The organism is Pseudomonas sp. 8BK (genome assembly GCF_902506475.1).
Taxonomy (GTDB): Bacteria; Pseudomonadota; Gammaproteobacteria; order Pseudomonadales; family Pseudomonadaceae; genus Aquipseudomonas; species Aquipseudomonas anguilliseptica.
The window spans coordinates 3,247,702-3,305,372 of the sequence record NZ_LR733252.1 but is presented as its reverse complement, the minus strand read 5'-3'; the positions used below and the strand labels follow the sequence as shown (position 1 = coordinate 3,305,372).

General features: G+C 59.6%; 40 protein-coding genes and 2 pseudogenes (2 of these 42 only partly in view). 22 read left to right on the top strand and 20 right to left on the bottom strand.

Annotation, left to right across the window (positions count from 1 at the left end; genetic code table 11):
• From ACIN8IBEIGE_RS15435 to ACIN8IBEIGE_RS15420, 4 genes are all read left to right on the top strand, one after another.
• On the top strand, positions 1 to 403 hold the end of the coding sequence (locus ACIN8IBEIGE_RS15435) for a GTP 3',8-cyclase MoaA (RefSeq protein WP_160015430.1). Its footprint begins 566 nt before the window's first position; 403 of the gene's 969 nt are visible here — the last part of the coding sequence; its start codon lies off the left edge, out of view; it ends in the stop codon at positions 401 to 403.
• 26 nt (positions 404 to 429) lie between these two features.
• Positions 430 to 1,320 (top strand): radical SAM protein, encoded by an 891-nt coding sequence (locus ACIN8IBEIGE_RS15430; protein WP_160015429.1) that lies wholly within the window; start codon positions 430 to 432, stop codon positions 1,318 to 1,320.
• A 76-nt stretch (positions 1,321 to 1,396) separates the two neighbouring features.
• Positions 1,397 to 1,999: a DUF4823 domain-containing protein gene (locus ACIN8IBEIGE_RS15425; protein WP_160015428.1), complete on the top strand. Its 603-nt coding sequence runs from the start codon at positions 1,397 to 1,399 to the stop codon at positions 1,997 to 1,999.
• A gap of 3 nt (positions 2,000 to 2,002) precedes the next feature.
• Positions 2,003 to 2,572 carry a DUF1285 domain-containing protein gene (locus tag ACIN8IBEIGE_RS15420; RefSeq protein WP_160015427.1) on the top strand — a complete coding sequence of 190 codons (570 nt, stop codon included), beginning with the start codon at positions 2,003 to 2,005 and terminating at the stop codon, positions 2,570 to 2,572.
• A gap of 68 nt (positions 2,573 to 2,640) precedes the next feature.
• Here the strand turns inward: ACIN8IBEIGE_RS15420 and ACIN8IBEIGE_RS15415 are convergent, their stop codons facing one another.
• Entirely contained in the window at positions 2,641 to 4,305 is a 1,665-nt protein-coding gene (locus tag ACIN8IBEIGE_RS15415) for an electron transfer flavoprotein-ubiquinone oxidoreductase (RefSeq protein ID WP_160015426.1), read from the bottom strand.
• Positions 4,306 to 4,625: 320 nt separating this feature from the next.
• On the opposite strand from ACIN8IBEIGE_RS15415, the gene ACIN8IBEIGE_RS15410 reads away from it, so the two are divergent.
• Positions 4,626 to 5,375 (top strand): electron transfer flavoprotein subunit beta/FixA family protein, encoded by a 750-nt coding sequence (locus tag ACIN8IBEIGE_RS15410; protein WP_090384606.1) that lies wholly within the window; start codon positions 4,626 to 4,628, stop codon positions 5,373 to 5,375.
• Complete coding sequence (locus ACIN8IBEIGE_RS15405) at positions 5,376 to 6,305, top strand: electron transfer flavoprotein subunit alpha/FixB family protein (RefSeq protein WP_160015425.1); 930 nt, start codon at positions 5,376 to 5,378, stop codon at positions 6,303 to 6,305.
• A 66-nt stretch (positions 6,306 to 6,371) separates the two neighbouring features.
• Here the strand turns inward: ACIN8IBEIGE_RS15405 and ACIN8IBEIGE_RS15400 are convergent, their stop codons facing one another.
• Positions 6,372 to 7,301: an alpha/beta fold hydrolase gene (locus tag ACIN8IBEIGE_RS15400; protein ID WP_160015424.1), complete on the bottom strand. Its 930-nt coding sequence runs from the start codon at positions 7,299 to 7,301 to the stop codon at positions 6,372 to 6,374.
• Positions 7,302 to 7,413: 112 nt separating this feature from the next.
• On the opposite strand from ACIN8IBEIGE_RS15400, the gene ACIN8IBEIGE_RS15395 reads away from it, so the two are divergent.
• The 6 genes and pseudogenes from ACIN8IBEIGE_RS15395 to ACIN8IBEIGE_RS15370 form a co-directional block, all read left to right on the top strand.
• Positions 7,414 to 8,241 carry an ABC transporter substrate-binding protein gene (locus ACIN8IBEIGE_RS15395; RefSeq protein ID WP_160015423.1) on the top strand — a complete coding sequence of 276 codons (828 nt, stop codon included), beginning with the start codon at positions 7,414 to 7,416 and terminating at the stop codon, positions 8,239 to 8,241.
• 9 nt (positions 8,242 to 8,250) lie between these two features.
• Positions 8,251 to 8,607, top strand: coding sequence for a DUF4398 domain-containing protein (locus ACIN8IBEIGE_RS15390; protein ID WP_178124363.1), 357 nt, complete (start codon positions 8,251 to 8,253; stop codon positions 8,605 to 8,607).
• Entirely contained in the window at positions 8,604 to 9,416 is an 813-nt protein-coding gene (locus ACIN8IBEIGE_RS15385; protein WP_160015422.1) for an OmpA family protein, read from the top strand. The genes ACIN8IBEIGE_RS15390 and ACIN8IBEIGE_RS15385 overlap by 4 nt, the downstream gene beginning before the upstream one ends.
• 230 nt (positions 9,417 to 9,646) lie before the next feature.
• A complete protein-coding gene (locus tag ACIN8IBEIGE_RS15380; RefSeq protein ID WP_160015421.1) occupies positions 9,647 to 11,104 on the top strand; it encodes a PLP-dependent aminotransferase family protein in 1,458 nt (485 codons plus the stop codon).
• A gap of 176 nt (positions 11,105 to 11,280) precedes the next feature.
• A pseudogene (locus ACIN8IBEIGE_RS15375) lies at positions 11,281 to 11,518 on the top strand (cysteine peptidase family C39 domain-containing protein); the annotation flags it as partial.
• A 1-nt stretch (position 11,519) separates the two neighbouring features.
• A partial coding sequence (locus ACIN8IBEIGE_RS15370) for an integrase core domain-containing protein (protein WP_218579704.1) occupies positions 11,520 to 11,709 on the top strand: 190 nt, incomplete at its 5' end.
• 64 nt (positions 11,710 to 11,773) lie between these two features.
• Here ACIN8IBEIGE_RS15370 and ACIN8IBEIGE_RS15365 read toward each other — a convergent pair.
• Genes ACIN8IBEIGE_RS15365 through ACIN8IBEIGE_RS15355 form a run of 3 tightly spaced genes read right to left on the bottom strand, consistent with a single transcriptional unit; the run spans position 11,774 to position 16,679 of the window.
• Positions 11,774 to 13,132, bottom strand: a complete 1,359-nt coding sequence (locus ACIN8IBEIGE_RS15365; RefSeq protein WP_160015419.1) for an HlyD family type I secretion periplasmic adaptor subunit — start codon at positions 13,130 to 13,132, stop codon at positions 11,774 to 11,776.
• Positions 13,133 to 13,140: 8 nt separating this feature from the next.
• Entirely contained in the window at positions 13,141 to 15,291 is a 2,151-nt protein-coding gene (locus ACIN8IBEIGE_RS15360; RefSeq protein ID WP_160016402.1) for a type I secretion system permease/ATPase, read from the bottom strand.
• A gap of 32 nt (positions 15,292 to 15,323) precedes the next feature.
• On the bottom strand, positions 15,324 to 16,679 hold the full coding sequence (locus tag ACIN8IBEIGE_RS15355; protein WP_160015418.1) for a TolC family outer membrane protein: 1,356 nt from the start codon (positions 16,677 to 16,679) through the stop codon (positions 15,324 to 15,326).
• Between the two features lie 438 nt (positions 16,680 to 17,117).
• Here ACIN8IBEIGE_RS15355 and ACIN8IBEIGE_RS15350 point away from each other — a divergent pair, with 438 nt between their 5' ends.
• Positions 17,118 to 27,566, top strand: coding sequence for a retention module-containing protein (locus ACIN8IBEIGE_RS15350; protein WP_160015417.1), 10,449 nt, complete (start codon positions 17,118 to 17,120; stop codon positions 27,564 to 27,566).
• A 103-nt stretch (positions 27,567 to 27,669) separates the two neighbouring features.
• Here ACIN8IBEIGE_RS15350 and ACIN8IBEIGE_RS15345 read toward each other — a convergent pair whose 3' ends face one another.
• Positions 27,670 to 28,542 (bottom strand): DUF6685 family protein, encoded by an 873-nt coding sequence (locus ACIN8IBEIGE_RS15345; RefSeq protein WP_160015416.1) that lies wholly within the window; start codon positions 28,540 to 28,542, stop codon positions 27,670 to 27,672.
• A 300-nt stretch (positions 28,543 to 28,842) separates the two neighbouring features.
• Between ACIN8IBEIGE_RS15345 and ACIN8IBEIGE_RS15340 the strand changes: the two genes are divergently transcribed.
• A complete protein-coding gene (locus ACIN8IBEIGE_RS15340; RefSeq protein ID WP_090387832.1) occupies positions 28,843 to 29,064 on the top strand; it encodes a DUF2835 domain-containing protein in 222 nt (73 codons plus the stop codon).
• An 80-nt stretch (positions 29,065 to 29,144) separates the two neighbouring features.
• Positions 29,145 to 30,179 carry a quinone-dependent dihydroorotate dehydrogenase gene (locus ACIN8IBEIGE_RS15335; protein ID WP_160015415.1) on the top strand — a complete coding sequence of 345 codons (1,035 nt, stop codon included), beginning with the start codon at positions 29,145 to 29,147 and terminating at the stop codon, positions 30,177 to 30,179.
• Between the two features lie 244 nt (positions 30,180 to 30,423).
• On the opposite strand, the gene rmf is transcribed toward ACIN8IBEIGE_RS15335, so the two are convergent.
• Positions 30,424 to 30,639, bottom strand: a complete 216-nt coding sequence (gene rmf / locus ACIN8IBEIGE_RS15330) for a ribosome modulation factor (RefSeq protein ID WP_090255928.1) — start codon at positions 30,637 to 30,639, stop codon at positions 30,424 to 30,426.
• 424 nt (positions 30,640 to 31,063) lie between these two features.
• Here rmf and rlmKL point away from each other — a divergent pair, with 424 nt between their 5' ends.
• Positions 31,064 to 33,337 (top strand): bifunctional 23S rRNA (guanine(2069)-N(7))-methyltransferase RlmK/23S rRNA (guanine(2445)-N(2))-methyltransferase RlmL, encoded by a 2,274-nt coding sequence (gene rlmKL / locus ACIN8IBEIGE_RS15325; protein WP_160015414.1) that lies wholly within the window; start codon positions 31,064 to 31,066, stop codon positions 33,335 to 33,337.
• A 102-nt stretch (positions 33,338 to 33,439) separates the two neighbouring features.
• Here the strand turns inward: rlmKL and mnmC are convergent, their stop codons facing one another.
• Genes mnmC through ACIN8IBEIGE_RS15305 form a run of 4 tightly spaced genes read right to left on the bottom strand, consistent with a single transcriptional unit; the run spans position 33,440 to position 39,140 of the window.
• Positions 33,440 to 35,416, bottom strand: coding sequence for a bifunctional tRNA (5-methylaminomethyl-2-thiouridine)(34)-methyltransferase MnmD/FAD-dependent 5-carboxymethylaminomethyl-2-thiouridine(34) oxidoreductase MnmC (mnmC, locus tag ACIN8IBEIGE_RS15320; RefSeq protein ID WP_160015413.1), 1,977 nt, complete (start codon positions 35,414 to 35,416; stop codon positions 33,440 to 33,442).
• 11 nt (positions 35,417 to 35,427) lie between these two features.
• Positions 35,428 to 35,925, bottom strand: a complete 498-nt coding sequence (greB, locus tag ACIN8IBEIGE_RS15315) for a transcription elongation factor GreB (protein WP_160015412.1) — start codon at positions 35,923 to 35,925, stop codon at positions 35,428 to 35,430.
• 33 nt (positions 35,926 to 35,958) lie between these two features.
• A complete protein-coding gene (locus ACIN8IBEIGE_RS15310) occupies positions 35,959 to 38,457 on the bottom strand; it encodes an ABC transporter permease (protein WP_160015411.1) in 2,499 nt (832 codons plus the stop codon).
• Positions 38,457 to 39,140, bottom strand: coding sequence for an ABC transporter ATP-binding protein (locus ACIN8IBEIGE_RS15305; RefSeq protein WP_160015410.1), 684 nt, complete (start codon positions 39,138 to 39,140; stop codon positions 38,457 to 38,459). The genes ACIN8IBEIGE_RS15310 and ACIN8IBEIGE_RS15305 overlap by 1 nt, the downstream gene beginning before the upstream one ends.
• 10 nt (positions 39,141 to 39,150) lie before the next feature.
• Between ACIN8IBEIGE_RS15305 and ACIN8IBEIGE_RS15300 the strand changes: the two are divergent.
• Positions 39,151 to 39,688 (top strand): annotated as a pseudogene (locus ACIN8IBEIGE_RS15300) (arylesterase); the annotation flags it as partial.
• Position 39,689: 1 nt separating this feature from the next.
• Here the strand turns inward: ACIN8IBEIGE_RS15300 and ACIN8IBEIGE_RS21250 are convergent.
• A partial coding sequence (locus ACIN8IBEIGE_RS21250; RefSeq protein WP_372239992.1) for a retention module-containing protein occupies positions 39,690 to 40,423 on the bottom strand: 734 nt, incomplete at its 3' end.
• 323 nt (positions 40,424 to 40,746) lie between these two features.
• Here ACIN8IBEIGE_RS21250 and ACIN8IBEIGE_RS15290 point away from each other — a divergent pair.
• Genes ACIN8IBEIGE_RS15290 through ACIN8IBEIGE_RS15280 form a run of 3 tightly spaced genes read left to right on the top strand, consistent with a single transcriptional unit; the run spans position 40,747 to position 45,639 of the window.
• On the top strand, positions 40,747 to 42,090 hold the full coding sequence (locus ACIN8IBEIGE_RS15290; protein WP_160015408.1) for a TolC family outer membrane protein: 1,344 nt from the start codon (positions 40,747 to 40,749) through the stop codon (positions 42,088 to 42,090).
• 47 nt (positions 42,091 to 42,137) lie between these two features.
• Positions 42,138 to 44,273 carry a type I secretion system permease/ATPase gene (locus ACIN8IBEIGE_RS15285; protein ID WP_160015407.1) on the top strand — a complete coding sequence of 712 codons (2,136 nt, stop codon included), beginning with the start codon at positions 42,138 to 42,140 and terminating at the stop codon, positions 44,271 to 44,273.
• A gap of 19 nt (positions 44,274 to 44,292) precedes the next feature.
• Positions 44,293 to 45,639: an HlyD family type I secretion periplasmic adaptor subunit gene (locus ACIN8IBEIGE_RS15280; protein WP_160016400.1), complete on the top strand. Its 1,347-nt coding sequence runs from the start codon at positions 44,293 to 44,295 to the stop codon at positions 45,637 to 45,639.
• Positions 45,640 to 45,699: 60 nt separating this feature from the next.
• Here the strand turns inward: ACIN8IBEIGE_RS15280 and mmsB are convergent, their stop codons facing one another.
• From mmsB to ACIN8IBEIGE_RS15250, 6 genes are all read right to left on the bottom strand, one after another.
• Positions 45,700 to 46,584, bottom strand: coding sequence for a 3-hydroxyisobutyrate dehydrogenase (gene mmsB / locus ACIN8IBEIGE_RS15275; RefSeq protein WP_160015406.1), 885 nt, complete (start codon positions 46,582 to 46,584; stop codon positions 45,700 to 45,702).
• A 107-nt stretch (positions 46,585 to 46,691) separates the two neighbouring features.
• The gene (locus tag ACIN8IBEIGE_RS15270) at positions 46,692 to 47,795 is read right to left on the bottom strand and encodes an enoyl-CoA hydratase/isomerase family protein (RefSeq protein ID WP_160015405.1); all 1,104 of its coding nucleotides are present in this window, start codon (positions 47,793 to 47,795) and stop codon (positions 46,692 to 46,694) included.
• A gap of 20 nt (positions 47,796 to 47,815) precedes the next feature.
• A complete protein-coding gene (locus ACIN8IBEIGE_RS15265; protein WP_160015404.1) occupies positions 47,816 to 48,634 on the bottom strand; it encodes an enoyl-CoA hydratase in 819 nt (272 codons plus the stop codon).
• Positions 48,635 to 48,741: 107 nt separating this feature from the next.
• On the bottom strand, positions 48,742 to 49,908 hold the full coding sequence (locus tag ACIN8IBEIGE_RS15260; RefSeq protein WP_160015403.1) for an isobutyryl-CoA dehydrogenase: 1,167 nt from the start codon (positions 49,906 to 49,908) through the stop codon (positions 48,742 to 48,744).
• 6 nt (positions 49,909 to 49,914) lie between these two features.
• Complete coding sequence (locus ACIN8IBEIGE_RS15255) at positions 49,915 to 51,162, bottom strand: substrate-binding protein (RefSeq protein ID WP_160015402.1); 1,248 nt, start codon at positions 51,160 to 51,162, stop codon at positions 49,915 to 49,917.
• Between the two features lie 270 nt (positions 51,163 to 51,432).
• Positions 51,433 to 52,926 carry a CoA-acylating methylmalonate-semialdehyde dehydrogenase gene (locus ACIN8IBEIGE_RS15250; protein WP_160015401.1) on the bottom strand — a complete coding sequence of 498 codons (1,494 nt, stop codon included), beginning with the start codon at positions 52,924 to 52,926 and terminating at the stop codon, positions 51,433 to 51,435.
• A 133-nt stretch (positions 52,927 to 53,059) separates the two neighbouring features.
• Between ACIN8IBEIGE_RS15250 and ACIN8IBEIGE_RS15245 the strand changes: the two genes are divergently transcribed.
• On the top strand, positions 53,060 to 53,941 hold the full coding sequence (locus ACIN8IBEIGE_RS15245) for an AraC family transcriptional regulator (RefSeq protein ID WP_160015400.1): 882 nt from the start codon (positions 53,060 to 53,062) through the stop codon (positions 53,939 to 53,941).
• Positions 53,942 to 54,460: 519 nt separating this feature from the next.
• Here ACIN8IBEIGE_RS15245 and ACIN8IBEIGE_RS15240 read toward each other — a convergent pair.
• A complete protein-coding gene (locus ACIN8IBEIGE_RS15240) occupies positions 54,461 to 56,134 on the bottom strand; it encodes a GGDEF domain-containing protein (RefSeq protein WP_160015399.1) in 1,674 nt (557 codons plus the stop codon).
• Positions 56,131 to 57,117, bottom strand: a complete 987-nt coding sequence (locus tag ACIN8IBEIGE_RS15235; protein ID WP_256665186.1) for an extracellular solute-binding protein — start codon at positions 57,115 to 57,117, stop codon at positions 56,131 to 56,133. The genes ACIN8IBEIGE_RS15240 and ACIN8IBEIGE_RS15235 overlap by 4 nt, the downstream gene beginning before the upstream one ends.
• Positions 57,118 to 57,413: 296 nt before the next feature.
• Here ACIN8IBEIGE_RS15235 and ung point away from each other — a divergent pair, with 296 nt between their 5' ends.
• On the top strand, positions 57,414 to 57,671 hold the start of the coding sequence (ung, locus tag ACIN8IBEIGE_RS15230) for a uracil-DNA glycosylase (RefSeq protein WP_160015397.1). Its footprint extends 438 nt past the window's final position; only the first 258 of its 696 coding nucleotides appear in the window; the start codon lies at positions 57,414 to 57,416; its stop codon lies off the right edge, out of view.

Sequence of the window (57,671 nt, the reverse complement as noted above, 5' to 3'; positions counted from 1 at the left end):
CATGGGCCATCTGGCCCGCGACGGCAACGGGTTTCAGCGTCAGTTTATCGGCATGCCCGAACTGCTGGAGCTGATCGGCAGCCGCTACGACTATGTCCAGGCCCACGCTGCGCTGGATGCTACGGCGCTGCGTTACGCCATTCCTGGTGTCGGCCATTTCGGCGTGATTGCCAATGAAAGCGTACCGTTTTGCCGTACCTGTTCGCGCCTGAGGCTGTCTTCGACTGGCTGGCTGCATGGTTGTCTGTCATCGAGCAATCGTCACTATGTCGGCGATCTGCTCGACAAGCCACGGCACCAGGCGTTACCGGCGCTGCAGGGGCTGCTGATGAAGGCGCTGGGCGACAAGCAGGATGTGGCGTTCTCCGGCGGTGCAACCGTGATGAAGATTATTGGCGGCTGAGATCGCCCCTGTACCGAGTGAAGAGCATGCAAGATTTCCCCATCAGCTATATCGAGCCGGTGTTCCGGCCGCCCAGCGAAGCCCATTCGCTGATTCTTCCGGTTACCAATGGTTGCTCCTGGAACAAGTGCACGTTCTGCGAAATGTACACTCAGGAACAGAAGAAATTCCGCGCCCGTGATGAAGCGCAGGTGCTCGAAGAGATTCGCCTGACCGGCGAGCGGATGATCGTGCAGCGGGTGTTTCTCGCCGATGGTGACGCTCTGGTGCTGCCGACGCGGCGTTTGCTGACCATCTTGCAGGCGATCCGCGAGCACATGCCGGAGGTTGAGCGGGTATCGAGTTACTGCCTGCCGCGCAACTTGCGCAAGAAGTCGGTGGATGAGCTCAAGGAGCTGGCTGGCGCCGGCTTGCGTATGGCGTATGTGGGTTGCGAATCCGGTGATGACGAGGTGCTGGCGCGGGCTAACAAGGGTGAGACCTATGAGTCCAGCCTGAGCGCGCTGGAAAAGCTCGGCCAGGCGGGTATCACCCGCTCGGTGATGATCCTCAATGGTCTGGGTGGCACGGTCTTGAGCGAGCAGCATGCGGATAATTCGGCGCGCCTGATGAATGAGTCGCAGCCGGAATTTCTCTCGACTCTGGTGGTGAGTTTTCCTATGGGGGAGGCGCGGTTTCGTCAGGGTTTTGCCGATTTTCAGCCGCTCGGCCAGCATGAGCTGTTTGTCGAGGTCGAGCGCCTGCTGCAAGGGTTGGAGCTGCGCGATACGGTATTCCGCAGCGATCATGCCTCCAATTACTTGGTGCTCAAGGGCACTCTGGGGGCTGACAAGCAGCGTTTACTGGCGCAGGTGCGGCAGGCGATCGAGCAACCGCAGCAGGCGCGTTTGCGTCAGGAGTGGCAGCGCGGATTATGATGCAGATTCACTGGCGTGAAATCTGCATCTAAGCGCTATCCGCCGGTTTTCTGTCACCGGCAGCGGGAGAGGCATGATGCGTAGTCTGTTGCTGATAATGAGTGTGTTGCTGCTGGGCGGCTGCATGAAGGCCAGTGATCTGGCAGATGAGGCGATTTATCAATTGCGCGATGTCGGCGTGCTTGACCATAGCCAGACGCGCCGCGCCAGCCCGTGGCGCTTGCAGGGCGATTCCTTCATCTATATCGCCCAGGGGCATTTCGTGCCGCCAGGTGGTGCTTATCCGCGGCCCAATGTGGTGGCTGAAGAGGCCTACAAGGGCTTTATCGAGTATTTCCCCATGGTGCGCCGCGCCAAGGCGCCGCTAGGCTTGGAAGAGTCGCTGGCGCAGGCGCGCGAGGCGGGTGCGCATTACCTGCTGTACAGCCGTTTCGCCTATGCCGATGACCGTATCGGCACCGTGGAGGAATGGGAAGATCAGGAGGCGCTGGACCGTCTGGGTACTGATCGCGGGGTGATTCAGTTGATGCTGATCGAGACCAATACCCGCTATTTGGTCGACACCACGCGCATTCGTAGCCGCGGAGGCTTCCTGACGCTTTATGATGCCAAGCCGGAGGATCTGATCGGTCCGGCGCTGCAGGATTACGCGCGGCGTTTGATAGGCTTGGGGCATTGAGTGATGACTGACACAGGCAAGGCCGGCGACCTGCTGGCGCAGATACCAAAAGGCGAGGGCAAAGGCTTGCCACCGGTGCACCTGTGGCATCCGGAGTTCTGTGGCGACATCGATATGCGCATCGCCCGCGATGGCACCTGGTATTACATGGGGACGCCGATTGGCCGCAAGCCAATGGTCAGGCTGTTTTCCACCATTATTCGCCGTGATGGCGATAAATACGTGCTGGTGACGCCGGTGGAGATGGTCGGCATCCAGGTTGATGACGCGCCCTTTGTGGTGGTCAGTCTGCAGGTGGAAGGTGAGGGCGAAACGCAGGTGCTGCGCTTTGTCACCAATGTCGAGGACGAGGTGGTGGCCGGGGCCGAGCATCCGCTGCGGGTTGAGCTGGATGCTGTGACCGAAGAACCGGCACCCTATGTGTTGGTGCGCAGCAATCTTGAAGCGCTGATCCACCGCAATGTGTTTTATCAGCTGGTTGAGCTAGCGGTACCGCGCGAGCTCGATGGTAAAACCTGGCTGGGTGTGTGGAGCGGTGGTGAGTTCTTCCCTATCGGCCCTCAGCCGGACTGATTGGCTCTCCCGCTGGCGGGTTGTATTCAGCGCAATAAAAAAGGCTCCCGAGGGAGCCTTTTTGCGTCTTACATGTTGGGGTAGTTAGGCCCGCCTGTACCTTCAGGGGCCACCCAGTTGATGTTCTGGGCTGGGTCCTTGATGTCACAGGTTTTACAGTGCACGCAGTTCTGCGCGTTGATCTGGAACTTCTGCTCGCCGTCTTCCTTGGTCACCACCTCGTACACGCCGGCCGGGCAGTAGCGCTGCGCCGGTTCGTCGTACATGGGCAGGTTCTTGCTCAGCGGAATGCTCGGGTTGGTGAGCTTCAGGTGGCAGGGTTGTTCCTCTTCATGGTTGGTGTTGGAGAGGAATACCGAGCTGAGCTTGTCGAAGCTGAGTTTGCCATCGGGCTTCGGGTAGCTGATCTTCTGGGCGTCTGCTGCCGGCTTCAGGCAGGCGTAATCCGGCTTGGTGTCGTGCAGAGTGAAAGGGATCTTGCCGCCGAAGATGTTCTGATCCAGCCAGTTGAAACCGCCGCCAGCCAGTGGGCCGAACTTGTGCAGTGCCGGGCCGAAGTTGCGGCTGCGGAACAGCTCGTCGTACAGCCAGCTGGCCTTGAATGCATCGACATAGCCGGTCAGCTGATCGCCGCCTTCCTTGCCTGCAAACAGTGCATCAGCTACCGCTTCAGCCGCGAGCATGCCGGACTTCATGGCGGTGTGGCTGCCCTTGATCTTGGCGAAGTTCAGGGTGCCGAGATCGCAACCGATTAGCGCGCCGCCGTTGAAGACCATCTTCGGCAGCGAGTTGAGGCCGCCTTTGCAGATAGCGCGAGCACCGTAGGCAACGCGCTTGCCACCTTCCAGGTACTGGGCAATCACCGGGTGGTGCTTGTAGCGCTGGAACTCATCGAACGGCGACAGGTGCGGGTTGCTGTAGGCCAGGTCGACGATCAGGCCAACCACTACCTGGTTGTTTTCCAGGTGATAAAGGAAGGAGCCGCCGGTGTTTTCGTTCTTCACCACATCTAGCGGCCAGCCGGCGGTGTGCACCACCAGGCCTTGTTCGTGTTTGGCTGGGTCGATGTCCCAGATTTCCTTGATGCCGATGCCGTAATGCTGAGCATCGGCTTCGGAGTCGAGGTTGAATTTCTTGATCAGCTGCTTGCCGATATGACCACGGCAGCCTTCGGCGAACAGGGTGTACTTGGCGCGTAGTTCCATGCCGGGGGTGTAGTAACCCTCTTTCGGGTGACCTTCGCGGTCAACACCCAGATCGCCGGTGAGAATGCCGTAGACCGAGCCTTCTTCATTGATCAGCGCTTCCTGAGCGGCGAAGCCTGGGTAGATTTCCACACCGAGGTTTTCTGCCTGCTGCGCCAGCCAGCGGCACAGATTGCCCAGGGAAATGATGTAGTTGCCATGGTTGTGCATGGTCTTGGGCACGAAGAAGTCCGGAACCTTGGTGGCCTTCTCGGCATTGCTGAGCACGTAGATGTCGTCGCGCTTGACCGGAGTGTTCAGCGGGGCGCCGAGCTCTTTCCAATCAGGGAACAGTTCATTCAATGCGCGCGGCTCAAACACCGCACCGGACAGAATGTGTGCGCCGACTTCGGAGCCTTTTTCGACCACGCAGACGCTGATTTCTTTGCCGGCTTCGGCGGCTTTCTGCTTCAGTCGGCAGGCGGCGGACAAACCAGCAGGGCCGGCGCCGACGATGACGACGTCGAATTCCATAAATTCGCGTTCCACAGGCAATCTCCTACTCAGGGCTCTCTAATTTTATTTGGCGATCGAGCTCGTTCCATGAGCGATGCTGGCGCATTATATCCAGACCCTTCGGATGGGCCAATACAAACGTTTGTTTGAATTTTCTGTAGGGCTGTTAGAATCTTACTACATCGCTGACGATTGGCCGCTTCGTTGTATTGACCAGTCTAGGTCGTGCGGTCAAGATACGGGCGGTTTTGTGTCTGCCGTTATTGGTCGACTCCCGGTTCCGGCCGGTCTGCAGTTCCCGCCATGTTCGCTTCTGGCGACATTCTTATTCACCGGAGAGTAACGAGGAATCCATGAAGGTTCTTGTAGCTGTCAAACGAGTGGTCGACTACAACGTCAAGGTTCGCGTCAAAGCGGACAACAGCGGCGTTGATCTTGCCAACGTCAAGATGTCGATGAACCCTTTCTGCGAAATCGCCGTGGAAGAAGCTGTACGCCTGAAAGAGAAAGGCGTGGCGAGCGAGATCGTTGTCGTAACCATCGGCCCGGCCACTGCTCAAGAGCAGCTGCGTACCGCGCTGGCGCTGGGTGCTGACCGTGCCATCCTAGTTGAGTCGGCCGACGAGCTGAACTCTCTGGCTGTGGCAAAACTGCTCAAGGCAGTGGTCGATAAAGAGCAGCCTCAGCTGGTAATCATGGGCAAACAGGCCATCGATAGCGACAACAACCAGACTGGCCAGATGCTGGGCGCGCTGACTGGTTTCGGCCAGGGCACCTTCGCTTCCAAAGTGGAAGTGGCGGGCGACAAGGTCAACGTAACCCGTGAAATCGACGGCGGCCTGCAGACTGTTGCACTGAACCTGCCAGCTATCGTGACCACCGACCTGCGTCTGAACGAGCCGCGCTACGCGTCGCTGCCGAACATCATGAAAGCCAAGAAGAAGCCGCTGGAAACTGTTAGCCCGGCTGATCTGGGCGTTTCCACCGCTTCCACCGTGAAGACTCTGAAAGTTGAAGCACCTGCGACCCGCAGTGCTGGCATCAAGGTCAAGTCCGTGGCTGAACTGGTCGAGAAACTGAAGAACGAGGCGAAGGTAATCTAAATGACTATCCTGGTTATCGCTGAACACACCAACGCTGCCCTGGCTGCAGCCACCCTGAACACTGTTGCTGCTGCTGCGAAAATCGGTGGTGACATCCACGTTCTGGTTGCAGGCTCTGCTTGCGGCGCTGCTGCCGAAGCCGCTGGCAAAATTGCTGGCGTGGCCAAGGTACTGGTTGCTGACAACACTGCTTTCGCTCACCAGTTGCCAGAAAACGTTGCGCCGCTGGTTGCCGAACTGGGCAAGGGCTACAGCCACATCCTGGCTGCTGCTACCAGCAACGGTAAGAACATCCTGCCGCGCGTTGCTGCTGCGCTGGACGTTGATCAGATCTCGGAAATCATCGCCGTTGAAAGCGCTGATACCTTCAAGCGTCCGATCTACGCCGGTAACGCCATTGCTACCGTGCAGTCTTCCGCTGCCATCAAGGTCATCACTGTACGTGCCACCGGTTTCGACCCGGTTGCAGCCGAAGGCGGCAGCGCTGCCGTTGAAGCTGTGGCTGTTGGCGGCGACGCTGGCAAATCGGCTTTCGTCGGCGAAGAGCTGGCCAAGTCCGATCGTCCGGAACTGACCGCTGCCAAGATCGTCGTTTCTGGCGGCCGTGGCATGCAGAACGGTGACAACTTCAAGCACCTGTACGCCCTGGCCGACAAGCTGGGCGCTGCTGTTGGCGCTTCGCGCGCAGCAGTCGACGCAGGCTTCGTACCCAACGACATGCAGGTCGGTCAGACCGGCAAGATCGTTGCGCCGCAGCTGTACATCGCCGTCGGTATCTCCGGCGCGATCCAGCACCTGGCCGGTATGAAAGACTCCAAAGTGATCGTTGCGATCAACAAGGATGAAGAAGCGCCAATCTTCCAGGTAGCTGATTACGGTCTGGTCGCTGATCTGTTCGAAGCTGTGCCTGAGCTGGAAAAACTGGTTTAAGCCGGTCTTCTCCGCCCAGAAAAAACCCGCTCACAGAGCGGGTTTTTTCTTGCCTGGATTTTTGCGCTAATCCACCAATGCTTGGAGAAAGGCCCGGTAGTGCTGTGCGGTCAGTTCCGCCCGTTCAATCATCGGCGCATGACCGGTGTCGGCCATGATAACCACGCTGGGTTTGCGCAGCAGCGGTTGCATCACCTCGACGCTGGATACATGCAATGCCCGATCCTCTGTGCCCCAGATGATCAGCGTTGGCGCTTGGATCTTCGGTAGCTCAGGTTCCAGCGGGATATAGCGTTCGATCAGATGGGCAAATACCTGGTCATAGTGGGCGCTGTTGGCGGTGGCCTGCTCGGCGAAATAGCCCTTAAGCGATTCCGGTAGGTAGGGCGGTTGCACGAAGATAAAGTCCAGCAGGCGCTGAAAGTCTTCGGGGCTTTTCACCACCAGCGGATTGGGCTCGCCGCGCTGCAGTCGTTGCATCAGTTCGCTGGGTTGCGGCGAAGTAATGCCTGCGTTGTCGAGTAACGCCAGAGAACGGGTTCTATGTGGATAGCGCGCGGCATACAGCGCGCTGATATGCCCGCCCATGGAGTTGCCGATCAGGTGCGACTGCTCAATTCCCAATGCATCAATCACGCTGGCCAGGCGTTCGGTCTGGGTGCCTACATCGTAGCTTCCGGCCGGTTTGTCGCTAGCCCCGAAACCCGGTAGATCGAGGGCTATAACCCGGTAGTCCTTGCTGAGGTGGCGAGCGAAACGCAGCCAGTTGTCCTTGTTGGCAGCAAAGCCGTGCACCATCAGGATGGTTTGTGCGCTGCTTGGGCCGCCCTCGTAGTAATGAATGCTAAGATCGCCCACGCTGATCTGTTTGAGGCTCAGCCCGGCACGCTGTCGCTCCACCAGCTGTATGCTCGTCAACAAGGCGGCGGGTGACAGGTAGAGCAGGGCAGTAGCAGAGGCGAGCAGTAGCATCAAGGCTGCGATCAGTTTTTTCATGGCTAGTCTTTATCGCGAATTCGTATGGATGCGTATTAAGCTAGCATGATTACAGATGTCTCCCGATGTGTGGCCGCAGGCGCCCATCCAAGGTTAAGTCGAGAAGTCGCCAATGCTTGAGCGTGGTTTTTATAGGTTGTTTCTCCTGCTATTCGTTGTACTCCTGATGCCGGCGCTTGCCGTTGCCGCAGGTAAGTGCGAGCGTCTAGTGGCGACCGGTAATCCGGAGTACCCGCCATACCTTTGGCGCGACCCGCAGAATCCTCAGCAGCTGATCGGAGCCAACGCCGATCTGCTGCAGCACTTGGCCAAAGAGCTTGGTGTAGTGGTGGATATCATCTATACCGGGCCTTGGTCACGGGCGCAGGATGAAGTGCGCACCGGTCGTGTCGACCTGATTGCCGGGGCGTTTCTGACTCTGCCGCGTCTGGACGTGATGGATTACGTGCATCCGGCGTTCTACTTCACTCCTAGTGTGGTGTGGGTGCATCGCGGCGCAGAGTTCCCCTATGCCGGCTGGGATGATTTGCGCAATCGTACTGGTGATACCTTGGTTAACAACAGTTTTGGCCAGACCTTTGATGCCTACGCCAAGGACAACCTGACCCTGGAAGGCGTTGCCAGTCTGACCCAGGCATTTCAGAAACTCTTGCTGGGGCGTACCGACTATGTACTGTACGAGCGTTATCCTGGGCAGGCTCTAGCCGATAGCCTGGGTATGCAGGACGATCTGCTGGTGCTCGATCCACCGATTTCCAGTGAAGGCCTGTACCTGACGTTGTCGCACAACTCAGCCTGCAATGATGCGTGGCTGCGCGGCATGTTGGCGAAGAAAATGAACGAGGCAATTGCCAGTGGTTTGCCGGATGTTCTGCTGCAACGCAATCTGCAGCGCTGGAAAGATCAACAGCTCACACCCAGCGGTGACGCTGAACAGTAGGGAAATTCTGTGATTTATCAACGTATCTGTGCGGCGTTGTTGCCGCTCATGCTCAGTGCCTGCGCATCCGACCCTGCGCCTAATGAGCAACTGCGCCTGACCGAGCAGGCGCTCAGTCAGGCCAAGGCTCTGGGTATTTCCGCCGAGCAGTCTGCTGCACTGCGCCTGGCCGAGGAAAAACTTGTCCTGGCGCAAGCAGCCATGCAAGACGAAGACTACAAGCAAGCGCGGGTGTATGCCGAACAGGCCGAGCTGGATGCGCGGCTGGCCGAAGCTGAGCACTTGACCGAGAAAAGCCAGCAGCAACTGGCCGAGCTGAGTAATGCCATCAATCGCTTGCGCAAACAGTTGGGGGGCTTGCAATGAAGCCGACTCGGCTAAGCCTACTGGCGGTTTTCGCGACTGTGTTACTGACGGGCTGCGCTTCATCGCACAGCGCCAGTGAACAGGCACTGCAGGACGCGCACGCGGCCTTCCAGCAGGTCAGAGAAGATGCCGATGTGCTACGCAGCGCACCTAAAGATTTGATTCGTGCGGGCGAGTCGCTGGCCAAGGCGGATCGTCTGTCGAGCTACTGGGGCAGCGCCGATGATGTCAGCCACTATGCCTATCTCAGCCAGCAGTACAGTGCGGTTGCCGGGCAGAAGAGCGCGCTCAATCTGAATCAGGAGCGCGCGGTCAAACTGGAACTGGAGCGCCAACGTCTGCAGTTGGCCTTGCGTGAGGCCAAGCTGCTCAGTGTGCAGGATCAGAGCAGTTGGCTTGAAGAGCAGATGGTCAGCCTGGCCACCAGCCAGAGTGAGCGTGGCCTGGTGATGACTTTGGGTGATGTGCTGTTCGACGCTGGCCACACTGACCTCAAGGCTTCAGCCAACCGTACGGTGCTGAAGCTGGTGCAGTTCCTTCAGCTCAACCCCCGGCGCGTCGTGCGCATCGAGGGTTATACCGACAGTCGCGGCGATGCTCAGGAAAACCTCGAGCTGTCCCGTGCTCGCGCTCAGGCAGTGGCCGATGTACTGGTCGATCTGGGTATTGATGGCAAACGCATTGAAGTACAGGGACATGGCGAAAGCTTCCCGGTCACCGAAAATGCCTCGGCCAAAGGCCGGGCGCAGAATCGTCGGGTAGAGATCGTGTTCTCTGATGAGCAAGGCAATTTAGGCTCGTCACGCTGAGCCTTCTGCCGTTAAAAGCCTCGGTTATCCGGGGCTTTTTATTGCCTGCATTCAGGCTGCGCAGCCTGCGGGTAGTTGCCTGGTATCGCCGCACAATCCGAATAGCCATCGATTGAACCGTTACAGTCCTGGCAGGTTGGCACTGTATCGCCCACAATTCAGTGAGCTGTACCGGTGCAATTATAAGAGGCCGGTTTACTGTTACGGTTCAGTCAAGCAGGAACGCGGTCATGACCAATCTGTTGCTTTATCAGCGCATTGCCCAGCAACTGGCGGAAGACATCCGCCGCGGCGTCTACCAGCCCGGTGAGCGGGTGCCTTCGGTGCGCAAGATGAGTGCGCAGCTCAGTGTCAGCCACGCCACGGTGTTGCAGGCGTATGCCAACCTGGAAGATCAGGGCCTGATTCGCGCCCGCCCGCAATCCGGCTTCTACGTGCACCAGACTCCAGCCCTGACCGCGCCCACTCCCGATATCGCCCGCGTAGAACGCCCTGGCCTGGTGACGCGCAGCAGCATCATCAATCAGGTGCTGGCGGAGTCGCGCCGCGAGGGGGTGTTCCCCCTTGGTGCTGCCGTGCCGCATGTGGATTACCTGCCGGTACGCGCGTTGCACCAGCAACTAGCCAAGGTGACCCGTTTTCACAGTGCACGGGCCTTCAGCTACATGTTCAGCCCGGGCTTTGAGCCACTGCGGCGCCAGGTGGCGATCCGCATGCGTGATGCCGGCGTGGTAGTCGACCCGACCGAGGTGGTGATCACCCACGGCTGCGTGGATGCCCTGCAGATGAGCCTGCGTGTGCTGACCAAGCCGGGCGATCTGATCGCCGCCGAGTCGCCGACTTATTACGGGCTGCTGCAACTGGCTGATCTGCTTGGCCTGAAAGTCATCGAAATTCCCAGTGACCCGACCACCGGCATCAGCCTGGAAGCCCTGCAACTGGCGGCTAACCAATGGCCGATAAAGGCGCTGGTGCTGACCGCGCGGTTGAGCAATCCGCTGGGCGGCACCATTCCCGAAGAGCGTCAGCGCCAGTTGCTGCGTCTGGCCGGTGATTACGATATTCAGATCATCGAGGACGATATCTATGGCGAGCTGATGTTCGAGCAGGGCCCGACCAAGGCGCTCAAGTCCCATGACCGCGAAGGGCGAGTGGTGTATTGCTCGAGCTTCTCCAAGACGCTCTCTCCCGGTGTACGCATCGGCTGGATTGTTGCCGGCAAGTATCAGGATGAAATCCAGCGCCTGCAGACCTTCAGTACCCACTCGGCGTGCAGCGTGACGCAGATGGCGGTAGCGGCGTATCTGGAGAATGGCGGTTACGACCGGCATCTGCGCTTTATCCGCCAGGAGTACCGCAAGAACCTCAGCGCCTTTCAGCTGGCGGTGCAGCAGTATTTCCCCGAAGGCACGCAGATGAGTCGGCCCAAGGGCGGTTTTATTCTCTGGGTCAGCCTGCCTGCGCGGGTCAATACCAAGGACCTGCACGTACGTGCGTTGCAGCAGGGCATCAGCATCGCACCGGGGTTGATCTTCAGTAATACCGAGCAGTTCAACCACTGTATCCGCCTGAACTGCGGCATCCCGTGGAACCGCGAAGCCGAGCGTGCGCTGATGACCCTGGGCATGCTGGCCGGGCAGCTGTGTCAGGAAGGCGGTGATGGAGGGGATGCCCGTCGCCATGTTTAGGTTCGATAGCTGACCTGGATCGCTTTTTCTCCAAGTCCATTTGACTGGTATCTCTCGAATAAGTACAAAGCTCGCTCAAAATTTAATGCCGAGGGCTGTTCTCGGTACAAATCATGGATAGAGCCGGTAGTGGTAGTACTGGCTGCAATGAACTTTTGCACAGTGCAGGGATGTAGATGCCAGACGTTTTATCCGAGCCAGCCCCGCTCGACACGGGCCTTGCCTGCTTGGTCATGCTTGCACGTTTCCACAACGTTGCTGCCTCCCCCGAACAACTCACCCACGAATACGCCGAAGACGGCCGCCTGTTTGGCCGCGCCGAAATGCTGTTGGCGTCTAAGAAGTTGGGTCTCAAAGCCAAGTCTGCACGCAGCTCTCTTTCCCGTCTGAGTCATACACCTCTTCCGGCAATTGNGGACAACGCACCGATGGAGCGCTTTTTCAGAAGCCTGAAAACAGAGTGGATGCCAGAGCAAGGCTATACCAACCAGGGTCAGGCTGAGGCGGATGTACTGCGTTACCTGACGGACTACTACAACCATCAACGGCCACACAGCTACAACGGGTACAAAACGCCAGTGGAAGCCGAATCACTGGCCGGATAAACCTAAACCAGTGTCCAGAATTCGTTGACCACAACAGGGGGCATCAGGTGTCAGCTAGGGAATTTCAGCGCTCACGCATGGCTTCCGAGCGCGCCTTCAGTACCGGTTTGAGCAGGTAATCAAGCACGCTTTTCTCACCGGTGATGATGTCCACGGTGGCGACCATGCCGGGGATGATCAGCAGCGGATGTTCTTCGCTGCCCAAATGGCTTCTATCGGTACGTACCTGGATCAGATAGAAGCTGTTGCCTTCCTCATCTGTGATGGTGTCGGCGCTGATCAGCTCTAGGTTGGCCTTTAGTCCGCCGTAGATGGTGTAGTCGTAAGCGGTGAATTTGACCATGGCCTTCTGCCCAGGATGCAGGAAGGCGACATCCTGCGGGCGTACCTTGGCCTCAATCAGCAGGCTGTCATCCAGCGGCACGATTTCCAGCATGTCGTTGCCGGGCTGTACCACGCCGCCGATGGTATTGACCTTGAGCTGCTTGATCACTCCACGCACGGGGGAGACCACGGTGGTGCGGCTGACGCGGTCATCGATGGCCACGCTGGTGGCGGTGAGTTTCTGCAGCTCAGTGCGGATTTCATTGAGTTCCTTGAAGGCGTCAGAGCGAAAGCTCAACTCGGACTCTTCAATCTTGCTCTTGATTTCATCCATCGCCGATTCGGCCCGTGGAATCGCCAGGTTGGTAGCGTCCAGCGAACCGCGTACTTCCACCAGGCTGCGGCGTAGGCGGAGGATTTCCACCTGGGAGATCGCACCGGTTGCGACCAGGGGCTGCGACATATTCAGCTCCTGCTGCAGCAGGCCCATGCTGGAGCGGTATTGCTGAGCCTTGGCGCGAAATTCGGCCAGTTCCTGCGTTTTCTGCCGCAGCTGTTCGCCAAGGGTGCGTTGTTCGCTTTGCAAGCGATTCTGTCGCGATTGATAGAGCGCCAGCTCATCCTCAGCCAGTTGCGGGGCTTCGCGTAGAATATCTTCCGGCATGCTGATGGGGCGTCCTTCTGCTTCTGCGGTTAACCGCTCGACCCTCGCCACCAGAGCCAGGCGATCGGCTTCGGCTTCGCCTCGGTTGGAGAGAAAGCGCGTGTCATCCAGACGCAGTAGCACAGCGCCTTTTTCGACAATCTGTCCTTCGCGTACAAATATCTCGCTGACGATGCCGCCTTCCAGGTTCTGAATAACCTGGATCTTGCTGGAGGGGATCGCTTTACCTTCACCGGTAGTGACTTCTTCCAGCACGGCAAAGTTGGCCCAGATCAATGCCACGATCAGGCACGTACTGACCACCCAGACGGTGATACGGGTGAACCAGGGCGAGTCTTCGAGAATGGCGCCGTCGACTTCCGGCATAAACTCGGTGTCCTGCTTGCGCTGGCGCATGCTGGCGAAGTAGTCGCGAATCGAGGTGCTTATTTGCATGAGCGTTCCTATACCGCGGCAGGGCCAACTCGACCTTTGCGTAGCGCTTCAATGACCGCTTCTTTCGGGCCGTCGGCAACAATATGGCCGTTATCCAGCACCACCAGACGGTCTACCAGGCTGAGCATTGAGGCGCGGTGGGTGATCAGCAACATGGTTTTACCCTGGGCCCAGGTTTGCAGGCGGTTGCGCAGGATTTCCTCGCTGGTGTTGTCCATCGCGCTGGTGGGCTCATCGAGCAGCAGAATCGGAGGGTCAAGTAACAGCGCGCGGGCGAGCAGCACGGCCTGGCGTTGCCCTCCGGACAGCAGTTGGCCGCGCTCACCCACGGGGCGATCGAAGCCTTGCGGATGTTGCCGGGCCAGATCGACCACACCGGTCAGCTCGGCCACTTCTAGCATGCGTGCATCGCTGACATAGCGTGCGCCTAATGTCAGGTTGTCGCGCAGGCTGCCAGCCAGCAGCGGTAGGTCATGTGCGACGTAACCAATCTGATGGCGCAAATCGGCCACGTCGAGCTGACGCAGGTCGAGATTGTCCAGCAGGATTTGCCCTTTGCCTGGGCTGTAGAACGCCATGACCAGACGCGCCAAGGTGCTTTTGCCGGAGCCACTGCGGCCGATGATGCCAATACGTTCACCTGCTGTCAGACGCAGGCTGACGCCTGCAAGCGCCGGGGTACTTTGTCCCGGGTAGCTGAATGTGACGTCACGTACATCCAGTGCCCCGTGCAGTTGGGTGCGTTCCAGTGGGCGTTGTTTGGCCTGACGCTCCTGCGGCAGGGCCATCAGCGCGTCGGTGCTGGTCATGGTCAGGCGCGCTTGCTGGTAGCGGGTGATTAACCCGGCAATCTGCCCGAGCGGCGCGAGGATGCGACTGCCCAGCATGTAGCAGGCTACCAGCGCACCGACGCTGAGCTTTCCGGCGATGATGATGTAAACCCCAGCAACGATGGTGGCCATGCCGGCGAACTGTTGTAGAAACAGCGTGCCGTTGGTGGCGATGGCTGCCAGCGAACGGGCGTGTATATCCAGGCGGGTGAGGGCGCCGTGGGTTTTCTCCCACTGATGCTGGCGTTCGCTTTCCGCACTGCAGGCTTTCAGGGTTTCCAGACCACCGAGGGTTTCGATTAACAGTGCTTGGCGTTGTGAGGCCAGTTGCAGGCTTTTTTCCACGGTGTCGCGCAGGCGTGCCTGGATGATAAAGGCGAACAGTGCGGTAAGTGGAAAGGCCAGCAGGGGGATAACCACCAGCCAGCCTCCGATCAGCCAGATCACCGCGATCATCAGAAACGAGAAGGGCAGGTCGATCAGGCTGGTGAGGGTTACGGCGGTGAGAAATTCGCGCAGGCCCTGAAAGTCATGAATGCTTTGGGCAAAGCCGCCTATGGTGGCCGGGCGGGCCGTCATCGACATGCCGGTGATGCGCTCGAACAAGGTGGCCGATAGCACCACATCGGTTTTCTTGCCTGCAGTATCGAGCAAGTGTGAGCGCAGGATTTTCAGTAACAGCTCGAAGCCCATGCCAATAAATAAGCCTATGGCAAGCACCCAGAGGGTTGAGGTGGCCTGGTTGGGTACGACGCGGTCATAGGTCTGCATGACGAACAGCGGCACCATCAGCCCGAGCAGGTTGATCAGCAGGCTGGCGAGGATGGCATCGGTGTACAGCCAGCGTGACAACTTCAGGGTGTCGCGAAACCAGGCCTCGATGCGCGGTACGAGCGGTGAGCGTGCCTCTTCCAGCTCGTGTCGCGGGCGGGCAAAGAAAGCTTGGCCGCTGTACTCACTGGCCAGCTGTTCACGGTTTACCCACTGCTCGCCGCCGTCGGCCTCGCAGGGCAGAATCTGCGCCTGGTTTTTCGGGCCCCATTGACGCAGCACAGCACTACGGCCGTTTTTCAACAGCAGCAGTACAGGAAGGTTGAGGGTTGAAATGCTGGCCAGATCGCGTTGCAGCAAACGCCCTTGCAAACCCGCCCGCGCCGCAGCGCGGGGTAGCAACTCGGCGGTCAGGCGCTGCTCTGGCAACGGCAGGCCTGCACTCAAGCTGCCACGGCTGGCTGAGCAACCGTGGAGTTTGCAAAGAATCAACAAGCCATCAAGCAGCGGGTCGTCGTGGTTGAGACGCGGATCGCTGGATGACCCCGGCCGCTCCATGGTGGTCAATGTTTACTACTCCTTATGCCGGTTTACTTCATGTCCGGCAGACGGGCCTCGCTCTTCACTTCGGTGAGGGCTACAGCTTCTGCCGGTACGACCACTTGTTGCTGACGCAACAAGTCACCCATCGCTGCGGTTACCCGGTACATCGAAAACTCTTCACTAAAGCGCACTTCGCTGTAACGGCGGTTGGCGGTAAAGAGTTCGTTTTCACTGTCCAGCAAGTCGAGCAGGGTGCGTTGGCCCAGGCTGAATTGCTGTTGGTAGGCTTCACGAACACGCGCGGTGTAATCCGCATAATCACGCGCTTTTGGCGTTTGCAGTCGGGCGTTTTCCATGGCATTCCAGGCCAGGGAAAGGTTTTCGTTGAGTACGCGCAGGGCGTTGTTGCGGATGTCCATCGACTCATTGATCTGATGGGCAGTCGATTGCAGGCGCGCCTTGTCGCGCATACCGTTGAACAGGTTGTAGTTCATAACAACGGCTGCACGCCAGCCGTTGTTATGACCTGCATCGCCCTGGGTGTTGTTGTCGGCATTGGTGGCCAGCTCAAGGTCCACGCGTGGGTAGAAGGTCGATTTGGCGACCTCGTATTGTTTTTCGGCTGCCTGCACATCGGACTGTGCGGATTTCAGGAAGGGGTTGTTATCCATTACCGCCTGCCGAGCGTCGGTGAGATTTTCCGGTAATGAGCCTTTCAGTGAGGCAGGGGAGGCCAGCTCGTCGGGCATACGGCCAACGGCACTGAAGAAGTTGGCTTCGGCATCGGCCAGGTTTACCTGCTCGGTATAAAGGTTGTTCTCTGCCAGCGCCAAACGCGCTTCGGATTGGTCAAGGTCTGCCGTACTGCCAACGCCTTGCTGGCTGCGCAGGCTGATCTGATCATGAATACGTTGGTGAGCCTGAAAGTTGTTACGTGCAAGCTCGACCATTTCGCGGCGCATTAGTAGGTCCAGATAGACCTCGACGGTGCGTAGGGCCAGGCTTTCCGAGGTGCCGAGCAAGCGGTAAGCGCGGGAGTTCACTACCGCTTTGGTGCGCGCTACTTCATTGGGTGTATTAAAGCCATCAAAGATCATCTGCCGCAGGCGCAGCTCGGAGGTGCCGTAGGTCAGTGTTTCGGTGTTGTGATTGCCCAGTGCTCGGGTGCTGGGGCTGTCGGTATTTTCTCGACCATAACCCATCAGCAGGTCGACGGTTGGCAGATAACCGCCTTTAGCAATCTTGACTTCTTCATCCGATGAAAGGCGGCTGTTCGCCCCAGCATGAACCTCCGGGTGGTTGTCCAGCGTGCTCTGGATCGCCTCCGACAAGGTGATGCCTTGTGCCTGGGTACAGACCGCTGCCAGCACGATACTGCTCCATAAAGGGTTGAGTGCGCGCATCTGGTAACTCTCCTTATAAGATTCTCTAAATCCCGTCGCCAAAAAAATGGCTTATCTATCTTGTGGATTACTCTCAGCCTGTAACATCACAGCTAAGAACAGTTTCAAGCGTAGCTAAGAAAAAATAGTTACAAGGCCTATAAGGAAAAAATCTTATGCAGTCTGCGAAAAGCAGCACATTGTTTCCATTCAGAAGCTGCGCATTTCGTGCCGTTAGGTGGCGTGCGTAGCTAAAACAGATGGTCAGATACAAATAGGGGCGGGATCTTTCTGGTGTGGTGGGCGACGCGGGTCAGGGTGACAGTTTTTTGTCGTTTTTGTTTTTGAGTGTGACGTCGTTGTAATCAGCCAGTGGCTTTGTTCTCTCCTTGAAAGGTATTCAGACCTTTTTTGGCATACGTGTCGGCGGTGGTCGGCAGTTGTAGTGAGGATGGAATCATGGCTACTTTGATTGGTGTCGTCAGCCAAGTTATCGGCGAAGTCTATGCGGTAGCTGGCGACGGAACGCGTCGGCCACTCAGTGAAGGCGATCGAGTTTTTGCGGGGGAACAAATCGTTACTGGCGCTGCAGGGTCTATTGCGGTTGCCATGAGCAATGGCCAGCAACTCACCTTGGGCCGCGATAGCAGCCTGAATCTCACCGAGCAAATGCTCGCAGGCAATTCCAACCAACAAGCGCCTACAGCTGAAACGCCTCCGGCAGCGCCGAGTGATGGCGATTTAACCGATGTTGAGCAATTGCAGGCCGCCATTGAAGCAGGTGTCGACCCGACCCTTGAAGGTGAAGCAACCGCAGCGGGCCCTGGTGCGGGTGGCGCAGGCGGTGCTGGTGGTGTGGGCGGCGGGCACTCGTTTGTGCTGTTGGGTGAAACTGGCGGCGCGCTTGATCCGGTCATTGGCTTCCCGACCGAGGGACTGAGCACCGGGCCGGAGTTTCCCGATCCTGAACCGGTGGTAAGTGATGAGGCGCCGGCTGCTCCGGATTTCACTCCAGTTATAGATATCGAATACGAAGACGGTAGCGGTACGTTGATTGCCGGCCCAGCAATCGTGGATGAAGAGGGCTTAGCTGACGGGACCAATCCTGCCAGTAATTCTGAGCAGGCCAGTGGCGCCATCGTTATCAATTCTCCAGATGGTGTGTCTGCACTGGAAGTTCAGGATGTCAACGGCGACTGGATAAATGTAACCGGCGGTGGTGTGGTTCAAGGGCAGTACGGCATTTTGACTGTGGATGCGGCTGGCAACTGGACTTATACCCTAACCAATAACACCCTTGATCACACGAACCCTAATGCAACAGGGGCTGCTGACCAAGTTGGTGAAAGTTTCCCTGTGCGGATGTTCGACCTAGACGGTGACGTCTCGCCTACGGTGTTTATTGACGTTTTGGTAAATGACGACGGGCCCATTCTCGCCGAAGGCGAGGATGCCTTGGTCGCAGCAATCGTCGATGAAGACGAAACCTCTGATGGCATCAGCGATGGCGATGCAATTACCAACGTGGCCTCTGGCGGCCCAGGCACCCTGAGTGCACTGGTCAATTTCGGTGCCGATGGTGTCGGTAGCTTCGGCCTTTCTGGTAGCCCTAGCGCCATTGCCAGTCTTGAGGCTCAGGGCCTTGCTTCCGGCGGCACTGCTCTTAGCTTTAGCGTAATCGGCGGTGTGCTAACCGCTTCGGCGGGGGCTGAGACCATCTTCACTTTGGAGGTGGGCGGTGATGGCAGTTTCACCTTCACTCTGGTCGGTCAACTCGATCACCCGCTCGCTGATGGCAATGACGACGAGTTGCTGGAGCTGGCGATTGATTTCTCCGGTGTATTGGCGGCCGTCGATGGCGATGGTGACTCGGTTGGCAGTTTTAACGCCGGCAGCTTCGTGATTGATGTTGAAGATGACGTACCGCAACTGGCCAGTGGTGATGAGCAAGAGTTCATTCGGGTACTTGGTAGCGTTCAGGAGGACGCCCTGACCACGGGAGCCGGTGCGCCCCATGATGGCAATCCAGAAGGTGGGCAGAGCACCACCGTCAGCGGCCCCGCCGGAACCTTGTCGGCCCTGGTCAACTTTGGCGCAGATGGCCCAGGCAGCTTTGGTCTGTCCAGCGATGTCAGCTCCATGAGTTTGCAGGCGCTGACTTCTGGCGGTGTTGCATTGACTTACGCTGTGGTTGGCAATGTGCTGACCGCTACTGCGGGTGCTGACACTATCTTCACCCTGACGGTGAACGCTGATGGCAGCTACGAGTTTGTACTCAGCGGTCCAATCGATCATCCGGACATGGACGGCAATGACGGTGAAGACCTACCTGGCGTAGGCGTCGATTTCTCCGGTGTGTTGACTGCCACCGACGGCGATGGCGACCCTCTGGTGGGCGGCTTCCCAGCTGGTAGTTTTGCGATTGATATTGAAGATGATGTGCCGCTTGCGGCGACCGGGGAGGGTATCGCGGTTAGTGGCAGTGTGCAGGAAGATGCCTTGAACACGGGGGCAGGTGCGCCCTACAACGGTAACCCTGAAGGTGGCCAAGTCACTGTCACCAGTGGCCTGGCAGGTTCGTTGTTCAGCCTGGTCAGCTTCGGCGCGGACGGTCCTGGCGCCATGGGTCTGTCCTCGGATATGAGCTCTCTGGAAGCCCAAACGTTGAGCTCCGAAGGCACACCCCTGAGCTACGAGGTAGTGGGGAACGTGCTGACCGCGACAGCCAACGGTAACACCATCTTCACTCTGACGGTGAACGGAGATGGCAGTTGGGAATTTGTGCTTGGCGGCCCGCTGGATCATCCGATCCCCGATGGCATGCTCGACGATGAGCTACTGCCGGCCCTGGGCATCGATTTCTCCGGTGTGCTTACCGCCACCGACGGCGATGGTGACCCGCTGGCCGGCACCTTCCCTGCCGGCAGCTTCACCGTCAACGTCGAAGACGATGTGCCGCTGCCGGGGCAGGACGCTGAGGACAAGGTCAATCAGCAGGTGCAGGAAGATGCCCTTGCCGTGGTGGAGGGTGCTCCCTACGAGGGCAATCCGGAAGGTGGCCAGATTACGACTATCACCGGTGCTTCTGGGGCCTTGTTTGTACTGGTCGACTTCGGCGCCGACGGTCCTGGCAGCATGGGCCTCTCGACCGATGTCAGCTCGCTGGAAACCCAGTCGCTGAAGTCCGAAGGCACTGCGCTGAGCTACTCGGTGGTGGGTAATGTGCTCACCGCATCGGCCAACGGCAACACCATCTTTACGCTGACGGTCGAACCGGACGGTGGCTACGAGTTCATGTTGAGTGGTCCGCTCGACCATCCGATCCCTGACAGCAGCCTCGATGACGAGACCCTGCCAGGTCTTGGTATCGACTTCTCCGGTCTGATCACCGCCACCGACGGCGATGGTGACCCACTGGCGGTCGATCTGGATGCAGGCAGCTTCACTATCGATGTCGAAGACGACGTGCCCGAGGCTCGGGTGGTCGGTCAGCGGCCTTGGGTCAGTAGCCAGGTCGACGAGGACGAAACCGCGGCAGGCATTACCGACGGCGATGGCACCACCAACGTGGCAGTGGGTGCCGCGGGTGCTCTGCATGCCGCCATCGCTTTCGGGGCAGACGGCCCAGGAAGCGTGGGCTTGAGCAGCGACCCCGATGCCCTGGACGCCCTGGAAGCGCAGAACCTGACTTCGGGCGGTGTGGCGCTTGATTACAGTGTGGTGGGCAATCTGTTGACTGCTACCGTCGGCGGCCAGCCGGTCTTTACCCTGCAGATCGACGCTGATGGCGGTTACACCTTCACCTTGCAGGGGCCGTTGGATCACCCGCTGCCGGGCAGCACCGACGATGATCAGTTGCTTGGCATGCCGATCGACTTCTCCGGCTTGATCACTGCTACCGATGGCGACGGTGACCCGCTGAACGGACTCAATCCAGGCAGCTTCGTGATTCAGGTGGAAGACGATGTGCCGGTTGCCATGCCACTGCAATACGACCAGGCACAGCAGCCGATTCCACTGGTTTCCGGGCAAGTCGATGAAGATGAATTGCCCGGTGGCATCGGTGATGGCGACGTCACTGGAACCACTACCAGTGCGCCTGACGGTACCCTCAATGCATTGGTCAACTTCGGTGCAGACGGAGCTGGTAGCTTTGGTCTGAGCGATGACCCGCTGGACATTGCAACGCTCGAAGCCCAAGGGCTGACTTCGGACGATACGCCACTGACTTTCTCGGTAGTGGGCAATGTGCTGACGGCCATGGCCGGTGTCGATCCAGTCTTCACCCTGAGCGTGATGGCAGGTGGCGGTTATTCCTTCGAGCTGCTCGGGTCGCTGGATCACCCGCTGCCCGGCAGTACCGACGATGATCAGTTGCTTGGCCTACCGATCGACTTTTCCGGCGTGCTGACCGCCACCGACGGTGATGGCGACCCGGTGGGCGGTTTCGCACCAGGCAGCTTTGTTATCAATGTCGAGGACGATGTGCCCGAGGCGCAGGACGACTACGCCGTGGTGGAGTCTGGACAACCGCTCGACGTCAACGCAGTCTTCGTGCTGGACTTCAGCGGTAGTATCAGCAATTCCGAGCTGAATCAGATGCTGGAAGCCGTGCGTGCGGCGTCTCAGGCGCTGTTCAACGGGGCATCCGATGTCAACGTGCAGATCGTGGCTTTCTCCGGCACGGCCCTGTCCTATCCGGTGATCAGCGACTTCGCCAGCTTCTCCGCACTGATCGACAGCATGAACCCGGATGACGGTGGAACCCGGCCGTTCGGTGGGCAGACCGACTTCACTGCCGCCATCGAAGAAACCATGAGCGCCTACACGCCGATTCCGGGGTGGAGCAACCAGGTGTTCTTCATCAGCGACGGCAATCCCAACGAGCAGCTGGGCACCGGTGGCAATTCCCTCGAGGATGACACCGCCAGCGACTGGCTGAACTTCATCAACGCTAACGACCTCAATGTCACTACCATCGGCGTGGGTGGCGGTATCGACGAGGATCGGCTGCAGGATGTCGATCTCGATGGCAACGGAGCACCGATTCTGGTGGGTGACTTCGATGATCTGATCGATACCCTGCTGGATGCCGTGCTCGGCGGCCTGGTGGATGGCAATGTGCTCGAAGGCAACGATAACGCACCGAATACCAGCGATGACGATGCCTTCGGTGCCGACGGTCCTGGGCAGATTCTCTCCATCGAAATTGACGGCGTTGTCTACACCTGGGACGGTGCCGGTAACATCGATGCCAGTGCCGGGCCTGATATTCCCGGCAACCAGCTGATCGATATCGATACCCCGGAAGGTGGCAAGCTGAGCTTCAACTTCGCCACTGGAGCTTGGAGCTATCAGGCCGCCGGCGATATCGATGGCGACAAGACAGAAACCTTCGAGTACGTGATCGTCGATAACGACGGCGACCCCTCGACGGCCACCCTGACGATTCACGTCGAAGACACCGGTCCAGTTGAAGGCTATGTGGACGAAGACAATTTGCCTGACGGTATCGATGATCTGGACAGCGTCACCGATGTCGCTACTGGCAGTGTGGCCCAGCTGATTGTGGGGCCGGATGCGGGTGCGCATTTCACTCTGTCGAGTGATACCACTGGCGTCACCCCGGCTACATCGGGCGGGGTAGCCTTGGTTTACGGTGTTCTCGGCAACACCTTGACCGCAACTGCCGGCCCTGCCGGCCCGGTGGTGTTTACCCTGCAGGTAATGGATGACGGCAGCTACACCTTCAATCTGGAACAATCCCTGGATCATCCGCTGGATGGCAGCAATGACGATCAGTTGCTGACCCTCGACTTCACCAGCATCCTGGAGGCCAACGATGGCAGCGATCCGCTGACGCTCTCGGGTGACTTCCTGATCCACGTCGAGGATGACGTGCCGATGATCGATGTCGGCCGCAGTGGCCAGGATGCCGACGATCTGAATACCCAGGATGCCGAGACCATTGGGGCTGGGGTTTCCGATACCGCGACCAGTGATTTCAGCGGCGCCTTCACGGCGATGCCCAACCACGGAGCCGATGGCCCCGGCACGGTAACCTGGAGTTACTCCATGGTGCTGCTGGTGGCTGAGGGTGCGTTGTCGGGGTTGAGCAGCGATGGCGATGCCATCCGCCTCTACCAGGACGGCAGCGGGCAGATAGTCGGTTCCACCGCAGGCAACGAGGGTGCGGTCAATCTTGGCAACACCATCTTCACCCTGTCGGTAGACGCTAACGGCGTGGTCACCCTGACCCAGCGTCAGGAGATCGACCATGATCTGCCGGGCGATACCAGCAACTACGATGCCCAGGAAGCCGTACTCAACGCTGGACTGGTGGGCCTGCAGGGTACCGCCACCATCACCGACTACGATCAGGACACCGACAGCGATAGCCTGACCCTGGATCTGGGTGGCAAGGTGCTGTTCGATGATGACGGCCCGAGCATCAGCCTGGGCTTCGGCCAGAACACCGAAGTTCTCAATACCCAGGATGCCCAGACCATAGGCGGCGCGTCGGATAGCGATACCGACAGCTTCTCCAGCGCCTTCAGCATTGCCAGCTCAAACTTCGGTGCCGATGGCCCCGGCACCATCAGTACCAGCTACGCGCTGGTGCTGTTGGCCAGCGAGGGCAGTTCGTCCGGCCTCAGCAGTGATGGTGCGACCATCTACCTGTACGAGGACGCCGGGGTGGTCTACGGCTCGACTGCGGCTAACGAGGGCGATGTAGATCCGAGCAACACCATCTTCACCCTCTCGGTGAATGGCTCGGGCCAGGTCACCCTGACCCAGCATGAGGAGATCGACCATAGCCTGCCGGGTGTGGGCAGTAACTACGATGCCCAAGAAGCATTGCTGGGCAATAGCCTGGTGGGCCTGCAGGCTACCGTGACCATCACCGATGATGACGGCGACAGTGCCTCCGACAGCAAGACCCTTGATCTCGGTGGCCGGGTGGCCTTCGACGATCATGGGCCGAGCATCAGCGTGGTCTTTGGCACCGCTCCGAATCCGTCGCTGAACACCCAGGATGCCGAGACCATAGGCGGGGCCTCCGATACCGACTCCGGCAGCTTCTCGGGCGCCTTCGTCGTGACCCCCAACCATGGCGCGGATGGCCCGGGCACGGTCACTCAGACCTACAGCCTCAACTTGCTTGCAGGTGGTAATGGCCCGCTGGCCTCAGGGATGAACAGCGCAGCTGGCCCAATCTATCTGTACAAGATCGGTGCTGAGATCATCGGCTCCTCGTCGGCATCCTTGGCAGGGGTAGCGGTGGACAATACTGTCTTCTCGCTGGCGGTGGATTCCGGAACCGGGCAGGTGACTCTGACCCAGTTCCAGGAGATTTCCCACGATCTACCGGGTGCCAACAGCAACTACAGTAACCAGGAAGAGGTACTACTGGCCGGTAAGATCGGCTTGACCCTGACTGCGAGCATCACTGACGGTGACGGCGACTTTGCCAGTGCCGACAAGACCCTGGATCTCGGTGGCAAGATCGCCTTCGACGACGACGGTCCGTCCGTGGGTGACAACCTTGTGGTGCAGCTGGACGATGATGCACTGGCCAATGGCATTCCAGGCGGGCCAGGCGGTACCGACGATGCCGACTCGGTGAATGCCGGTGGAACTTTGCAGCACAACTTCGGCGCTGATGGTGCCGGTACGGTGAAATGGCTGGAATCCGGAGCGCCGGGCGGCTTCACCTACCAGGCAAGCCCGGATGGTTCGCAGCTGCTGGTCAAACAAGGCGCCACCACAGTGCTGACGTTGACGCTGAACACCGGTACGGGTGCTTACACCGTCACCCAGAACGCACCGATCCAACATGCCAACGCCGATTTGGAGAACAACCAGGCCTTCACTCTGAACTATCAGGTAACCGACAAGGATGGCGACACGGCTAACGGCAGTCTGTCGATCAATGTCGACGATGATACGCCAGTTGCGCAGGACGACTACGCCGTGGCGGTGGCGGGAAAACCGCTCGACGTCAACGCGGTGTTCGTGCTGGATTTCAGCGGCAGCATTGATAACACCGAGCTGAACCAGATGCTGGAGGCCGTGCGTGCTGCGGCTCAGACGCTGTTCAGCGGTGCGTCCGACGTCAATGTGCAGATCGTGGCTTTCTCCGGCACGGCTCTGTCCTACCCGGTGATCAGTGACTTCGCCAGTTTCTCTGCGCTGATCGACAGCATCAACCCGGATGATGGTGGAACCCGGCCGTTCAATGGCAATACCGATTTCACGGCTGCCATCGAACAAACCATGAGCGCCTACACGCCGATTCCAGGGTGGAGCAATCAGGTGTTCTTCATTAGCGACGGCAATCCCAACGAGCAGCTGGGCACGGGAGGCAATTCTCTCGAGGATGACACCAGCAGTGACTGGGCGGACTTCATCAACGCTAATGACCTCAACGTCACCACGATTGGTGTGGGCGGCGGCATTGACGAGGATCGGCTGCAGGATGTCGACCTCGATGGCAGCGGCTCGCCGATTCTGGTGGGTAACTTCGATGATCTGATCGATACCCTACTGGATGCGGTAATGCCTGATCCGGCCGAGGGCAATGTTCTGCTCGGCAGCGACGGTGTGGTTAGTGGTGACGATGATGCCTTCGGTGCCGACGGCCCTGGTCGCATCGCCTCCATCGATATCAACGGTACCACTTACACCTGGGATGGTGTTCTGGATGGCGATCAGCAGTTAACCGACATAGCCACCGAGTGGGGCGGCACCCTGTCGTTCAACTTTGCTACCGGCGCATGGAGCTATCAGCCGCCGGCTCTGATCGAGGGCGACAAGCTTGAGAGCTTCCAGTACAGCATTCTCGACAAGGATGGTGACCCGTCGACGGCAACCCTGACGATCCATGTCGAAGATCCGGCACCGGTGATCGGCAAGGTCGACGAGGATGAGCTGCCTGGCGGTATTACCGACAACGATGCTCAGACCACCACGGTCTCCGGCAGCCTGGTGGAACTCCTGGTAGGTAGCAACTCCGGTCAGTTCAGCCTGGACAATACACCGACTGGCTTGCCAGCACTGACTTCCGGCGGAGTAGCCATCACCTACCACTTCTCCGGCAACATCATGACGGCGAAGGCTGGGTTGCAGGATATCTTCACCCTGGAGGTGGAAACGGACGGCGGCTACACCTTCACCCTGCTTGGCCCGCTGGATCATCCGGACGACAACAACGATGATAATGAAGTGATGACGCTGAACCTCACCGGAGCCCTCGCAGCTTCCGACGGGGTGAATCCGTTGCCGCTGGCCGGCAGCCTGCTGATTCAGGTCGAGGACGATGTACCGATCGCCTTCACCCCGGTCACCGCGCTGTTGGTCGACCAGGTCAATGACACACGCTCGATTACTGCGGATCTACGTTTCGAGGCTTCGGCGGGGGGCGATGGTCCAGATGAGGTCAATTTCTCCATTGTGCAGGGCGCTGCTGCTCGGGATGCCAGTGGCAATCTATTGAGTCTTAATGGTCAGCAGCTCTACCTGTTCTATGGTGCTGATCAGTCCATTATCGAGGCTAAGACCAGCGCCAATGGAACTCTCGGTTATCGCATTGATATGGATGCCTCGACCGATAGCTACACGCTGACCACCTATGGCCCGATTGCCAACGGCTCAGAGGTGTCCGCCACTAATCTGACCGGTGTTGGTGGTGGTAACTCCGCCTTCAAAGGGCTGATCGACATGGGAGGGACAACGTTCGATGCTTTGTTGTCGAGCACTTCGGGGCAGAGCATCAATTCCAACAGCACCGAAATTGGCATTAGCGATGGCAACAGCATCAAAAATGGTGAGCAGCTGCGGATCGATCTGGTCAATGGTCTGGCAACAGGAGGTGCCAATGGTACTGGCTTCACCTACACCAGCCACAACACCACCAATCGCTTCGCCCAGAAATTTGCCTGGGTTAGCCCTAGCGGTGGAGGGACCGCAACCTTCGTGATCTCTGTGCTGCTGGCCGACAATGACTACAACTTTATCGGCGATGCTTCAGGTGAAACCACTCGTAACTTGGCTACCAGCAATATCCGCATTTACGCCATTGAGGGCGGCGTAGAGGTGGATAAAACCAGTGAAGTTAGCCTCACTGATTTGGGTAATTCGATTCGTGTGACCGGGATGGAGGAAGGCTGGTGGTACGAAGTCAGCTCTACCAGTAGCTTCAGTGCTGTGCAGATTACTGGTGGCAGCGGTCAAACCTTCAAGTTGGGCTTCTTCGAGTATGAGCAGGCAAGCACTGGGCAGCCCATTAGCCTTTCCCACAATATCGTAGGTATTGATGGTGATGGGGACAGTGTAAGTAGCGTGCTGAGCGCTATGTTGGTTCCTGATTCGCTGTCGGTGGATGGTACTGCCGGCGTGGATAATCTGGTTGGTACCGCTGGAGTTGATTACCTCTTCGGCTTGGGAGATAACGATACGCTCAGTGGTTTAGCTGGCAACGATGTGCTGTCTGGTGGCGATGGTAATGACATCCTCATCGGTGGTCTGGGCAATGACATCCTTTCTGGCGGCGTGGGGGCGGATACCTTCCGCTGGCTGTCGGGCGATACCACTGGTGTCGACAAAGTGTTGGACTTCAATTTAAGCGAAGGCGACAAATTGGATCTCACCCAGCTGCTGATTGGTGAGTCCTACAACGCCGGATCGCTAGATGACTTCCTTAGCTTCTCGGTAGTTGATAACAGCACCATTATTGCGGTTAGCCCTACAGCAGGTGGTGCTGCAACCACAACCATTGAGTTGACAGGCTTTAATGTCGCTGTTGAGTATGGTGTGACTCCGGGCGGTGGCGGCATCATTTCTGGAGGTGCTGATACAGCCACAGTCATCAACGGGCTGCTGGGAGATAACGCCTTGCAGGTAGTGTGATGCTAGATTGATAGCCAATCTAAAGCCCGCAATCCTAACCAGATTGCGGGCTTTTTCTTACTGGGTTTATTAAACGCTCACTTGGATGGCGGCTATGTTGCGATTACAGCTTTTGCAGATATGCCACCACATCTGGCGCACCCGCAAGGCGCAGGCCTTCGCCCAGTGCTGTGGCTTCGCTGGAGTGCTTGGGCAGCAGGAGAAACTCTGGTGAGCTTGGGCCGCCCAACAAGGATAAACGCGCATAGGGCAGGCCGTTATCCAACAACAGCGCCATAAACGCCGGGTCGCTCCAGGCCGCATTAGGCATGCCGAGTACGTGGTAGTGCTGCTGCAGGTTGCTGAGGCCTTGCTCGCTCAAGCGGTAATGGCTGAGTTCAGCCGGCAGGTTAACCTCTAGTTCGCGCCTGCGGGCGTAGGCAATGGCACAGGCAAAGGCTTCGCTGTGATGCTCACCAGCCCAGAACACCCGCTCACCGCGCCAGCTGGCTTGGCGTAGGCTGATGCGCTCACCTGCGAGAAAACGCGGTAGTGGTTGGCTGATAGCTTTGACGAAATCCTTGTAGCTGATGATGCGTACCTGGCGACAGGGCTCGCTGGCGGCGAAAGCCTCGAAGCTGGTGTGGTTGGCTTGTTGAGGATTGCAGGTCGATAGGCCGTCGATCATGCGCAGGTCGAACGATGACAGCTGTTGTTCTTGCGCGTCGATCACCCGCACCAGCATGGCATGGGCTTGCGCCTTGTCTTCCTGAACCGGGCCGGAGAGTGCGCTGCGGGGCAGGTCTATCAGGCGGTGTAGCTGAGGACCATCTTGCCAGCAAATGCTGTCACGTAGTTGCGGTAGAGGGCTGAAGGGCAGGCGAAGCTGGCTGGCGCGCTCGAGTATCTGGCGTTGCCCACGGCCGATAAGGCCTAGCCGTTGCGCTAAGGCACCGAGGCGTGAGCTGAGGGTGGAAGGCTGCTCAGACAGACTCATAGCCAGGTACGAACTCCAAAATCACCGTTGCCAGTTTGGCAGAGCCCGCATGGCTCTGCACAGGCTTTATCGGCCGTATAGACAGGTTTTTTATGGCCTGTCATCCCTGGTGGCCACCCTTTGGGCTGTCGTTGTGCGCCGTTAAAAATTCCTTCAGGTAATTTTATATGGCCTGTTGCCCATGCTCGGACATGCTGCGAGGCGACGCAGGTGAGTTGAGAAATGGCGCTTGGCCATTTTTTGCCGGGCAGGCGCGCGGCGTATGGCAAGATTGCTGCAGTCAGTTGCAAAGGTGCCTCCATGCCCAGTTTGGTGTTTGATATTGCGTTACCGGCCGAGCGCTTGCGTGCGGTTTATCAAGGGCGTGCCAACCGGATATTAGTGCAAAGTCGCGACGGACGGAGTGTCAGTGTGCCGGCCCACCATTTTCGGCCGTTTTTGACCCATGACGGTGTTTATGGTTCCTTCGAACTTGAGTTCAGTGCTGCCGGCAAATTACTCAGCTTGCGCCGTCTGGGCTGATAGCGCCGTGCGCCTCGCCTATCAGCTGCTCAGCCGGCTATAATCGCGGCCTTTGTAACTTTATCGAGCTAAGCCTGCCCATGTATACCCTGGCCCGCGAGCTGCTGTTCAAACTTTCCCCCGAAGCCTCCCATGAACTGTCCATCGATTTGATCGGTGCTGGCGGTCGCCTGGGGCTTAACGGGTTACTAACCAAGAGCCCAGCCGCGCTACCGGTCAAGGTGATGGGGTTGGAATTTCCTAACCCGGTCGGTTTGGCTGCTGGCTTGGACAAGAACGGCGACGCCATCGATGGTTTTGCTCAATTGGGCTTTGGTTTTGTGGAAATCGGCACCGTGACGCCGCGTCCGCAGCCCGGTAACCCTAAGCCACGTTTGTTTCGCTTGCCTGAGGCCGAGGCGATCATCAATCGCATGGGCTTTAACAACCACGGTGTTGATCATCTGTTGGCCCGTGTGCAGGCAGCCAAATACAAGGGCGTGCTGGGCATCAATATCGGCAAGAACTTCGATACGCCGGTCGAGAACGCAGTGGATGACTACCTGCTGTGCCTAGACAAGGTCTATCAACACGCCAGCTACGTCACCGTTAATGTCAGCTCACCGAACACCCCAGGCTTGCGCAGCTTGCAGTTTGGCGACTCGCTCAAGCAATTGCTCGAAGCCCTGCGTAAGCGTCAGGAAGATCTGGCTGCCCAGTACGGCAAGCGTGTACCGCTGGCGATCAAGATCGCACCGGACATGAGCGATGAGGAAACCATCGAGGTGGCCAATGCGCTGGTTGAGGCCGGTATGGATGCAGTGATTGCCACCAACACCACGCTGGGCCGCGAAGGTGTGCATGGTCTGGAGTGTGCAGACGAGGCCGGTGGATTGTCCGGCGCACCGGTGCGTGAGAAGAGCATGCACATTGTTCAGGTGTTGGCCGGTGAGTTGAAAGGCCGTTTGCCGATCATCGCAGTGGGCGGGATTACCGAAGGCAAGCATGCAGCTGAGAAGATCGCCGCAGGTGCCAGCCTGGTACAGATTTACTCCGGCTTTATCTACAAGGGCCCGGCATTGATCCGCGAAGCGGTTGATGCAATTGCGGCGTTGCCGCAGAAGCCTCAGAACTAAATCCTGCGGGCAATAGAAATGGCCTGGAGCCATTTTGACGTCGCGTAGCGATGGCCCGAAGAGTGACCGCCATGGATGGCAGGCAATAAAAAATGACCGGGAGGGATTTTAAACGTCGCGAAGCGACGGCCCGAAGGGTTGCCGCCATGGATGGCAGGCAATAAAAAGGGCTCCCTAAAGGAGCCCCTGGGCTCGCGCCCGCCGCTCGGATGGAGCGCGCATGGTGAGTCGGTAGGTTCCTGAATCAGCCGACAGCGTGAAGTTCGTTGAGTCGATGGATGCCGGCGGTGCCGGTCATGCCGTCCCAATTGTCACCGCGGCCTTCGCGCCAGCCGTTTAACCAGGCTTGGCGGACAGAGGGGAGGGTGAAGGGGCAGAGTTCGCGGGATTTACCACTGATGCCGTATTGATAGCCGCGCAAAAAAGCTCTTTCTAACGGATCACGCTTAAGTCTTCTCATAGGGTGTAGCCCTCAATGTTGACTGTTATGTCCCTTAGACCTTGTAGCAAGGTCAGGCAGAAACGTTCTGCCTACGGAGTCCGCTGCCGGCGTCGCGAGCCTCCTTGCCAGCACCGTTGCAGTGCTGGCCTAGGTAGATTTCTAACGAATGCGCGGGTGCCTGTGAATGACCGTTTCGTCATAAGGCCGTAACCTTTTTGAGGGTCGGGCCATAAGGCGTTATGGCAGCGTCCGGATTTTTCGCTGTAGCGCCTATGCTGTGGGCGTATGCGTCGGGTGTGCTGGTGTTTTGCTATCGCGAATGAATTGCGATTGAGACTGTTGTTTATTCCGACGAAGGGTCGCGCTGCGACGCTTTGTCACTTATTTTGGCCGTGCTGATTGGTCTGCGCGCCGTTGATTGCCTTAGGCACTGGAAACCCCCATGTCGGATCGTTACGAACTCTTCCTTACTTGCCCCAAGGGTCTTGAGGGTCTGCTGCTCGAAGAAGCCAGCAGCCTCGGCCTTGAAGAGGCGCGTGAGCACACCTCGGCCATTCGTGGCATGGCCGACATGGAAACGGCCTACCGTCTGTGCCTGTGGTCGCGTCTGGCTAATCGTGTGTTGCTAGTGCTCAAGCGCTACAGCGTGCAAGACGCGCAGAGTCTTTACGAAGGCGTGCTGGAGGTCGACTGGTTCGAGCATCTGGAATCCAGCGGCAGTCTGGCCGTGGAGTTCAGCGGCAACGGTTCGGGCATCGACAATACCCATTTCGGCGCGTTGAAGGTCAAGGACGCCATTGTCGACAAGCTGCGCCTGAAAGACGGCACGCGACCATCGGTCGACAAGCTCAACCCGGACCTGCGCGTGCACCTGCGTCTGGATCGTGGCGAGGCGATTCTGTCTATCGACCTGTCCGGTCATAGCCTGCACCAGCGCGGCTATCGCCTGCAGCAGGGCGCCGCACCACTGAAGGAAAACCTCGCAGCCGCCGTATTGATACGCGCCGGCTGGCCACGCATCGCTGCCGAAGGCGGCGCACTGGCTGACCCGATGTGCGGCGTGGGTACTTTCCTGGTCGAGGCGGCGATGATCGCCGCCGATATCGCGCCGAATATGACCCGTGAGCAATGGGGCTTCAGCAAATGGCTGGGCCACGTGCCGGCCTTGTGGAAGAAAGTCCATGCCGAGGCCGAGCAGCGTGCTGCTGCCGGTATGGCCAAGCCGCCGTTGTGGATTCGCGGTTATGAAGCTGATCCACGGCTGATCCAGCCGGCGCGTAACAATATCGAACGTGCTGGCATGGGCGATTGGATCAAGGTGTATCAGGGCGAAGTGGCGACCTTCGAGCCGCGTCCGGACCAGAACCAGAAAGGTCTGGTGATCTGCAATCCACCCTACGGCGAGCGCCTGGGTGATGAGGCGAGCCTGTTGTACCTCTACCAGAACCTCGGCGAGCGTCTGCGTCAGGCCTGTATGGGTTGGGAAGCGGCGGTGTTTACCGGTGCGCCGGACCTGGGCAAACGCATGGGTATCCGCAGCCACAAGCAATACGCCTTCTGGAACGGCGCGCTGCCGTGCAAGCTGCTGCTGATCAAGGTGCAGCCCGAGCAGTTCGTTACCGGCGAGCGCCGTACACCTGAGCAGCGTGAACGCGAGCGTGAACAGGCTGAGGCCGATAAGGCGCCGCTTGAGCCGCAAGAGCGTCAGTACAACAAGAACGGCAACCCGATCAAACCGGCTCCTGCACCTGCTCCGGTGGTTGAGCAGGCGCGCCTGAGTGAAGGCGGGCAGATGTTTGCCAACCGCCTGCAGAAGAACCTCAAGCAGCTGGGCAAGTGGGCGCGCAAGGATGGCGTTGAGTGCTACCGCCTGTACGACGCTGACATGCCGGAATACTCCATGGCGGTGGATCTGTATGGCGATTGGGTGCATGTGCAGGAATATGCTGCGCCCAAGTCGATTGACCCTGAGAAAGCCAAGGCGCGTATGTTTGACGCCATCGCTGCGATTCCGCAGGCGCTGGGTGTCGACAAGAGCAAGGTGGTGATCAAGCGCCGTGAACGCCAGAGCGGCACCAAGCAGTACCAGCGTCAGGCGACCCAGGGGCAGTTCCTCGAGGTCAGCGAAGGCGGTGTAAAGCTGCTGGTCAACCTTACTGATTATCTGGACACCGGACTGTTCCTCGATCACCGTCCGCTGCGCCAGCGTATTCAGAAAGAGGCCGCCGGTAAACGCTTCCTCAACCTGTTCTGCTACACCGCCACGGCCACTGTGCATGCGGCCAAGGGCGGCGCGCGTAGCACCACCAGTGTCGATCTGTCGAAGACCTATCTGGACTGGGCGCGGCGTAATCTGTCGCTCAATGGCTTCTCTGACAAGAACCGCCTGGAGCAGGGTGATGTGATGGCCTGGCTGGCCGAGGACCGTGGCGAATACGAGCTGATCTTTATCGATCCGCCGACCTTCTCCAACTCCAAGCGCATGGAAGGCATCTTCGACGTGCAGCGCGACCATGTGCAGCTGCTCGACCTGGCCATGGCTCGCCTGACCAAGGGCGGTGTGCTGTATTTCTCCAACAACTTCCGCAAGTTTGAGCTCGATGAGAGCCTGGCCGCGCGTTATCAGGTTGAAGAAATCAGCGCCTCGACCCTTGATCCTGATTTCGCCCGCAACCCGAAAATTCACCGCGCCTGGCGGTTTAGCCTGCGCGGCTGAGGTCGCAGGTAGGTTGGTGTTGAACGCAGCGAAGCCCAACGAGCGGCGGCATGTCTCGTTGGGCTTCGCTGCGCGCCTCAACGGAACGCCGCCCGAGCCAACCTAGGGTTTATTACGGATCAGCGCGCGCAAGGCGAAGCGATTCGGATGGCAGGCCTGCGCTACATCGGCGGGCACTGGCAGCGGTTCGTTGTTCAGCCAGGCGGCGATCAGTTCGCCCGACAGCGGCGCGGTAATCAGTCCGCGTGAACCGTGGCCGCTGTTGATATACAAGCCGTCGAGCCAGGGGCAGGGCGCATCCGGTATCTGGCGGGCATCCTTGCCCAGCACCGCATAGGCCTGGGCAAAGGCGGCGGTATCGGCCAAAGGGCCGACAATCGGCAGATAGTCCGGGCTGGTACAGCGGAAGGCGGCGCGGCCCTGCAGTTGCTCGGGGTCGAGCGCTGCGACATTCAGTGCGCCGGCAAGCTCGGGAGATATTTCTTCCAGTAGCTGCAGATTGCTTGCGTGATCGGCGCTATTCGGTGTCAGGTCCTCACTGTTGAAATCAAAGCTCGCACCCAGAGTATGTTCGTCCTGGCGCGGCGGGGCCACATAGCCTTCGGCGCACACCACTGTACTTAAGGCGCGACTGGCGTCGGTGGCTGGTAGACGGCTGATCTGCCCACGGATACGTTTAAGCGGCAAGCCTGCGCTCTGGGTAAACCCCTTGATCTCGGCGGCACTGGCCAGCACCACCACGCTGGCGCTGGCCAGCAGTTGTTCGCCATTCCAGGCCTGCCAGCGATCACCGTCACGGCGCAGCTCCAGCGCCTCCTGATGCAGTTGCAACTGGATATTCGGCTGCTGACTCAGCAGCGCACAGAGCGCCGGTGGATGCACCCAACCCGCATCGGGGTAGAACAAACCACCTGCCGGCAATGGGATACCTGCCTTGGTCTCGGCAGCGCTTTTGTTCAGGTTCGTTAGCAAGTCAGCCGGGAAGGCCGCTGCAAGTTGCGCCTGCCGCTGCGCTTCCTTGGCGTCGAAAGCCAGTTGCAGCACGCCGCAGTTATCCCAGTCAGTACCTTTATCCAGTTGTTCCAACAGCCGACGGCTATGCCCATAGCCGCTGACGATCAGGCGCGACAGGGTGGTGTGATGGGCCGAGAGCTTTAGATACAGCACGCCTTGTGGGTTGCCTGAGGCTTCCTGGGCGATGGCGGCATGCCGCTCCAATAGCGTGACCTGCCAGCCGCGTTGGGCCAGGCTGGCGGCCGTTGCGCAACCGGCCAGGCCGGCGCCGATCACCAATGCAGTACGGGCGCCAGCAGGTTGAGGTGGGCGGGCAAACCAGGGTTTTTCTGCCGCCTTCGGCTCGCCGATAAAACTGCCCTTGAGCACTTCCCACTTTTTGCCCAAGCCTGGCACGCGCTTCATCTTGAAGCCGGCATCATTCAGCCTGCGGCGCACATAACCGGTACTGGTAAAGGTGCCTATCGTGGTGCCGGCATGGGACAACCTGGCCAGCTCGGCGAACAGCTCCGGCGTCCACATATCCGGGTTTTTCGATGGAGCAAAGCCGTCGAGAAACCAGGCGTCGATCTGGGCATCCAGTTGGCCGAACAGCTCCAGGGCATCACCAATCAACAGGGTCAGAATGATGCGTCCGTCGGCAAATACAAGGCGCTGAAAGCCCGGGTGCAGCGCCACGTACTGCGCCAGCAATTGCTCGGCATAGGGCGCAAGCTCCGGCCAAAGCGCCAGTGCACGTTGCAGATCGGCTTTGTTGAGTGGGTATTTTTCCACGCTGACAAAGTGCAGGCGGGCTCCGCTTGCCGCGTGCTGCTCGAACAGCTGCCAGGCGCAGAGGAAGTTCAGCCCGGTGCCGAAGCCGGTTTCACCGATCACCAGTTGCTGATCGGCCGTCAGCGCGGCAAAACGCTCCGGCAGCTGGTTGTTGGCGAGAAACACATAGCGGGTTTCCGCCAGCGCGTTCTCGTTGGAAAAATACACATCGTCGAACTGGCTGGACAGCGGTTGGCCCTGCTCATCCCAGTCGAGGCTGGCGTGCTGGGTGGGGGCTTCTGGAGTGGGCATGCGGGGCTCGGTCAGGGGTAGTCGATGGCGACGATGTACCAGGTCTTCTCACCGGTTGGCGTCTGTACCCGTACTTCGGCGTCCAGGCTCTTGCCCACCAGGGCGCGGGCTAAGGGAGAATCGATGCTGATCAGATTGTTTTTCAGATCCAGCTCATCCGGGCCGACGATGCGGTAGCGTGCTTCAACCCCATCTTCGTCTTCCAGGGTGACCCAGGCGCTGAAATAGACCTTGTCCGGATCGCTGGGGCGGCTGCTGACGACTTTGAGGTTTTCCAGGCGCTTGGTCAGAAAGCGTACGCGGCTGTCGATCTCGCGCAGCATCTTCTTGCCGTAGGTGTATTCGGCGTTCTCCGAACGGTCGCCCTGGGCGGCAGCTTCACTGACCGACTGGGTAACCTGAGGACGGCGTACATGCCACAGCTCATGCAGCTCGGCACGCATGCGGGCCTCGCCTTCGGGGGTGATCAGAGGGGTGCCGGCGGAGCGGGGTGGGCGGTAGCGACTCATGGTTCAGCTTGCTGAGGGTGGTGCGCGAGTTTATCAGCCCTCGCGTAGCACCGTCAGCGGGCTGATATTCAAGGCGCGGCGCGTGCCGAGAACGCCTGCCGTACCCACCAGCAGTGCGCCAATCAGCGGCAGCAAGAGCAGCCAGGGGTGCGGTTGCCAGGCGAGGTCGAAGGCAAATCGATAGAGCAGGAAGCTGATCAGCTCACAACCCAAGGCTGCCAGCAGGCCGCTGGACGCGCCAAGCAGGCCGAATTCGGCACGACGCGCCTTGATCAGCAGCTTGCGTTCAGCCCCCAGGGCGCGCAGCAGGGCACCTTGACGGATGCGTTCATCCAAGGTCGCCTGCAGCCCGGCGAACAGCACGGCAAGCCCGGCCGCCAGGACGAACAGCAGAACAAACTCGATGGCCAGGGTGACCTGGGCGAGGATGCTGCGCAGTTGTGCCAGCAGCACCTCGACCTGCAGCAGGGTGACGGCCGGGAAAGCGCGCGACAGCTCAACCAGCTGCTTTTCGTGCTGCGGCGGCAGGTAGAAGCTCGTCAGGTAGGTGACCGGCAGATCCTGCAGGGTGCCGGGCTGGAAGATCATGTAGAAGTTGGGCTGGAAGTTGTTCCAGTCCACTTCACGCAAGCTGCTGACCACCGCATCACGGTTAAGGCCGCCGACGCTGAAGCTCAGGCGGTCACCGAGTTTCAGCTTCAGGCTTTCGGCCAGTTCGGACTCCACCGACACGCCTGGCAATTGGCTGCTATTGGCCTCCGTCCACCAACTGCCAGCGATAAGGTTGTTATCCGCGGGCAGGTCCGCAGCCCAGGTCAGGCTCAGGTCACGGCGAATCGCCCGCTCACCCTGGGAATCCTTGCTGACGATCTGGCGTACCGGTTCGCCATTGATCATCACCAGGCGCCCGGGCACCACGGGGAACAGTGGCGCGGGATGCGGTGATAATTCGTTAAGGCGAGCAGCGAAGGCGTCCTTGTCTGCCGGCAGGATATTCAGCGCAAAGTGGTTGGGCGCATTTTCGGGCAGCTGGTCCTGCCAGGTATCGAGCAGCTCGCCACGCAGCAGAGCGATCAGCGCCATGGCCAGAATGATCAGGCCAAAGGCCAGCGACTGCCCGGCAGCAGCCAGTGGGTGGCGCAGTAATTGGCCCAGTCCCAGCCGCCAAGGCAGCGATGCGCCGGCCAGCATGCGGCGTAGGCTCTGCAGGCCGAACAACAGCAGGCCTCCGAGCAGCAGCGCGGTAACCAGGCCGCCGCCGAGCAAGGCAAAGGTCAGCTGCAGATCGAGGCTCAAACGCCACATGATCAGGCCCAGCGCCAGCAAGGCAGCGCCATACACCAGCCAGGAACTGGCCGGCACCGGCAGCAGGTCGCGACGCAGAACGCGCAATGGCGGTACACGGCCTAATGCGGCCAGTGGCGGTAAGGCAAAGCCGGCGAGAGCGACCAGTCCGGTGGCCATGCCGGCCAGCGCTGGCCACAGATTGCCGGGTGGGATCTGCGCCGGCAGGAGGTCTTGCAGCAGATTGAACAGCGCCAGCTGCGCCAGCCAGCCCAGCAGTGCGCCGATCAGGCTGGCGGAAATGCCCAGCAGCGCCAGTTGCAGGCTGAACAGGCCGAGTGCCTGGTTACGGGATAGCCCCAGGCAGCGCAGCAGTGCACTGGCATCGAAACGCCTGGCGGCAAAGCGTGCGGCAGATAGGGCCACGGCCACCCCTGCCAGTAGCACGGCGGCCAGGCTGGCGAGGTTCAGATAGCGTTCGGCGCGGCCCAGGGCGCTGCCGACCTGACGATTGCCATCTTTGGCATCTTCCAGGCGCTGGTTGGGCGCCAGGGTGATGTCCTGACGATATTGCGCCAAGGCATCCGCCTCGCCGCGCCACAGTTCCTGATAGCGCACGCGGCTGCCGGGTTGCACCACGCCGGTGGCGGCCAGGTCATCTAGGTGCATCAACAGGTGCGGCGTCAGGCTGTAGAAGTCACCGGCTTCATCTGGGAGAAAGGTCAATACGCGGGTCAGTCGCAGCGTTTTCGCGCCGACTTCAACGCTGTCGCCGGGCTTGAGGTTGAGGGCGACAAACAGGCGGGCCTCGGCCCAGGCTTCACCGGGCTGTGGGCCGCTGCCGGGTTGTTCGACGTCATACAGCGCGGCGGCGCTCTTCAGCTCGCCGCGCAGCGGGTAGGCGCTGTCCGCTGCCTTGATGCTGGCCAATTGGATACCAGCATCGCTGGCCACCACGCTGGAAAATTCGACCAGTTGGGCGTGCTGGAGGCCCAGTTGTTTGCCGTTGCTGATCTGTTCCGGGCTGTTGGGCGAGCTGCCGGTCAGGCGTAGGTCGGCGGCGAGAAATTCGGTGGCGCGTAGCAGCATGCCGTCATTCAGGCGTGCGCTGAAATAGCCGATGGCCGTGCTGGCTGCGACGGCAATCAACAGGGCGAAGAACAGTACGCGCAGCTCGCCGGCGCGGGCATCGCGCAGCAACTGACGGCTAGCGAGAGAGAGCAGGCGAGTAAATGGCAACTGTTTCATCAAGGTTCCACGTGGTCGACCAAGTGGCCGCCCTCCAGACGAATCAGGCGTTGGCAGCGGTGGGCCAGACGCTCATCGTGGGTCACCAGTACCAGGGTCGCGCCGCGCTCCTTGTTCAGTTCGAACAGCAGGTCGCTGATACGCTCGCCGGTGTGGCTGTCGAGGTTGCCGGTGGGCTCGTCGGCGAACAGCACCGCAGGCTCGGCGGCAAAGGCGCGGGCGATGGCCACACGTTGCTGCTCACCGCCGGAGAGCTGACGTGGGTAATGGGTCAGGCGTTGGCCCAGGCCGACGCGGTCGAGCAGGGTGCTGGCGCGCTGGCGGGCATCGGCGTGGCCTTCGAGCTCCAATGGCAGCATGACGTTTTCCAGAGCGTTCAAACTGTCGAGCAGCTGGAAGGACTGAAAGACAAAGCCGACGTGCTCGGCACGAACGCGGGCGCGCTGATCTTCATCCAGGCTGGCCAAGTCGTTGCCGGCCAATACAACGCTGCCGCTACTGGGCAGGTCGAGCCCAGCAAGCAGGCCGAGCAGGGTGGATTTGCCCGAGCCGGAACTGCCGACAATCGCCAGGCTGTCACCGGAAACCAGCCCCAGCGACAGATCATGGAGTATGGTTAGCTCGCCTTCCGTGCTTGGGACCACTTTGCTAAGGTTTCGCGCGGTGAGAATGCTTGAGCTCATGGAGAATCCAATGCGTACGTGGTTGATCGGTACTGCCCTGAGTCTGCTGCTGTGGGGGCCTGCGGCGTTCGCGGGTACCGTACTGGTCGTCGGCGATAGTATCAGCGCGGCTTTTGGCCTGGATACCCGCCAGGGTTGGGTCGCTTTGCTGGAAAAGCGCCTGGCCGAAGAGGGTTTTGATCATCAGGTGGTCAATGCGTCGATCAGTGGCGACACCAGTGCTGGCGGGGCTGCGCGCCTGCCGGCGCTGCTTGTAGAGCATCAACCGGAGCTAGTGATTATCGAGCTGGGTGGTAACGATGGCCTGCGCGGCCAGCCACCTGCGCAATTGCAACAAAACCTTGCGGCCATGGTGCAGGCATCGCAGCAGAAGGGCGCCAAGGTGCTGATCCTTGGCATGCAGCTACCGCCTAATTATGGCGTGCGCTACACCACGGCGTTCGCTGAGGTGTTCCCCAAGGTGGCGCAGGCGCATGACGCTGCCCTGGTGCCTTTCGTGCTGGAGGGCGTAGGTGGCGTGCCTTCGCTGATGCAGAACGATGGCATTCNGTGGCCGGGTCATAGGTGACGCCATTGCTGAAGCTGGCATTGGTCAGGGTGGCGGTGTAGTCGCTGCCGGCGGTGGCCGTGCCACCGAGGCTCAGGGCATAGCTGACCGGTTGGGTCGAGGTGCCAGTGATGCTGACGTTGAAGACCAGGGTTTCGCCTTCATTGACGTTGTCATCGGCCACGCCCGGAGCGCCAGGCTCGACGCTGCCGATGGTTGGCGCGCCGGTTTCTGGCGGCAATGTTACGTCTGCCGAGGTTGTTTCTTCGCCTGCTATGTCTTCATCAGCGACAGATGCGTTGAAACCTAGCCCGGCAGTCTCGAAGCCAATAGTGGGGTCGAGGCGCTGCCCCGTTTCACCGAGCATTACAAAACTATGCCCGCCACCAGCTGCGCCACCAGTGCCTCCGCCTGCACCGGGACCTGCCGCTGGGGCTTCGAGGTCGACGGTGGGGTCGAAGCCGGCGGTCAGGGCTTGCTCAAGGCCGGGGCTCGGCTCGGCTTTATCGTCCTCAGCTTGAGCCTCGCTAGGCGCTGCTTGCCAGTTACTGTTCTGCGCAACGTTGACCAGGTCACCATTAGCCAGTTGCAGGGTCACTTCGCCACCCAGGCCAGTCAGGACCTGTTCGCCCATGAGCAGGCGTTCACCTTCGAAGATCTGCCGCTTCAGTCCGTCGAGGGAAACAGCAAATACTTGGCCAACAAGACTTTTTACGATGGCGACGAGAGTGCTCATAAAACGGGCTCCGAGGTGGACGCGGTAAAATCGTTAAACACAGTGAGGCAATGTTTTGATTTAAAGGCTGATAATCTGACAAAATATTGTCGTCATAAATTTGGCTTATTCCATTATGGAATTACGGATATGCCAAACTATTGACCGAGTGCTCGCGATAATAAACAATGCGCGCGCTGATGTCACTTTGATATTGGTTTGTTCGTGATGTGATGCGTATCACGTTTCGTTGGCTGTTTATGTATCCTGCGCCACTTTGCGTCAAGCGCGTCGCCTCTTCGTTGTTCCAAGTCACTAGCCCAGCCTGAAAGGAATTTCATTTAATGCGTTTTTTTGCACTGTTCCCTCTTGCTCTTGCGGTATCGATGGCTGCTCATGGCCAAACGCTTAATGAGGCCATGCAAAGTGCCCTTGAGGTGCATCCGGAGGTTCAGGCAGGGATTCATGCGCGTTTGTCGGTTGAAGAACAGATGAAAGCCGCTAAAGGCGGTTACCTGCCGCGAGTTGATCTGTTGGCAGGTTATGGCCGTGAAGGCACCGACAGCCCAGGTACTCGTGGACAGAATCACAATACTGAAACCCTGACTCGCGGTGAGTCGAGCCTGCGTTTGCAGCAGATGGTGTTTGACGGCTTTGCTACCAGCAGTGAAGTTGGTCGCCAACGCGCCACGGTAAATGCACGTGCCTATGAATTGCTGGGCACTTCCGAGCGTACCGCGCTGACGGTGGCACAGGTTTATCTGGATGTGCTGACCCGTCAGGAACTGGTGCGTCTGGCCGAGAGCAACCTGGCCAGCCACGAACGGATTTATGACCAGATCACCCTGCGTAGCCAGAGTGGAGTAGGGCGCACGGCTGACCTCGATCAGGCCGAGGCGCGTCTGGCCCAGGCCCGTAACAACCTGATTACCGAACAGACCAACCTGGCGGATGCACGGGTCAACTATTTCAGCGTGGTTGGTCGTGATGCCAGCGAGCTGAGCCCGCCGCCAGGTTTGGCGGGTCATCTGCCGGAAAGCCTGCCAGCAGCGCGCCAGGAAATGCTCGCCAACAACCCGTTCTTGAGTTCGGCCGAGGCTGATGTGCAGGCCAGCGAACAGCAGTACGAAGCGGCCAAGTCGAGCTTCTACCCACGCTTTGATGCCGAGCTGTCGCGCGGTATGGATAACAACATTGATGGCGTCAGCGGTCATAGCAACGAGTGGCAGGCCATGTTGCGCATGCGTTACAACCTGTTCGCAGGTGGCAGCAACAAGGCCGATCTGCAGTCCAAGGCCTATCAGACCAACCAGGCCATGGACATCCGCAACAACGCTTTGCGGGTATTGAATGAGGACCTCGGTCTGGCCTGGAATGCCCTGGAAAATGCCCGCCAGCAGTTGCCGATTGCTCAGCAATATGTTGACTACAGCAGCCGCGTACGCGAGTCCTATCAGAAGCAGTTCAGTCTCGGCGACCGCACCCTGCTAGATTTGCTCGACAGTGAAAACGAGTTGTTCACCGCCTCGCGCCGTCTTGAGGAAGTGCGTTACACCGAGCTGTTTACTCAATACCGGATCAAGGCCACCATGGGCTCCCTGCTCAAGAGCCAGGGTGTAGTCGCGCCGATGGCCGCCGCACCACTGGATGAGATCAAGGCCCAGGCCAACTTGCCGGGTCTGAACTGAGCCCAGTCGTTGATGAGTGAAACCCAGTGGCAGTAGACCCAAGTCCGATGCAAACCCGTAGCGATCCGCGTGATCGCTACGACGACCCTCTGCTCGACAGCCTGATGTCGCTGTGCGGCCTGCATCAGAAGTCAGTCAGCCGGGCCATGCTCACCGCCGGCTTGCCGCTGCCTGAGCAGCGCTTGAGTGCCGAGTTGCTGCCGCGTGCGGCGGCGCGAGCAGGGTTGCAGGGGCGCTGGTTGCGCCGTGGTCTGGAGAAAATTCCAGCCTTGGCCATGCCAGCCTTGCTGCTGCTGCACGATGGCCGCTGCGCCATTTTGCTGGGTTGGGATGACCAGGGGCGGGCGCGCATCATGCCCAGCGAAAGTGAGGGCGGCGAGGTGCGTGTCAGTGCTGAGGCGCTGGCCGAGGATTACAGCGGTCGGGTGTTCTTTGCCCAGCCGCAGCACAAGTTTGATTTCAACCGTGGCGAGCTGATCCCGCGCGCCACGTCCTGGTTTCGCGACACCCTCAAGCGTTCGCGCTGGCTGTATATCGATGCCGTCGCGGCGAGCTTTCTGATCAACCTGATCGGCTTGACCACGCCGCTGTTTGTGATGAACGTGTACGACCGCGTGGTGCCCAACCAGGCCGAGGCCACTCTGTGGGTGTTGGCGATTGGCATCACCGGGGTGTTCTTTTTCGATCTGCTGCTGAAGACCCTGCGCGGCCTGTGTCTCGATCTGGCCGGCAAGAAGACTGACCTGATCATCTCCGCGACGCTGTTCGAACGCATCGTCGGCATGGCCATGAAGTTTCGCCCGGCGCGGGTCGGCAGCTTTGCGCAGAACATTCACGAATTTCAGAGCCTGCGCGACTTTCTCGCCTCGCTGACCCTGGCCAGCGTCATCGACCTGCCGTTTACCCTGTTGATTCTCGCGGTAATCGCGATGATCGGCGGCCATCTGGTGTGGATCCCGGTGCTGGCCTTCCCGCTGGTGGCCTTGATCGGCTGGGCCTTGCAGCGCCCGCTGGCCGAGACCATGCAGCGCACCATGGCCCTGGCCGGTGAGCGTCAGTCGAGCCTGATCGAGAGCCTGGCCGGGCTGGATGCAGTCAAGGTGAATAACGCCGAGAGCGAGCGTCAGTATCTGTGGGAGCAGACCATTGGCACCCTCAGCCGTTTGGAGCTGCGCGCGCGCATGCTTTCCAGCCTGGCGATGAACGCCACCATGCTGCTGCAGCAACTGGCAGGTGTGGTGGTGATCGTGCTTGGCGTGTACCAGATCATCGACGGCAATCTGAGCATGGGAGGGCTGATTGCCTGTTACATGCTCAGCAGTCGTGCGCTGGGGCCGTTGACGCAGATTTCCGGGTTGCTGACCCGCTATCAGCAGGCGCGGGTGACCTTGGATTCGGTCAACCAGATGATGGAGTTGCCGCAGGAACGCCACGCCGATGAACGCCCGCTCAAGCGCCAGTCGCTGCAAGGCGCCATCGAATTCCGTCAGCTGGAATTCCATTACCCGGATCAGCAGCAAGCCGCTCTGTTGGGCATCAATCTGGTGGTTCGCCCCGGCGAGAAGATCGGCATTATCGGCCGCAGTGGCTCGGGCAAAAGCTCGCTGGCCAAGCTGGTCGTCGGTCTGTATCAGCCCGATGCCGGCAGCCTGCTGGTCGATGGTATCGATGTACGCCAGCTGGATGTCAGCGATCTACGCCACAACATCGGCTATGTGCCGCAGGATATTCAGCTGTTCAGCGGCACCCTGCGCGACAACCTGGTGTCCGGCGCGCGTTATGTCGAAGACGAACTGGTGTTGCAGGCCGCCGAACTGGCTGGCGTGCACGAATTCGCCCGACTGCATCCGAAAGGCTACGAGCTGCAGGTCGGCGAGCGCGGGCAGAACCTGTCTGGCGGTCAGCGGCAGAACGTCGCCCTGGCGCGCGCGCTATTGCTCGATCCGCCGATTCTGCTGCTCGATGAGCCGACCAGCGCCATGGACAACACCGGTGAAGAACGCCTCAAGCAGCGCTTGTCTGCGGTGATCGGCACCAAGACCCTGTTGCTGGTGACGCACCGTGCATCGATGCTTAGCCTGGTCGACCGACTTATCATTGTTGACCGTGGGCAGATCATCGCCGACGGGCCGAAAGGTAGCGTGATGGAAGCGCTGAAGAAGGGGCAGATCAGTGTCAGCTAACGCGCCGGAGAAAAGGAGCCTGCGTCAGGCCGTTGCCGCCTATTTCGGCAGCCATGATGAGCTGGGCGATGAGCCGCTGCCAGAGGTCAATAAAGCGTTGATCGAGGACGCGCCGCGGGTGGTGCGGCTGACCATATGGGGCTTGATCGCCTTTGTGGTGTTCTGCCTGTTGTGGGCCAATTTTGCTGTGGTCGATGAAGTCACTCGTGGCGACGGCAAGGCGATTCCGTCCTCGCGGTTGCAGAAAATCCAGAACCTGGAAGGGGGTATCGTCGCCGAGCTGTTTGTCCGCGAAGGGCAGATTGTTGAGGCTGGCGACCCGCTGTTGCGCCTCGATGACACGCGCTTTGCCTCCAATGTCGGCGAAACCGAGGCGGATCGCCTGGCCCTGTTGCTGCGCGTGGAGCGCCTCAGTGCTGAGGTGCAGGACCGCGAGCTGCTGGTGACTGATGAGGTGCGCGAGAAGGCGCCGAAGCAGGCGGATAATGAAATCCTGCTGTTCAACAGTCGCAAGCAGCAATTGCTCGATGAAGTGGCCGGCCTGGAAGAACAATTGATTCAACGGCAGCAGGAGCTGCGCGAGTTTGCCTCCAAGCAGGGGCAGTTCCGCAACAGCCTCAGCTTGTTGCGCCAGGAAATTAAGATGTCCGAACCGCTGGTGGCCGAGGGCGCGATTTCCCGGGTGGAAGTGCTGCGCCTCAAGCGTGCCGAAGTGGAGGCGCGAGGTCAGCTGGAGGCCACTACTCTGGCGATACCGCGTGCCGAGTCGGCGATCAAGGAAGTTGAGCGCAAGATCGATGAAACCCGTGGGCGTTTTCGCAGCGAGGCGCTGACCGAGCTCAACGAGGCGCGCACCGAGCTGAGCAAGATCCAGTCGACCGGCAAGGCGCTGGAAGATCGGGTCAATCGCACTCTGGTGATTTCACCGGTGCGCGGCATCGTCAAGCAGCTGCTGGTTACCACCATCGGCGGGGTGATTCAGCCGGGCAGCGACCTGGTGGAAATCGTGCCGCTGGGGGAAAACCTGCTGGTCGAAGCGCGGATTCGCCCGCAGGACATTGCCTTCCTGCATCCGGGCCAGGAGGCCATGGTCAAGTTCACTGCCTATGACTACACCATCTATGGCGGGCTCAAGGCCGAGCTGGAGCAGATCGGTGCCGACACCGTGACTGACGATGATGGCAACAGCTTTTATGTGATCAAGTTGCGTACCAACAAGAGCCACCTGGGCACCGAGGAGAATCCGCTGTTGATCATCCCAGGTATGGTCGCTTCGGTGGACATCATTACCGGCAAGAAGAGCGTCCTCAGCTACCTGCTCAAGCCGATTCTCCGCGCTCGCAGCGAGGCGTTGCGCGAGCGCTAAGCAGCAAATACTGTCCACAAAAAAGCCGCAGCTTGCTGCGGCTTTTTGCTGCCTGCGCGGTTACTCGACAAACAACTGCTGCACTACCGAGAAGTCCTGCTTGCCCTTGCCTTGTTTGAGCAGCAGGCGATACAGCTGCAATGCCAGGGCGCCCATGGGCGTGCTGCTGCCACTGGCCTGAGCGGCCTCCTGGGCCAGGCCAAGGTCCTTGGCCATCAGTTCGGCCATAAAGCCGCCGCTGTAGCCTTTGGAGGCCGGTGCATTTTCCATCACGCCGGGCCAGGGGTTGTACTTCTCCAGCGTCCAGTTGCCGCCTGAACTCTGGCGCATGATCTCGGCCAGTACTACGGGCTCCAGACCGTTAGCCACGCCCATGGCCATGGCTTCGGCGGTGGCGATCATCTGCACCGCCAGCACCTGGTTGTTGCATACCTTGGCCACCTGGCCTGCGCCATCGGGGCCGGCATGGAAGATGTTCTTGCCCATGGCCTCGAAGATTGCCCGGGCTTTTTCCAGCCTGGTTGCCGAGCCGCCGATCATAAAGGTCAGGGTGCCCGCTGCCGCACCGGCGGTGCCGCCGGATACGGGGGCATCAAGCAGTTCGATACCGCGCGCGCTGGCCGCCTGATGCACCTTGCGTGCGACTTCAGGGGCGATGGTTGAGCATTCCAGCACCAGGCTGCCGGGTTTGAGCGCGCTCAGCAGGCCGTTCTCCCCCAGGTACAGGCCTTCAACATGCCGGCTGGCGGGCAGCATGCTGATCACCACCGCGGCATCCTGCACTGCATCCAGGGCGCTGCTGGCGGCCTGCGCGCCGTCCTTGACCAGGTCTTCGACGGCCGCTTGCAGCAGGTCAAAGGCTCTCAGGTTGAAGCCGGCCTTGAGCAGGTTGCGGGCCATCGGCAGGCCCATATGGCCGAGGCCGATAAAAGCGATTGTTGTCATTTTTATGCTCCTGTCGCGCTGAAAACACTGTTGTAGGAGATGGGACGCCTGGTTCCATGCCCGCGAAGCCGCATCGCGGGCATGGCCCGTTCCTACGCCGATATGCCTTACAAGTCCGCCAACGGGTGTGCGCCATCCCATGCCGGGGCGAAGTGCGCGTCGATCACCTGCTGCGGAATGCTCGTCACATCCGGCCAATGCCAGCGTGGCGCGTGATCCTTGTCGATCAGTCGCGAGCGCACGCCTTCGGGGAATTCCGGGTGGCGGCAGCAGTTCAGGCTGATGGCGTATTCCATCTGGAATACTTCGGCCAGGGACAGCTGTTTGGCGCGCTTGATCTGTTCCCACACCAGATGCCCGGTCAGCGGGCAGCCACCGACCAGGGTCTTGGCAGCGCGGGCCAGCAGCAGGTCGCTGTCGCTGTGCAAGGCGCTAATGGCATTCCAGGCGTGGGGCAGATCGGCGCTGTCGAGCAACTCATCAATACGCGCGCGGCGCGGTAGCCACTGGGCTTCTGGCAGTTCAGGCAGGGCCTGATTTTCCAGGGCCTTGAGAAGGCTGTGCAGTTGCTGCGCGCTTTGCTCCTGCCAGTTGAGCTGCGCCAGGCCGTTAAGTAAATCCTCCTGCTGGCTGTCGAGCAGTACGCGGTCGGCCAGGTCCAGGTCCAGGGCGTCGCGGGCGTTGATGCTGCTGGCGGTCAGGCCGAGAAACAGGCCGAGCTTGCCCGGCAGGCGCGCGAGGAACCAGCTGCCGCCGACATCCGGGTACAGACCGATATTCACTTCCGGCATACCCAGGCGGCTGCCTGGGGTGACGATGCGGATGCCGGCGCCCTGCATCAGGCCCATACCGCCGCCCAGCACATGGCCGTGGGCCCAGCAGATAAAGGGTTTCGGGTAGGTGTGGATGCGGTGGTCGAGGCGGTATTCGTCGGCAAAGAAACGCCGCGCCAGGGGCGGGATTTCGCCCGGGTGTTCGCGGCACTGGTGCACCAGCTGCACCACGTCGCCGCCAGCGCAGAACGCTTTGGGGCCGTTGCCGCGCAGCAGCACGCAGGCGATGCTCGGGTCGTCCGCCCAGGCCTTGAGCTTGGCATCCAGCGCTTCGATCATCGGCAGCGACAGGGCGTTGAGGCTCTTTTCGGCATCCAGGCTGGCGATACCGATGCGGTAACCGTGTTGGGTCGGGCGTTCTTCGAATTGCACATTCATTGTGGTTGTCACCCTACGGATTATTTATTGCGCCACTGTGGGTCGCGTTTTTCCAGGAAGGCGTTGACCCCTTCGCGGGTGTCGTCGGCGTCGAACAGGTCGACAAAGCGCTCGCGCTCTTCACTCAGCCAGCTATTCGGGCTGCGTTCGCGGGCGCCCTGAATCAGCGGTTTGATGGTGCGCACTGCCACCGGGCTTTGCCGAGCGACTTTCGCCGCCAGCAGTAGGGCATGGCCACGGGCTTCACCGCTGTCCACCACCTGCTCGACCAGGCCGATGCGCAGGGCGGTTTCCGCATCGATGCGTTCGCCGCAGAGGATCATGCGTTTGGCCCAGCCTTCACCGACCAGCCAGCTCAGATGCTGAGTGCCGCCGGCACAGGGCAGCAAGCCGACCGTGGCTTCCGGCAGGGCCAGTTGCGCCTGACGCTCGGCGATGCGGATGTCACAGGCCAGGGCGCACTCCAGGCCACCGCCCATGGCGTAGCCGTTGATCGCGGCAATCGATACACCACGGAAATCACGCAACGCTTCGAAGGCTTCGCCAAAACGGCGAGCCATTTCGCGGGCGCGGGCCTTGTCACCGTCGGCGAACAGCTTGAGGTCGGCGCCAGCGCTGAAGAACTTGCCACCCTGGCCGGTAATCACTAGGGCGTAGATGTCATCGTCGCGGTTGAGGTGTTCAACCAGCAGCTTGAGACCGATCAGCGAGTCGCGGTCCCAGGTGTTGGCTGGTGGCTGGTTGATGGTGATCAGCGCGGTATGCCCGTGCTTTTCCACGGTGAGCTTGTGGGTCAGGTCGAAAACGCCGGGGTGATAGGCTTCGATGGCGTGGCTCATAGGGTTCCTCATTTCTGCAATGACTTAGGACCTGTTTAGGATTTAGTCATGTAGGGCGGGTGTAACCCGCAAAGTCAATGGCGGGTTACACCCGCCCTAGGCAAGGTTTACAGCAGGCGATCCAGCATGCCGCCCTGATCCAGCAGACGGCGGGCGATGATCACCCGCATGATCTCGTTTGTGCCTTCGAGTATCTGGTGCACGCGGCTGTCGCGCACCCAGCGCTCCAGCGGGTAGTCGTTGAGGTAGCCGTAGCCGCCGTGCAATTGCAGGGCCTCGTTGCACAGGGTGAAGCAGTGATCGGTGGCAAAGCGCTTGGCCATGGCGCAATACAGGCTGGCTTCACTGTGGCCGTGATCCAGCTTGTGTGCCGCCAGGCGCACCATCTGCCGGCTGGCGCTCAGATCAGTGAGCATGTCGGCGAGCTTGAACTGCAGGGACTGGAAGTCGCTCAGCGGCTTGCCGAACTGTTTGCGTTCCTCGACGTAGCGCAGCGATTGCTCCAGCGCCGCTTGTGCCGCGCCCAGCGAGCAGCTAGCGATATTGATGCGCCCGCCATCCAGGCCCTTCATTGCATAAACAAAGCCCTGGCCCTCAGGCCCGATGCGGTTGCCCGCAGGAATACGCACCCCTTCGAATGTGATGGTGCGGGTCGGCTGGGCGCGCCAGCCCATCTTCAATTCATTTCGCCCGTATTTAACGCCTTCGGCGTCGGCCGGCACCAGGAAGCAGGACACGCCCTTGGCGCCGCTGTCCTCGCCGGTGCGCGCCATAACGATCAAGACATCCGTACTTCCAGCGCCGGAGATAAAGCACTTGCTGCCGTCCAGCACGTAGTCGTCACCGTCACGCTTGGCGCGGGTGCGCAGGTGCGCGGCGTCGGAGCCGGCGTCCGGCTCGGTCAGGCAGTAGGAGGCCAGCAGTTCACCGCTGACCAGGCGCGGCAGCCAGGCATCTTTCAGCGCCTGGTCGGCGAAGGAGGCGAGCATCCACGAAGCCATATTGTGGATGGTCAGAAACGCCGTGGTGGCGATGCAGCCGGCCGACAGCTGTTCGAAAATCAGCGAGGCCGACAGCCGGGACAGGCCAAGGCCGCCATCGTCTTCCTTGATATACAGCGCCAGGTAGCCCTGCTCGGCGGCGCGCTTGATCACATCCACCGGGAAGTGGTGGTCGCGGTCCCAGTCGGAGGCATGCGGGGCCAGTTCACGGCTGGCGAATTGGCGGGCGCTGTCTACCAGCAGGCGTTGTTCATCGCTGAGTTCGAAATCCATAAGTCCTCATTGCAGGGTCAGGGGTTGCCCGGCGGCGCGTCGTTCGGCCTGCCATTCGGCGAGGCTGGGTGCCGCTTGGGTGGCGTCGAGGCGATCGACGATTTCAAAGTAGTCTTGTTTGAGCGGGTCTTTCAGCACGTCGGCGCGCGCTTTGACTTTGACGGCATACACCGTCTGCAGGTTCTGGTGGTCGAGGGTGCGCCAGGTTTGTTGATCCTTGAGCAACTGATAGCTGTGGCCTTCCAGGGCCTTGATCAGCGCTTCGCTGTCCAGGCTGTTCGCCCGTTTGGCGGCATCGGCCCATTGATAGACGATGCTGTAGGCCGATGCAGCAGAGCTGGAGGGGTACATCGCGTAGCGTTCGCTGAAGGTTGTGACGAAGGTTTCGCCGCGCACGGATTTCTCCAGTGCCGGTACGCGCCAGGTCCAGGGTTCGGTACCGATCACGCCTTCCATCAAACCAGGGCCGCCTTGTTCGACCATGCTCTGGGTCAGGTTGGGTGCCACGATCTGCATGCGCTCGGTCAGGCCCAGATCCTTGGCGATGCGCATGGCACGTACCAGGTCTTCGCCGAACAGCACCAGGGCCAGCACTTCGGCCTTGCTCGATGCGGCCTGGGTCAGGGCATCCTGATAGTCGGCCAGGCGCGCGCCGGGGAAGGTCACCTTGAGCCCCGGATGCTGGCCGCTGCCTTCGCTGCCGGTGGTCTGGCGCAACGAACTCTCCGTGGTGTGGCCCCAGGTGTAGTCGGAGGTGATATAGAAGTAGCGCTTGTTCGGCAGGTTCTTGCTCAGGTATTGACCCAGTACCCGCGCGCTCATCCAGGCGTTGTTGCACTCGCGGAACATATAGCGGTGGCCATCCTTGCCGGTGGTGTCGTTGGAGTAGGTAAGGGTGCCGAAATACAGCAGCCGATGCTGCGCCGCACGCTTGCCGGAGGCGATGGCCACCGCGCTGCTTGATCCGCCAAACAGCATGGCCGCGCCTTCGCTAGCCAGTTTGTCGACGTTCTTCACTGCCTTGGCCGGACGCGACGCGGTGTCCTTGCTGGACAGACGCAGCGGCCGCCCGAGCACACCGCCCTGGGCGTTGAGCTCGTCGATGGCCAGCAAAGCTCCGCGCATCTGTGCCAATCCTTCTTCCTTATAGGGGCCGGTGCGTGGGTAGTTGAGGCCGAGGGTAATCGGCTCAGCCGCCTGCGCACAGGCAGTAAGCCCGGCCCATAGGGCCAGGGCGGTGGTCAGTCGTTGCATGGCAGTTCTCCTTGTTCTTGTTGTTGGAACTCGGAGAACTTTTTACGCCATTGGACTAATTGTTGAGATCGTCTATTGGTCTAAGAACCTGTTTACGAGCTGCTGCGCGTCGGCCCTGCTGCGTTAAAAACAGCCTCGGAATGCTCATGTACAAAAGTACACTCCGCTTTCTCACCGTTTTGACCAGCCGGAGGCTGTTACTACGTAGCGCCTTGCCGGACTCTAGCTCGCGAGCTCGTAAAACAGGCTCTAACAGGGCTGTCACCCTTCTTATTTCAACTGAATGGTCATATTTGCGCCGGCTACGGAGTCTTCATCGAACCAGCGGCTGGTGACCGTTTTGGTTTCGGTAAAGAAGCGCACGCCCTGTTTGCCGTAGGCATGCAGGTCGCCGTAGAACGAACCTTTCCAGCCGGTGAAGGAGAAGAACGGCAGCGGCACCGGCACCGGTACGTTGATACCGACCTGGCCGACTTCCACCGCGTGCTGATAATGCCGCGCCGCGCCGCCCGAGCGGGTGAAGATCGAGGTGCCGTTGCCGTAGGGGCTGGCATTGACCAGTTCGATGGCTTCTTCCAGGGTATCGACTTCCATGCACACCAGCACCGGGCCGAAGATTTCCTCACGATACAGGCTCATTTTTGCGGTCACGCCACGGAACAGGGTCGGGCCGACCCAGTTACCGTTGGGGTAGCCCTCGACTGCGCAGTGCGAGCCATCCAGCAGGCATTCGGCCCCTTCCGCCTTGCCCTCGGCAATCAGGCGCAGCACGCGCTGTTTGGCCTGCTGGCTGATCAGCGGGCCAAAGGCGGCGTGGCCATCGGTCCAGTAACCGGGTTGCAGGTCGGCCATCTGCGCTTGCAGCTCGTCGATCCACTGCTTCGATTCGCCGACAAACACCGCCACGCTGATTGCCATGCAACGCTGCCCGGCCGCGCCGCAGCTGGCGCCAACCAGGTTGCTCAGCACCCGCTGCTTGTTGGCGTCGGGCATGATCACCATATGGTTCTTCGCTCCGGCAAACGCCTGCACTCGCTTCAGGTGAGCAGTGCCGGTGCGGTAGATGTGTTGACCAACCGGCACCGAACCGACGAAGGAAATCGCGCGGATATCCGGGTGGGTCAGCAGGCTGTCGACCACTTCGCGCGCGCCGTGCAGCACTTGCAATACGCCCTTGGGCGCGCCGGCCTCGATAAACAGCTCGGCCAGGCGATTGGGGGTCAGTGGGTCCTGCTCGGACGGCTTGAGAATAAAGGTGTTGCCGGCGGCGATGGCCAGGGGAAACATCCACAACGGAATCATTGCCGGGAAGTTAAACGGGGTGACGCCGACGCATACGCCCAGCGGCTGAATCCAGCTGGCGGTGTCGATGTCGCGGGCCACGTTCTCCATGGTCTCGCCCATCATCAGGCTGGCGATATTGCAGGCCTGCTCGACCACCTCGATACCGCGCCAGACATCGCCCTTGGCATCGGCCAGGGTCTTGCCTGTTTCTCCAGCGAGAATTTCCGCCAGCTCGTCATGGTGTTCTTTGAGCAGATGCTGGTAACGCAGCATCACCCGCGCGCGGTCGGAGACTGGCACTTCGCGCCAGGTGAGGAAGGCTGCCTTGGCACTAGCAATCGCCGCTTCGATTTCCTCGGCGGTGGCCTTGGGTGCCAACGCCAGAACTTCCTGGGTCGCCGGGTCGGTGACTTCGATAAATTCGCGGGCGCGGCTTTCGCGCCATTCACCGTCGATCAACTGCGCGATTGCCTTGGCCATTGTGTTCTCCACGCGGGACCTGAGGTCCGATTGTTGTTTTGTCAGTGTTATAGCCGCCTTACTCGGCTTTGTGGATTGACGATCTTGGCCTTCAGATGGACTATCTTGGGATTGAATCAGTAGCCAGGTGCTTATGAACGCGCAGGTCGATACCTCCAACTGGCCACTGCCGGCCAATGGCGTGCGCTTTATCACGCCGCCCCGGCTGCGCCGCTTATTGGCAAAGCATCCCCTCGGGCAGGGCTGTTATCCCCTGGCCCTGGGTTACTACCCCGAGGCGCTGGGCCACCGCATGCATCGCCCGCAGCCGGAGGATCACCTGCTGATTTACTGCCGTTCCGGGCAGGGCTGGCTGGAGACAATGGATGGACGATTAGCTGTCAGTGGTGGCGATCTGCTGCTGTTACCCAAAGGCGCGGCGCACGCCTACGGCGCGGATGTGGACAAGCCCTGGACGCTGTACTGGGTGCATTTTGACGGCGAGCTGGTAACGGACTTTCTCAAGCCACTGGGCAAGGGGCCGCTGTGGCGCATTGGCGTGCAACCGCGTTTGCTGGCCGAGTTCGACGCCTTGCTCAACCTGCGCAAGCAGGGCTTGAACCTGGCGCATTTCGTACATGCCGCGCATCAGTTGCAGGTACTGCTCACTTCTCTGGCGGTGCTGCCGGCGCGTACCACCCTGAAATCCGGACGGGTGCTGGATGTAGACGCGGTACAGGCGGTGATGCGCGCCCATCTGCATGACTCGCTAAACCTCGACGAGCTGGCCGCGCAGTTCAAACTGTCGCGCTTTCACTTCGCCAAAACCTACCGCGCCCTGACCGGCCATGCGCCGATTCAGGACTTTATCCAACTGAAAATGGCCCACGCCTGTCGCCTGCTCGACGAGGGCGAACAGGGTATCCGCCAGGTGGCCGAGCAGTTGGGCTATGACGATGTGTATTACTTCTCGCGGTTATTTCGCAAAGTGGTGGGCATGGCGCCCAGTCATTACCGGGCGCTGCATCAGGGGTGAGTTAGGAGTTGGATTGAGGACGATGTCTGCTGCTATCTATTGCTCTTTTAAACCCTGGCTGCCTGTGGTGCTTCTAGCGTGCTTTTTCTGCGGGATTATCGATGTCTCGTCGTAGGCTTTGCGGAAGGCGTTGCCGCCGATCCACTCCACAGCAGTGTCTTCATCGTCATCATGGATGCTATCCGCGATAGGTGATCAGCAGACCTCGCATAAAGCCGGTAGCTGCTTGCTCTGCGACCCTATCTCTAATACGGGCTGAATGCCACGTACATGACGAGCAAGCGAATGCCTCGACGATTTTTATCGTCTGCAGCAAATCTTCGGATTGGGGGCGAAATCGTTTTCTTCGATGACTTTAGAAGTCGAAAGTGCTCGGTCGATTTCGACCTTATCGAAAGGCTCGTTAATCAACGGATGGTCAGCAGCGTATGGATGACGGTGGATTTGTCCGAGCGATTCTGCTTGGCCTTGGCTTCGCAAGCTGGACGCGTTTGCGCTGTTCCAGGCCAGTGCAGTTATTCAGGCGCAGGTGATTGTGTTTCGACCACTGCATTTAGAACTGTACATGGCGCGGTCGGCATTTTGCAGCAGCGTCTGCGCATCACTGCCGTCTTGCGGGTAAAGGCTGATGCCGAGGCTGGCGCGCACTTGCAGATCTTTACCATCGATCAACAGGCGGTTTTGCAGTAAGGCCAATAACTTCTGGGCAATACCCAGCAAGGTGGCGCGGTTTTCAACCTCGTCGAAGAGTATGACGAACTCGTCACCACCTAAGCGGGCCACGGTGTCGCCACTGCGAGTAACCGAGCCGAGCAAGTGGGCTACGTTACCCAGCACTTTGTCACCGGCGGCATGGCCGTGGCTGTCATTGATTTCCTTGAAGTGGTCAAGGTCAATATAGAGCAGGCCTAACAGCTTGCCGTTGCGCTTGGCGTTGCTGATAGCGTGCTGCAGGCGATCGAAGAACAGGCGTCGATTGGGTAGGCCGGTCAATGGGTCGTTGTGCGCCATGTGCTGCAGCTCTTGCTGGTTGGTGTTGAGCTCGATTATCTGAGCGAGAATTTTTTCCTGCATGGCGCGGATATCCCTGGCTAATTTGCCGAGTTCGTCGCCGCGTTCAATTGGCAGTGGCTGCAGGCTGAGGTTCTTGCTGAAGTGGGCTATTGCCAGGCCTATTTGATTCAGAGGACGGATCATCTTGCGCGCCAGCCACAGTGAGAGCAGCAGGGTGATCAAACTGAGAGCCACGATAATCTGTACCAGGCGTTGATCAAGCTCGCGGGATGCTTGGAGAATATGTTCCTCAGGGACTGCTAGGCCCAGCAACAAATGATTGCTTTCAGCTTCGATGCTGACGCTGGTGAAGGCCGCTAGCCGAGTCGGCTGTTCACGTTTGGCTGGCAGAATACTGAGCATGTTAGTGCTTTGCCCTTCAAGTAGAGCAAGCAATTCTGGCAGTTGGCTTTGAATCATTACGCTGGGGCCTTGGTCTCTGCCTTGGGACGTGTTGCGCTCAGGGTTGAGCAGTAGCTCGCCCTGGCTGTTGGCCAGAAACAACTGATAGTAATCGGGTATTTCGCGCTGTAGGCGACTGAACAGCTTCTTGACATCGATGCTCAGTACTATCAGACCGAGCACTTGCTGGTCGTTTTTCCAGATAGGGCTTGCCAGATGGAGTGTTAGCGCTTTGTCCGGATCCAGGCGAGAAGGGGCTATCTCAGAAAAAAACTGCTGCCCCGGCACTAACTGCAACGTTTTAAACACATAGGGGAAATGGCCCTTTTCCTGTAACGCGTTGCTGGAGATTGGGCCTTGGGGATCAACGTTGATGCGCTCCAGTCCATGGTTTTTCGCCTCGATCAGGCGAATACGCTGGTACTCGGGGTGTGCGTTGAGCATCGAGGTAAATAGCTGGGTTAACTCCACAGCCTCTCTGTTGCTTCTTGGTGTGTCTTCAAGTACGTCAACTGGTTGCGACTGGGTGCTGAGTACCTTAAGGTCATTGGCGAAGTTTTCCAGGCTGATCTGCAGGTTGCGCCCCAATACTTGATTGGCCACCAGCAGATCGCGCTTGGCAGCAGCAACCAAGATTTGCTTGCTGCTGCTCAGGGAGTAGTAACTGGCAAGCCCACTGAGCAGCAAACCGAATAAGCAGAGCAGTACGGTGAGCTTGTTGCCAAGGCTGAGTTTCAAGGCTGCACCAGATTTTCCGGGCGCTCCCCGGCTAGTATGGATTGCCAGAGCTTGGCGCGCAGTTCGGCGTTTGCCACAGGTTCAAGCCAAATCAGGCGCAAGGGTGCGTTTGAGGCTTGCAGGGTGCGCAGGGTATTTTCCAGGCCCTGACGTTCAGTCAAGGCGCCGCTGACTTGTGGCTCAAGACTGTAGTTGATCCACTGCTCTGCCAGGTCACGGTTGGGTGTCGTGCGAGTAATTGCCCAACAGTCCAGCCAGGCAAATGCACCTTCCTGGGGTATCACGTAACCCACGTCGGCCCCTGCATCCTGTAACAGCTTAAGTTGCTGACGACCGTAGTTGGCATACATCAAGGCAACGGAGTTTTGCGTAAAGAGGCTGACCGACTCTTCCGGCAAGCTGTAAAAACTCAGCACGTTACGTCGCAATTCAATCAGCTTGGCTACAGTCGCGGGCATCTCTTCGGTAGGTATGGCGAAGGGTGGTTTAGTAAGAGCTTGGCGGGCCAGGGAGAAGCTGTGGCTGCTGCCATCATAGGCCAGCACCTGCCCCTGCCATTTGGGATCCCAAAGGCTGTCAATTGAGTTCGGTGGACTATCCATCATCTTACGGTTATAGATCAGCCCCATCTCGCCATAGACATAAGGGACCCCATAGGCCTGTCCCTTATGCATCAAGCCAGGGATGTTGTTGATCTGACGAAACTGCAGGAGCTGGCCGCTGCGCCGGGTCAAATTCGCCAGGCGCAAGGGTTGCAGCAACTGCTGTTGAACGAAGTGGTTGATTTCAGAGGTGTTGGCGGCAATTACGTCGAAATGCTTACCGTCATCCTTGCTCAGCTTAAGCCTCAACTCGTCATCGTTGCCGACAAGGGTGACGTCTACATCGGCGTTATAGTGCTCGGCAAAGGCTGCTACCAAGTCTGTGTCGGCATAGCCTGGCCATGCCAGGATGCGTAGCAGCGGCTTGGCCTGCAATGGCAAGCTAAGTAGACACAGTAGAACTATGGATGTCAGCGAGCGTAGTAGCACGGTAGTGGCCTTTGCTTTTTTCCACAGTCTAGGTCAGTAGCAGCCGTAGTGCAGAAGCCTCTTGGCCTGTTTGCTTGAAGAGAATTTGCTGAGTTATCGCATTGCCTCTCCAGGCTCTGTTTCATCGCAAATACAGAAACCGCATCTATCATCGGGTGCTACAACCGCTGTTGTAACGCCGTTTGCCTTGACTTGCCTGGGCGCCTTCCTTAGCGTGCCGTCTTCGTTGGTTTAAGCAGGATTCAGGCATGAGCGCCGCCGATAACGTCAAACTCGAAGCCGGCTGGAAGGCCGCGTTGCATGCAGAATTCGAGAAGCCCTATATGCGCGAGCTGGGCGATTTCCTGCGTTGCGAGAAAGCTGCCGGCAAGCAGATTTATCCGCCTGGCTCGCTGATCTTCAATGCGCTCAACTCCACGCCGCTGGCGCAGACCAAGGTGGTGATAATCGGTCAGGATCCATACCACGGGCCTGGGCAGGCCCATGGGTTGTGCTTCTCGGTGCAG

Bases quoted from the DNA above. Each gene is read 5' to 3' on its own strand.
- ACIN8IBEIGE_RS15250 (WP_160015401.1), bottom strand. From the start codon at position 52,926: ATGGCCAAGGCAATCGCGCAGTTGATCGACGGTGAATGGCGCGAAAGC.
- rlmKL (WP_160015414.1), top strand. From the start codon at position 31,064: ATGTCGGATCGTTACGAACTCTTCCTTACTTGCCCCAAGGGTCTTGAG.
- ACIN8IBEIGE_RS15310 (WP_160015411.1), bottom strand. From the start codon at position 38,457: ATGAAACAGTTGCCATTTACTCGCCTGCTCTCTCTCGCTAGCCGTCAG.
- ACIN8IBEIGE_RS15270 (WP_160015405.1), bottom strand. From the start codon at position 47,795: ATGAATGTGCAATTCGAAGAACGCCCGACCCAACACGGTTACCGCATC.
- greB (WP_160015412.1), bottom strand. From the start codon at position 35,925: ATGAGTCGCTACCGCCCACCCCGCTCCGCCGGCACCCCTCTGATCACC.
- ACIN8IBEIGE_RS15290 (WP_160015408.1), top strand. From the start codon at position 40,747: ATGCGTTTTTTTGCACTGTTCCCTCTTGCTCTTGCGGTATCGATGGCT.
- ACIN8IBEIGE_RS15285 (WP_160015407.1), top strand. From the start codon at position 42,138: ATGCAAACCCGTAGCGATCCGCGTGATCGCTACGACGACCCTCTGCTC.
- ACIN8IBEIGE_RS15340 (WP_090387832.1), top strand. From the start codon at position 28,843: ATGCCCAGTTTGGTGTTTGATATTGCGTTACCGGCCGAGCGCTTGCGT.
- ACIN8IBEIGE_RS15305 (WP_160015410.1), bottom strand. From the start codon at position 39,140: ATGAGCTCAAGCATTCTCACCGCGCGAAACCTTAGCAAAGTGGTCCCA.
- ACIN8IBEIGE_RS15245 (WP_160015400.1), top strand. From the start codon at position 53,060: ATGAACGCGCAGGTCGATACCTCCAACTGGCCACTGCCGGCCAATGGC.
- ACIN8IBEIGE_RS15335 (WP_160015415.1), top strand. From the start codon at position 29,145: ATGTATACCCTGGCCCGCGAGCTGCTGTTCAAACTTTCCCCCGAAGCC.
- ACIN8IBEIGE_RS15260 (WP_160015403.1), bottom strand. From the start codon at position 49,908: ATGGATTTCGAACTCAGCGATGAACAACGCCTGCTGGTAGACAGCGCC.
- mmsB (WP_160015406.1), bottom strand. From the start codon at position 46,584: ATGACAACAATCGCTTTTATCGGCCTCGGCCATATGGGCCTGCCGATG.
- ACIN8IBEIGE_RS15255 (WP_160015402.1), bottom strand. From the start codon at position 51,162: ATGCAACGACTGACCACCGCCCTGGCCCTATGGGCCGGGCTTACTGCC.
- rmf (WP_090255928.1), bottom strand. From the start codon at position 30,639: ATGAGAAGACTTAAGCGTGATCCGTTAGAAAGAGCTTTTTTGCGCGGC.
- ACIN8IBEIGE_RS15360 (WP_160016402.1), bottom strand. From the start codon at position 15,291: ATGGAGCGGCCGGGGTCATCCAGCGATCCGCGTCTCAACCACGACGAC.
- mnmC (WP_160015413.1), bottom strand. From the start codon at position 35,416: ATGCCCACTCCAGAAGCCCCCACCCAGCACGCCAGCCTCGACTGGGAT.
- ACIN8IBEIGE_RS15265 (WP_160015404.1), bottom strand. From the start codon at position 48,634: ATGAGCCACGCCATCGAAGCCTATCACCCCGGCGTTTTCGACCTGACC.
- ACIN8IBEIGE_RS15385 (WP_160015422.1), top strand. From the start codon at position 8,604: ATGAAGCCGACTCGGCTAAGCCTACTGGCGGTTTTCGCGACTGTGTTA.
- ACIN8IBEIGE_RS15380 (WP_160015421.1), top strand. From the start codon at position 9,647: ATGACCAATCTGTTGCTTTATCAGCGCATTGCCCAGCAACTGGCGGAA.
- ACIN8IBEIGE_RS15350 (WP_160015417.1), top strand. From the start codon at position 17,118: ATGGCTACTTTGATTGGTGTCGTCAGCCAAGTTATCGGCGAAGTCTAT.
- ACIN8IBEIGE_RS15410 (WP_090384606.1), top strand. From the start codon at position 4,626: ATGAAGGTTCTTGTAGCTGTCAAACGAGTGGTCGACTACAACGTCAAG.
- ACIN8IBEIGE_RS15425 (WP_160015428.1), top strand. From the start codon at position 1,397: ATGCGTAGTCTGTTGCTGATAATGAGTGTGTTGCTGCTGGGCGGCTGC.
- ACIN8IBEIGE_RS15400 (WP_160015424.1), bottom strand. From the start codon at position 7,301: ATGAAAAAACTGATCGCAGCCTTGATGCTACTGCTCGCCTCTGCTACT.
- ACIN8IBEIGE_RS15395 (WP_160015423.1), top strand. From the start codon at position 7,414: ATGCTTGAGCGTGGTTTTTATAGGTTGTTTCTCCTGCTATTCGTTGTA.
- ACIN8IBEIGE_RS15405 (WP_160015425.1), top strand. From the start codon at position 5,376: ATGACTATCCTGGTTATCGCTGAACACACCAACGCTGCCCTGGCTGCA.
- ACIN8IBEIGE_RS15430 (WP_160015429.1), top strand. From the start codon at position 430: ATGCAAGATTTCCCCATCAGCTATATCGAGCCGGTGTTCCGGCCGCCC.
- ACIN8IBEIGE_RS15355 (WP_160015418.1), bottom strand. From the start codon at position 16,679: ATGCGCGCACTCAACCCTTTATGGAGCAGTATCGTGCTGGCAGCGGTC.
- ACIN8IBEIGE_RS15345 (WP_160015416.1), bottom strand. From the start codon at position 28,542: ATGAGTCTGTCTGAGCAGCCTTCCACCCTCAGCTCACGCCTCGGTGCC.
- ACIN8IBEIGE_RS15365 (WP_160015419.1), bottom strand. From the start codon at position 13,132: ATGCAAATAAGCACCTCGATTCGCGACTACTTCGCCAGCATGCGCCAG.
- ACIN8IBEIGE_RS15420 (WP_160015427.1), top strand. From the start codon at position 2,003: ATGACTGACACAGGCAAGGCCGGCGACCTGCTGGCGCAGATACCAAAA.